The 57,671-nt window shown below is 40.8% G+C and carries 52 protein-coding genes, 6 tRNA genes, 1 other RNA gene and 1 pseudogene (2 of these 60 only partly in view); 35 read left to right on the top strand and 25 right to left on the bottom strand.

The features are described 5' to 3' along the window. Positions 1 to 373, bottom strand: the 5' portion of a protein-coding gene (locus tag VZF35_RS15125) for a CvpA family protein (RefSeq protein WP_407306091.1). 365 nt of this gene lie to the left of the window's left edge; the window shows 373 of its 738 coding nt (coding positions 1-373); the start codon lies at positions 371 to 373; its stop codon lies off the left edge, out of view. A 242-nt stretch (positions 374 to 615) separates the two neighbouring features. Beyond that, a tRNA-Sec gene (locus VZF35_RS15120) sits at positions 616 to 712 on the bottom strand. A gap of 190 nt (positions 713 to 902) precedes the next feature. On the opposite strand from VZF35_RS15120, the gene VZF35_RS15115 reads away from it, so the two are divergent. Further along, entirely contained in the window at positions 903 to 1,043 is a 141-nt protein-coding gene (locus tag VZF35_RS15115) for a hypothetical protein (RefSeq protein ID WP_407306089.1), read from the top strand. An 81-nt stretch (positions 1,044 to 1,124) separates the two neighbouring features. On the opposite strand, the gene VZF35_RS15110 is transcribed toward VZF35_RS15115, so the two are convergent. The 9 genes and pseudogenes from VZF35_RS15110 to VZF35_RS15070 all read right to left on the bottom strand — a co-directional run bounded on the left by VZF35_RS15110 (position 1,125) and on the right by VZF35_RS15070 (position 11,368). Further along, entirely contained in the window at positions 1,125 to 1,748 is a 624-nt protein-coding gene (locus tag VZF35_RS15110) for a CBS domain-containing protein (RefSeq protein WP_407306087.1), read from the bottom strand. A gap of 115 nt (positions 1,749 to 1,863) precedes the next feature. Next, a complete protein-coding gene (locus tag VZF35_RS15105; RefSeq protein ID WP_407306085.1) occupies positions 1,864 to 2,568 on the bottom strand; it encodes an ABC transporter ATP-binding protein in 705 nt (234 codons plus the stop codon). Further along, positions 2,568 to 3,335: an ABC transporter ATP-binding protein gene (locus VZF35_RS15100; RefSeq protein ID WP_407306083.1), complete on the bottom strand. Its 768-nt coding sequence runs from the start codon at positions 3,333 to 3,335 to the stop codon at positions 2,568 to 2,570. Before VZF35_RS15100 ends, VZF35_RS15105 begins: the two co-directional genes overlap by 1 nt. Then, a pseudogene (locus VZF35_RS15095) lies at positions 3,316 to 4,268 on the bottom strand (branched-chain amino acid ABC transporter permease). The gene VZF35_RS15100 and the pseudogene VZF35_RS15095 overlap by 20 nt, the downstream one beginning before the upstream one ends. 10 nt (positions 4,269 to 4,278) lie before the next feature. Next, positions 4,279 to 5,172: a branched-chain amino acid ABC transporter permease gene (locus tag VZF35_RS15090; RefSeq protein WP_407306080.1), complete on the bottom strand. Its 894-nt coding sequence runs from the start codon at positions 5,170 to 5,172 to the stop codon at positions 4,279 to 4,281. A gap of 123 nt (positions 5,173 to 5,295) precedes the next feature. Then, positions 5,296 to 6,489 carry an ABC transporter substrate-binding protein gene (locus VZF35_RS15085; RefSeq protein ID WP_407306077.1) on the bottom strand — a complete coding sequence of 398 codons (1,194 nt, stop codon included), beginning with the start codon at positions 6,487 to 6,489 and terminating at the stop codon, positions 5,296 to 5,298. Positions 6,490 to 6,739: 250 nt separating this feature from the next. After that, positions 6,740 to 7,861, bottom strand: coding sequence for an ABC transporter substrate-binding protein (locus VZF35_RS15080; protein ID WP_407314630.1), 1,122 nt, complete (start codon positions 7,859 to 7,861; stop codon positions 6,740 to 6,742). A gap of 329 nt (positions 7,862 to 8,190) precedes the next feature. Continuing rightward, positions 8,191 to 10,086 carry a selenocysteine-specific translation elongation factor gene (gene selB / locus VZF35_RS15075; RefSeq protein ID WP_407306074.1) on the bottom strand — a complete coding sequence of 632 codons (1,896 nt, stop codon included), beginning with the start codon at positions 10,084 to 10,086 and terminating at the stop codon, positions 8,191 to 8,193. Positions 10,087 to 10,336: 250 nt separating this feature from the next. Beyond that, positions 10,337 to 11,368 carry a hypothetical protein gene (locus VZF35_RS15070; RefSeq protein ID WP_407306071.1) on the bottom strand — a complete coding sequence of 344 codons (1,032 nt, stop codon included), beginning with the start codon at positions 11,366 to 11,368 and terminating at the stop codon, positions 10,337 to 10,339. Positions 11,369 to 11,492: 124 nt separating this feature from the next. Here VZF35_RS15070 and yyaC point away from each other — a divergent pair, with 124 nt between their 5' ends. After that, a complete protein-coding gene (gene yyaC, locus VZF35_RS15065; protein ID WP_407306067.1) occupies positions 11,493 to 12,062 on the top strand; it encodes a spore protease YyaC in 570 nt (189 codons plus the stop codon). Between the two features lie 3 nt (positions 12,063 to 12,065). On the opposite strand, the gene VZF35_RS15060 is transcribed toward yyaC, so the two are convergent. The 13 genes from VZF35_RS15060 to rpmH form a co-directional block, all read right to left on the bottom strand. Further along, complete coding sequence (locus VZF35_RS15060; protein WP_407306064.1) at positions 12,066 to 12,569, bottom strand: DUF4446 family protein; 504 nt, start codon at positions 12,567 to 12,569, stop codon at positions 12,066 to 12,068. A gap of 29 nt (positions 12,570 to 12,598) precedes the next feature. Further along, on the bottom strand, positions 12,599 to 13,300 hold the full coding sequence (locus VZF35_RS15055) for a DUF554 domain-containing protein (RefSeq protein WP_407306062.1): 702 nt from the start codon (positions 13,298 to 13,300) through the stop codon (positions 12,599 to 12,601). Between the two features lie 779 nt (positions 13,301 to 14,079). Beyond that, the gene (locus VZF35_RS15050; protein ID WP_407306059.1) at positions 14,080 to 14,925 is read right to left on the bottom strand and encodes a ParB/RepB/Spo0J family partition protein; all 846 of its coding nucleotides are present in this window, start codon (positions 14,923 to 14,925) and stop codon (positions 14,080 to 14,082) included. Further along, entirely contained in the window at positions 14,918 to 15,688 is a 771-nt protein-coding gene (locus VZF35_RS15045) for a ParA family protein (protein ID WP_407306057.1), read from the bottom strand. The genes VZF35_RS15050 and VZF35_RS15045 overlap by 8 nt, the downstream gene beginning before the upstream one ends. Before the next feature lie 146 nt (positions 15,689 to 15,834). Further along, positions 15,835 to 17,283, bottom strand: a complete 1,449-nt coding sequence (locus tag VZF35_RS15040; RefSeq protein ID WP_407306054.1) for a VanW family protein — start codon at positions 17,281 to 17,283, stop codon at positions 15,835 to 15,837. A 284-nt stretch (positions 17,284 to 17,567) separates the two neighbouring features. Next, on the bottom strand, positions 17,568 to 18,287 hold the full coding sequence (rsmG, locus tag VZF35_RS15035; RefSeq protein WP_407306051.1) for a 16S rRNA (guanine(527)-N(7))-methyltransferase RsmG: 720 nt from the start codon (positions 18,285 to 18,287) through the stop codon (positions 17,568 to 17,570). Further along, positions 18,287 to 20,191, bottom strand: a complete 1,905-nt coding sequence (mnmG, locus tag VZF35_RS15030) for a tRNA uridine-5-carboxymethylaminomethyl(34) synthesis enzyme MnmG (protein ID WP_407306049.1) — start codon at positions 20,189 to 20,191, stop codon at positions 18,287 to 18,289. Before mnmG ends, rsmG begins: the two co-directional genes overlap by 1 nt. An 8-nt stretch (positions 20,192 to 20,199) precedes the next feature. Then, a complete protein-coding gene (gene mnmE / locus VZF35_RS15025; protein WP_407306046.1) occupies positions 20,200 to 21,561 on the bottom strand; it encodes a tRNA uridine-5-carboxymethylaminomethyl(34) synthesis GTPase MnmE in 1,362 nt (453 codons plus the stop codon). Positions 21,562 to 21,874: 313 nt separating this feature from the next. Next, the gene (gene jag / locus VZF35_RS15020; RefSeq protein ID WP_407306043.1) at positions 21,875 to 22,501 is read right to left on the bottom strand and encodes an RNA-binding cell elongation regulator Jag/EloR; all 627 of its coding nucleotides are present in this window, start codon (positions 22,499 to 22,501) and stop codon (positions 21,875 to 21,877) included. Positions 22,502 to 22,531: 30 nt separating this feature from the next. Next, positions 22,532 to 23,206 (bottom strand): YidC/Oxa1 family membrane protein insertase, encoded by a 675-nt coding sequence (locus VZF35_RS15015; RefSeq protein ID WP_407306040.1) that lies wholly within the window; start codon positions 23,204 to 23,206, stop codon positions 22,532 to 22,534. A gap of 11 nt (positions 23,207 to 23,217) precedes the next feature. After that, on the bottom strand, positions 23,218 to 23,424 hold the full coding sequence (gene yidD / locus VZF35_RS15010; RefSeq protein ID WP_407306038.1) for a membrane protein insertion efficiency factor YidD: 207 nt from the start codon (positions 23,422 to 23,424) through the stop codon (positions 23,218 to 23,220). Positions 23,425 to 23,433: 9 nt separating this feature from the next. Next, positions 23,434 to 23,772, bottom strand: coding sequence for a ribonuclease P protein component (gene rnpA / locus VZF35_RS15005; protein WP_407306037.1), 339 nt, complete (start codon positions 23,770 to 23,772; stop codon positions 23,434 to 23,436). 128 nt (positions 23,773 to 23,900) lie between these two features. Beyond that, complete coding sequence (gene rpmH / locus VZF35_RS15000; RefSeq protein WP_007777819.1) at positions 23,901 to 24,035, bottom strand: 50S ribosomal protein L34; 135 nt, start codon at positions 24,033 to 24,035, stop codon at positions 23,901 to 23,903. Positions 24,036 to 24,393: 358 nt separating this feature from the next. Between rpmH and dnaA the strand changes: the two genes are divergently transcribed. The 16 genes from dnaA (at position 24,394) to spoIIR (ending at position 38,682) form a co-directional block, all read left to right on the top strand. Continuing rightward, entirely contained in the window at positions 24,394 to 25,755 is a 1,362-nt protein-coding gene (gene dnaA, locus VZF35_RS14995) for a chromosomal replication initiator protein DnaA (protein WP_407306034.1), read from the top strand. 261 nt (positions 25,756 to 26,016) lie between these two features. Beyond that, the gene (gene dnaN / locus VZF35_RS14990) at positions 26,017 to 27,120 is read left to right on the top strand and encodes a DNA polymerase III subunit beta (protein WP_407306032.1); all 1,104 of its coding nucleotides are present in this window, start codon (positions 26,017 to 26,019) and stop codon (positions 27,118 to 27,120) included. A 10-nt stretch (positions 27,121 to 27,130) separates the two neighbouring features. Beyond that, on the top strand, positions 27,131 to 28,225 hold the full coding sequence (gene recF / locus VZF35_RS14985; RefSeq protein ID WP_407306030.1) for a DNA replication/repair protein RecF: 1,095 nt from the start codon (positions 27,131 to 27,133) through the stop codon (positions 28,223 to 28,225). Beyond that, complete coding sequence (remB, locus tag VZF35_RS14980) at positions 28,226 to 28,477, top strand: extracellular matrix regulator RemB (protein WP_407306027.1); 252 nt, start codon at positions 28,226 to 28,228, stop codon at positions 28,475 to 28,477. A gap of 153 nt (positions 28,478 to 28,630) precedes the next feature. Further along, on the top strand, positions 28,631 to 30,565 hold the full coding sequence (gene gyrB, locus VZF35_RS14975) for a DNA topoisomerase (ATP-hydrolyzing) subunit B (RefSeq protein WP_407306024.1): 1,935 nt from the start codon (positions 28,631 to 28,633) through the stop codon (positions 30,563 to 30,565). Positions 30,566 to 30,579: 14 nt separating this feature from the next. Next, positions 30,580 to 33,072 carry a DNA gyrase subunit A gene (gyrA, locus tag VZF35_RS14970; RefSeq protein WP_407306022.1) on the top strand — a complete coding sequence of 831 codons (2,493 nt, stop codon included), beginning with the start codon at positions 30,580 to 30,582 and terminating at the stop codon, positions 33,070 to 33,072. 102 nt (positions 33,073 to 33,174) lie between these two features. Then, positions 33,175 to 34,059, top strand: a complete 885-nt coding sequence (gene pdxS / locus VZF35_RS14965) for a pyridoxal 5'-phosphate synthase lyase subunit PdxS (protein ID WP_407306019.1) — start codon at positions 33,175 to 33,177, stop codon at positions 34,057 to 34,059. A gap of 2 nt (positions 34,060 to 34,061) precedes the next feature. After that, positions 34,062 to 34,649, top strand: coding sequence for a pyridoxal 5'-phosphate synthase glutaminase subunit PdxT (gene pdxT / locus VZF35_RS14960; RefSeq protein WP_407306016.1), 588 nt, complete (start codon positions 34,062 to 34,064; stop codon positions 34,647 to 34,649). Positions 34,650 to 34,677: 28 nt separating this feature from the next. Next, entirely contained in the window at positions 34,678 to 35,943 is a 1,266-nt protein-coding gene (gene serS / locus VZF35_RS14955; RefSeq protein ID WP_407306014.1) for a serine--tRNA ligase, read from the top strand. Between the two features lie 73 nt (positions 35,944 to 36,016). Next, a tRNA-Ser gene (locus tag VZF35_RS14950) sits at positions 36,017 to 36,106 on the top strand. 72 nt (positions 36,107 to 36,178) lie between these two features. Next, positions 36,179 to 36,255 (top strand) — tRNA-Arg (locus tag VZF35_RS14945). Positions 36,256 to 36,329: 74 nt separating this feature from the next. Continuing rightward, a tRNA-Arg gene (locus tag VZF35_RS14940) sits at positions 36,330 to 36,407 on the top strand. Between the two features lie 13 nt (positions 36,408 to 36,420). Next, a complete protein-coding gene (gene tadA, locus VZF35_RS14935; RefSeq protein ID WP_407306011.1) occupies positions 36,421 to 36,867 on the top strand; it encodes a tRNA adenosine(34) deaminase TadA in 447 nt (148 codons plus the stop codon). Positions 36,868 to 36,928: 61 nt separating this feature from the next. Then, a tRNA-Ser gene (locus VZF35_RS14930) sits at positions 36,929 to 37,019 on the top strand. A gap of 124 nt (positions 37,020 to 37,143) precedes the next feature. Beyond that, complete coding sequence (locus VZF35_RS14925; RefSeq protein ID WP_407306008.1) at positions 37,144 to 37,611, top strand: DinB family protein; 468 nt, start codon at positions 37,144 to 37,146, stop codon at positions 37,609 to 37,611. 354 nt (positions 37,612 to 37,965) lie between these two features. Then, positions 37,966 to 38,682 carry a stage II sporulation protein R gene (gene spoIIR / locus VZF35_RS14920; protein ID WP_407306005.1) on the top strand — a complete coding sequence of 239 codons (717 nt, stop codon included), beginning with the start codon at positions 37,966 to 37,968 and terminating at the stop codon, positions 38,680 to 38,682. Positions 38,683 to 38,714: 32 nt separating this feature from the next. Here the strand turns inward: spoIIR and speD are convergent, their stop codons facing one another. Further along, a complete protein-coding gene (gene speD / locus VZF35_RS14915; protein WP_407306002.1) occupies positions 38,715 to 39,449 on the bottom strand; it encodes an adenosylmethionine decarboxylase in 735 nt (244 codons plus the stop codon). A gap of 294 nt (positions 39,450 to 39,743) precedes the next feature. Here speD and VZF35_RS14910 point away from each other — a divergent pair. The 17 genes from VZF35_RS14910 to VZF35_RS14830 all read left to right on the top strand — a co-directional run. Next, a tRNA-Ser gene (locus VZF35_RS14910) sits at positions 39,744 to 39,835 on the top strand. Between the two features lie 59 nt (positions 39,836 to 39,894). Continuing rightward, an RNA gene (ffs, locus tag VZF35_RS14905) (signal recognition particle sRNA large type) lies at positions 39,895 to 40,160 on the top strand. A gap of 132 nt (positions 40,161 to 40,292) precedes the next feature. Then, positions 40,293 to 41,966, top strand: a complete 1,674-nt coding sequence (gene dnaX, locus VZF35_RS14900; RefSeq protein WP_407305999.1) for a DNA polymerase III subunit gamma/tau — start codon at positions 40,293 to 40,295, stop codon at positions 41,964 to 41,966. A gap of 49 nt (positions 41,967 to 42,015) precedes the next feature. Then, on the top strand, positions 42,016 to 42,360 hold the full coding sequence (locus tag VZF35_RS14895) for a YbaB/EbfC family nucleoid-associated protein (RefSeq protein ID WP_407305996.1): 345 nt from the start codon (positions 42,016 to 42,018) through the stop codon (positions 42,358 to 42,360). A gap of 7 nt (positions 42,361 to 42,367) precedes the next feature. After that, positions 42,368 to 42,964 (top strand): recombination mediator RecR, encoded by a 597-nt coding sequence (gene recR / locus VZF35_RS14890; RefSeq protein WP_407305994.1) that lies wholly within the window; start codon positions 42,368 to 42,370, stop codon positions 42,962 to 42,964. A 297-nt stretch (positions 42,965 to 43,261) separates the two neighbouring features. After that, positions 43,262 to 43,516, top strand: a complete 255-nt coding sequence (locus VZF35_RS14885; RefSeq protein WP_407305991.1) for a pro-sigmaK processing inhibitor BofA family protein — start codon at positions 43,262 to 43,264, stop codon at positions 43,514 to 43,516. A 263-nt stretch (positions 43,517 to 43,779) separates the two neighbouring features. Beyond that, positions 43,780 to 47,307, top strand: a complete 3,528-nt coding sequence (gene nifJ, locus VZF35_RS14880) for a pyruvate:ferredoxin (flavodoxin) oxidoreductase (protein WP_407305988.1) — start codon at positions 43,780 to 43,782, stop codon at positions 47,305 to 47,307. 238 nt (positions 47,308 to 47,545) lie between these two features. Beyond that, positions 47,546 to 48,520: a DUF2935 domain-containing protein gene (locus VZF35_RS14875; RefSeq protein WP_407305985.1), complete on the top strand. Its 975-nt coding sequence runs from the start codon at positions 47,546 to 47,548 to the stop codon at positions 48,518 to 48,520. A 468-nt stretch (positions 48,521 to 48,988) separates the two neighbouring features. Beyond that, positions 48,989 to 49,651, top strand: a complete 663-nt coding sequence (locus VZF35_RS14870; protein ID WP_407305982.1) for a hypothetical protein — start codon at positions 48,989 to 48,991, stop codon at positions 49,649 to 49,651. 32 nt (positions 49,652 to 49,683) lie between these two features. Beyond that, positions 49,684 to 50,178, top strand: a complete 495-nt coding sequence (locus tag VZF35_RS14865; protein WP_407305979.1) for a CBO0543 family protein — start codon at positions 49,684 to 49,686, stop codon at positions 50,176 to 50,178. Positions 50,179 to 50,389: 211 nt separating this feature from the next. Then, positions 50,390 to 51,958, top strand: a complete 1,569-nt coding sequence (locus tag VZF35_RS14860) for a spore germination protein (protein ID WP_407305977.1) — start codon at positions 50,390 to 50,392, stop codon at positions 51,956 to 51,958. Positions 51,959 to 52,055: 97 nt separating this feature from the next. Next, positions 52,056 to 53,147: an endospore germination permease gene (locus tag VZF35_RS14855; protein WP_407305974.1), complete on the top strand. Its 1,092-nt coding sequence runs from the start codon at positions 52,056 to 52,058 to the stop codon at positions 53,145 to 53,147. Further along, positions 53,147 to 54,373 (top strand): Ger(x)C family spore germination protein, encoded by a 1,227-nt coding sequence (locus tag VZF35_RS14850; RefSeq protein ID WP_407305972.1) that lies wholly within the window; start codon positions 53,147 to 53,149, stop codon positions 54,371 to 54,373. The genes VZF35_RS14855 and VZF35_RS14850 overlap by 1 nt, the downstream gene beginning before the upstream one ends. 29 nt (positions 54,374 to 54,402) lie before the next feature. Then, positions 54,403 to 54,660, top strand: a complete 258-nt coding sequence (locus VZF35_RS14845; RefSeq protein WP_407305968.1) for a sigma factor G inhibitor Gin — start codon at positions 54,403 to 54,405, stop codon at positions 54,658 to 54,660. A gap of 162 nt (positions 54,661 to 54,822) precedes the next feature. Further along, positions 54,823 to 56,247 (top strand): aminotransferase class I/II-fold pyridoxal phosphate-dependent enzyme, encoded by a 1,425-nt coding sequence (locus VZF35_RS14840; RefSeq protein WP_407305965.1) that lies wholly within the window; start codon positions 54,823 to 54,825, stop codon positions 56,245 to 56,247. Continuing rightward, entirely contained in the window at positions 56,244 to 57,122 is an 879-nt protein-coding gene (locus VZF35_RS14835) for a DNA polymerase III subunit delta' (RefSeq protein ID WP_407305962.1), read from the top strand. Before VZF35_RS14840 ends, VZF35_RS14835 begins: the two co-directional genes overlap by 4 nt. Next, positions 57,115 to 57,671 carry the 5' portion of a stage 0 sporulation family protein gene (locus VZF35_RS14830; protein ID WP_407305959.1) on the top strand. Its footprint extends 256 nt past the window's final position, so 557 of the gene's 813 nt are visible here — the first part of the coding sequence; it begins with the start codon at positions 57,115 to 57,117; the stop codon falls past the right edge of the window. Before VZF35_RS14835 ends, VZF35_RS14830 begins: the two co-directional genes overlap by 8 nt.

The following is a 57,671-nucleotide window of genomic DNA, read 5'->3' as shown; positions in this document are numbered from 1 at the left end:
CCCCGGCTAAACGATGGGTTAATTGTTCAATACTTTGGGTTAATTGTGTGCCTGTGATATTTAGTGAAGAAAAAACACTTCTCCATTCTTCTGGTAAGGCACCAAGAATGTTTCCTAAAACTTGTTGTTGTAAGGTCGAGGCCTTAGATTGGACTAAGGGAAGGATGGTTTTATAAACAATAGGTTCTAGCCATTGCTGAAGCGGGAAATACTGTTCAATCCAATGAAGTGCAGCTAAATATTCCCAAGACGCAATCAAGAAGCCCACCAAATTACTTAAGAAACTCACAACACTGGTCAGGAGCCCCTTGCGATACCCATTTAAAGCTCCAAATAAAATAAACCCCAATATGAGCACATCTATTAGATTCATACAGTCCCCCCTTTCTTAATAAAATTTAATTCACTTGAATTGAATGTTATTCGATTTCTATATCAAGAAATCCTCCTGTACCCAATATCGAAGATCCTTATAAGTAAAGAAAACTCGGCTTGTGCCGAGCTTGCGAGAGTAGAAGCCGTTAGTTGCACTTATGCTGTAGAAAGTATTAAGGAAGTTATACTTTCTGACAGTACTAAAAAGACAGCTTCTCGCTGCCTTGTCTCTCTCGAAAATGGCGGGGATGCGTGCGAATCGACACACCTCGGAACGTTCTGCGTCCCGACACGCGGATTTGAAGTCCGGGAGCAGCACCAGCCACCACCCATCCCCATTCTATCGTCAGATATTTTAACACATTCTCACTAAATATGGAAGTAAATCTTCGTTTTCAATCCTATTGCCATCGAATTATCTCTAATATACTGCAGGGTATATAATTATCGTTACATGTACATACTAACATTAATAATTCTATATTCCAAATCTTATTTTAAAAAACTTAAACAGAAAGGAGTAGAGCATGGATCATTCTAAGATATTATTCTCCAATTTGACCAACGATCAGATCCGAGACTTAACAGAATTGGAAAATAAATTCAACTCTTCAACTTTAAATGGACAGGAAACTATCCTAATTGCCTATGAGAGCCCTAAAAAATAATTATTCTTTTTAAACTTATTAAAATATGGACGAGTAAAAGTGGGAAGTAAGAGGACCATTCCTCTGCTTCCCACTTTATCTTTAGCGGATGTTATACCCTTTTTCCTCTAGTGAGACTTTAACCTCATCTAATTGGTCCCCTTGAAGGCGAGCCAAGAGCTGTACCTTATTTTCTCGCAAATGATAAAAGGCAAAACTTGTAACATTGGTATCATAGGTCTTAAACGTTGTAGCAATATCCAGCAAGATACCTTTCTCGTCTTTTCTTTCTATCACGACACGTTTGCCAGGGCTGCGAGACCCCATAATATCCAGGAACGCATCCAAAATATCATAACCCGTAATAATACCTACAAGTTTATTATCTTCAAGGACAGGTAAGCCACCAATTTTATGCTCCCGCATTAACAATGCTGCATCTTCAATTCCCATATCTGGATGGCAAGTGATAACTTTTTTAATGGCAACTTCACGAATCGGGGTTTTGGCAACAAGATAATTGAGCTCGAAAATACTCAAGGTTGTTGCTGGGGATGGTGAAACTTCTCGAAGATCCCCATCTGTCACAAACCCTACCAGCTTTCCCTTCTCCAAAACCGGCAGCCTATCAATTTTTTTCTCACGCATTAAGGCCATCGCATCCGCAATGGATTCCTCCGGAGACACTGTGAAAACTTGGGTTGTCATAAATTGGCGAACATACATTTTTCTTTACCCCTTTCTACTTAAACATTCTATAAAGTAAAAACTTTGGTTCGCTCCTGAATAGCTATTCGCCACCTACAAGTTCTACTTCCAGTCTAGTATAAGGAATATGCATTTACCCTCCTAAGTAGGCCTTACGAATTTCTTCGCTGGCTGCTAACTCCTTCGCATCTCCTGAAAGAACAATCTTGCCTGTCTCAAGAACATAAGCCCGATTGGCTACAGAAAGAGCCATGTGAGCATTTTGTTCTACAAGCAAAATCGTGGTCCCGCTTGCATTAATTTCTTTAATAATTGAAAAGATCTGCTTAACCAAAATCGGTGCTAAACCCATTGACGGCTCGTCAAGCAAGAGAAGTTGGGGTTTGGACATCAGTGCTCGTCCCATGGCTAACATTTGTTGTTCTCCACCCGACAGAGTTCCCGAAAGTTGACTGCTTCGCTCCTTAAGCCGCGGGAACAATTGATACACACGTTCAAGGTCTTGTTTTACGCCCGCTTTGTCCTTACGTAAATACGCCCCCATTTCTAAATTTTCAATGACGGTCATATTAGCGAAAACGTGTCTTCCTTCCGGAACTTGGGAAATCCCTTTGGCCACAATCGTTTGCGGAGCGACTACCGCCAAGTTCTCCCCATTAAACGTCATTTTTCCTGATTTCGGCCGGAGTAACCCGGAGATCGTTTTGAGGCTTGTGCTTTTCCCTGCGCCATTTGAACCAATAAGTGTGACTATTTCCCCTTGATCAACGCGGAAGGAGATCCCTTTGAGGGCATGAATGGCACCGTAGTAAACATTGATATCTTCTAGTACCAGCATCAGACAACCTCCTCCCCTAAATAAGCCTCGATAACTTTAGGATTCTGTTTGATTTCATCCGGAACACCATGTGCAATAATCATACCATAATCTAAGACATAAATACGCTCACAAACTCCCATAACCAAAGACATATCGTGTTCAATAAGAAGAATCGTCAGTTTGAATTTATCTCTTATCCAGCGGATAAGATTCATGAGTTCTTGAGTTTCTTGTGGATTCATTCCTGCAGCAGGCTCGTCGAGCAGTAAGAGCTTGGGTTCCGTGGCTAAAGCCCGGGCGATCTCTAAACGACGCTGTTCACCATAAGGCAAATTCTTTGCAATTTCGTTTGCTTTATCTTCAAGGTGAAATATTTTAAGCAGTTCCATAGCATTACGCTGCATAGTCTGTTCCCCTGAATAAAATCCAGGTAAGCGAAACAAGGCACTCACTGTTGCGTAAGCTGTGCGTTGATGATATGCAATTTTTACATTATCAATAACACTTAAGTCGCTGAATAGACGGATGTTTTGAAAGGTTCGAGCCATCCCTCGCGACGTCACTTGATAGGGCTTGAGACCACAAATACTTTTGCCCTGAAACGTTATATCACCTTCCGTTTTATCATAAACCCCGGTGAGAAGATTAAATACCGTTGTTTTTCCTGCACCATTTGGTCCAATGAGGCCAATTAGCTCTCCCTCGTTGATCTGAATATTTAATTCGGAAACTGCCTTTAATCCGCCAAATGATTTTGAGAGATTCTCAATATTTAGAAGAGGCATTTTTATCACCCTTCTTTCCCAGGAAGCTTAGGCTGAATTCCTTTGTTCCCAATAGTCCTGTCGGTCTGAAAATCATCATGATGATTAATAATACTGCGGTAATTACAAGCCGCCATTCAGGGACACCTGCCAGAAGGGCTGAAACTAAGGTCATAACGATGGCTCCTGCGATACCACCTGTGATACTTCCCAATCCACCTAATACTACCATAACCAGAATATCAAAGGACTTTAAAAAAGAAAACGTCATTGGTTGAATAATGTACATATAATTGGCGTAAATTCCGCCGGCTAGCCCTGCGAAAAAAGCTCCCATAGTAAAGGCCATAACCTTATATTTTGTCGTGTTGACACCCATCGATTCTGCTGCAATCTCATTTTCACGAACTGAGATACATGCTCGACCATGGGTGGAATTGACAAAGTTCTTCATTAAAATAACACTTACGACCATTAATCCAAAGGCCCATGTCCAGGTGATTTTACTTGGAAGGGTGAAACCAGCAGCTCCCCCACATATTCTGTGTTTAAGAAAACAATTCGTACAATCTCACCAAAGCCCAATGTAGCGATGGCTAAATAATCCCCATTAAGGCGGAGCGTTGGTAATCCCACCAAAATACCGGCCACTGCCGCTGCAGCCGCCCCCGCCAAAAGCCCCAAGATCAAGGGACCATGGTGAATAGCGGTAACAATTGCTGAAATATAGGCACCCATCGCCATAAAGCCCGCGTGACCAATTGAAAATTGTCCTGTGAACCCATTAATTAGATTTAAACTCGTTGATAGGATGATGTAAATACAAATGAGGATTAATGTCAACTTATAGAAAGGAGGCAGTATATCAACCACGATCAGCCCCTGAATGATACTATAGATAAGACCAATCGCCACAAGCGCCACTATATTTTTGCGGTTGAACCAGTTGCTCATTTATTCTCACCTACACTTTCTCACGTACATTTTTACCAAATAGCCCGCTTGGTTTAATAATGAGTACAAGAATCAAGATGAGAAAGGCAACAGCATCCCGCCATGTTGAAGCTCCAAAGCCACTCACGATCGATTCGACCAAACCTAACATTAAACCGCCGACCATTGCTCCCGGAATAATTCCGATTCCACCTAAAACCGCAGCTACGAAAGCTTTTAATCCAGGGATAATACCCATAAGCGGATCAATGGTATTAAAATATACGCCCATCAGGACACCTGCTGCTGCAGCTAATGCAGAACCGATTGCAAAGGTGAAAGAGATAATGTTATTTGTATTAATGCCCATTAATAAAGCAGCATCTTTATCAAAGGAAACTGCCCGCATTGCTTTTCCCATTTTTGTATATTGAACAACAAAATGAAGAAGGGCCATGAGGACTACAGAGGTAATGATCATAACAATATCCCCGTATTTGAACACAACTCCGCCCACCGAATAGATCGTTTCCGGGAAAACTGGAGGATACGTCCGAACTTGTGCTGTAACAACCAACATTCCCCCATATTCCAAAAATAACGAAACACCGATTGCAGTAATCAAGGCTGCAATTCGCGTCGCATTGCGCAAAGGTTTATAGGCAATTCTCTCAATAACTACACCCAAAATTGCACAGGATATCATTGCAAACAGAAGGGCCGGTAAGAACGATAAGTGCAAGACCGTGGTAGCGTACCAACCTGAATAGGCTCCTACCATCATGACGTCACCATGGGCGAAATTAATCAGTTTAACAATACCATAAACCATAGTATAACCCAAGGCAATAAGCGCGTAGATGCTTCCTAAGGATAGTCCGTTTACAATTTGTTGAAATATTTGTAGTGTTACACTACTTCCCATATACTCACTCCCTTTTATGCATAACCTTTCCAATTAGAAGAGAGAGGGTGAATCTGTTCCCTCCCTCTCTACTTATGGGATGGTCTTAACCATTTTTGGTAGCTTTGCTACTCATATCGTCTCTTAGGGAGCAACACGTGTCAAGAAAACGGATTTTCCATCTTTGTTTTCTTTGATAACGGCACTCTTCATTGGATTATGAGTTTTTGGATCGACGGTAATATCACCACCGACGCCCTTAAATCCTTTCATGTTCTCCAAAGCGGTACGAATTTTTTCAGCGTCTGTGCTTTTTGCATCTTCGATTGCTTTAATAAGCAGGTTAGCTGCGTCATACCCTAAAGCAGCCATAGCATTAGGTTCACTGTTGAATTTCGCTTTATAATCTTTAACAAACGTAGCCATTCCAGGATCGTCGGTAGCTACATGGTCAACATAGAAGGTATTGTTCAAAGCGTCATTGCCGCCAATATTAAAGAGTTGGGGGTCATCCCAGCCATCTCCACCCATGAATGGCATTTTCATACCTAATTCACGTGCCTGCTTTACGATTAAACCAACTTCTTGATAGTAGCCTGGCAACCATACCATATCAGGGTTTTCACCTTTAATACGGGTTAAGATCGGGCGGAAATCTTTATCACTTCCCGCAACATATTGCTCAGTACCAACAATTTGTCCATTCCCTTTTTTGAAGTTCGTCACAAATGCGTCGGCTAAGCCTTTGGAATAATCACTTTTTTGGTCAATAATTACGGCAGCTGATTTAGCTTTTAAATTGTTAATAGCAAAATTTGCTGCAACTTGGCCTTGAAACGGGTCTATGAAACAAGCTCGGAAAATCCATGGACGAACCTCATTGGTCGCCGGATCAACTGTTAGTTTGGCGTTAGTCCCACTCGGTGAGATCATCGGGATCTTGTTATCTGTGACAACAGGAACGGCCGCCAGTGTTACTGAGCTTGTCATTGATCCTATGACGGCAACAACTTTATCTTGAGTAACGAGCTTTGTAACTGCAGACGTTGATTCTCCAGCATCCGATTTATTATCTGCTGCAACTAAGGTTAGTTGTCTGCCTAAAACTCCACCCTTAGCATTTTGCTGTTCGAACGCTAAATTAATGGCATTCTGAGCTGCTTGACCAAACATGGCCGTCCCGCCACTCAGCTCTAAATTACCGCCCACCTTAATAGGTGCATTAGAATCACCCGATCCGCTTGAGGCCGTTTTCTGAGCTGTACCGCAGCCAGCAACCAGCGATAAGCTTAATAACGCCACTAGTCCCATTGAAAATACCTTGTGAAACTTTTTCACTTTCTCTCCTCCTTAATTTTTAAATTATAAGTATTGTGTACTTTTTAGCGAATTGGTCGCACCCCCCAATCTTTTATTAAAAGCCCCAGTCCAAGACTTAAACCTTAGTGACTGGGGCTTCTCCGCCTTATATAATTTGATAACTTGTTAAAAGTTAGCTAAACTCTGTATGCTCATTTTAGCTTTTGTATAAGATTAAGTCAAGACCTAATCTGTTATATGGCATATTTCGTTTATTGAATATTTCAAATTATGGATTAACGTGTGTTAACAAGGTCTTTTTCCCGTCAACCATTTTAATGATGACTGCACTCTTTACAGGATTATGGGTTTTAGGATCTACTGTAATAACCCCTGTGACACCGTTGAAATCTTTCGTGTTCTCTAAAGCTTGTCTAATCTTTTCTGCGTCTGTACTTCCTGCAGTTTTAATGGCTGAAATCAACATTTCAGCTGCGTCATACCCTAAAGCAGCCAAGGCGTCGGGCTCTGCATTGTATTTAGCTTTATATGCCTCAACAAAAGGTTTCGTAGCAGGATCATCCGCCCACATATGATTTACGAAATAGGTATCATTAAGATTTGCAGCTCCAGCTAATTCAGGCAATTTTGCGGAATCCCAGCCATCTCCGCCAACAAACGGTACCGTGATTCCAAGTTCACGTCCTTGCTTGACAATTAAGCCTACTTCATTGTAATAGCCTGGAACAAAGACAACCTGTGGATTGCTTGCTTTGATTCTTGTCAACGTTGATTTGAAATCCTTATCACCGCCAACGTAATTTTCAGTATCAGTGATAGTACCGCCGCCATCTTTAATATCTTTACTGAATTCGGCTGCTAAGCCTTTCGAATAATCGTCTTTTTGATCGATGAATACAGCTGCATTTTTCACTTTAAGGGTATTCATAACAAAGTTAGCAGCTACTTTCCCTTGGAAAGGATCTAAAAAGCAACTTCTAAATACCCATGAATTTAAGGATCCATCTTTATTAACTGTAACTTCTGCATTGGTTGCCGTCGGCGTAATAAGAGGAATTTTATTATCCATCGCGACAGGAACTGCTGCTTTAGTGTTTGAACTTGTTACTGCTCCAAGTACTGCAACGACTTTATCTTGGGTAATAAGTTTAGTTATTGCTGATGTTGACTCGCCAGCCTCGGATTTATTGTCAGCGGTAACAAATTGAAGCTGTTTGCCAAGAACGCCGCCTTTTTTATTTTGATCATCAAAGGCCAAATTAACTGAGTTCAAAACAGACTGCCCATAGGTTGCTACTCCACCCGATAATTCAAGGTCGCCGCCGATTTTAATGTCCCCAGCATCTTTCGCAGCCCCTGCGCTGCCGCAGCCAGAGACCATACCTAACATGATCACTGCTATACCTAGTAGTACTTTAGCTTTTTTCACTCTTATTCCTCCAATTATTTCTCTAGTTTTCTAAATTAGGCTTAAATGTAGTTCTTCATTAAACTTATGTTGCAGATCCCAGATTCCAAATTTCACATTTAGATCCCTGTATCACTCCTCTGACTAAAAATTATTGCCTGACCTGGAGAGAAAAACCTGGCAGTAATGCCAGGATAGCTCCCGCACAACAGTTATACTACAGATATCAAAAATAAATAAGTAATTGTACTAGGTTATTTTATATCTGTTACACCATTGTGTCAATTATGAAATTCTGTGTCATCACAACATTAATACAGTTTTCTTTTGTCACCGATACGTTTAGTGACCTTCCGATAATCAAAATATTCCAGGAGAGGTACGGCATATTTTCTTGATGTTCCCCATATTTCGCGGGCTTCCGCGACTCCAATTTCTCCATGGGATTTTAGAAAATTTGTTAAATTTTCTTCTGCTTCCTCTATATCCCTTTGCCGATAATAGAAATATTCAATATGAGTCCATTCTCCTGTATCACATAAGTATTGTGCATAATCAGGCACCTCATTTTTAGGAATTCCAAAGGTTTCCGCAGTGCTAACAAGATCGGGGGGCATGAGTTTTACTGTTTCCCATTTTTTCCTTAAATCATCCAGCCGTTTCGATAATTTAAGAGGCATATCTGTCTTTTGATTTGTTTGGACTTTACTGCCGCACAATCGATAATAACTTTTTATAGCTCCTTGTTCGAGGACAGTTTGCCAACGATGGTTTGTCCATTGTATACCAAGGCGAGTTTTTAGTTCTTCTCTGCTTAAACCTAGACGTAACGGGTTTTGCTTTTCATAATCATTTACAACTTCGACTAATTTGGCGCGCCACTTCTCCGCAGCTTCTCTGCTCCAGTAAAGCTTTACGTCATCGTCCATCATAATTTCTAATCTTTGTTGTTCTTCTAAAGAGTTTAGCCTTCCTTCCAATTCATCCCTGCTAATTTGTAAGCGCTTAACCAGATCTGCGGCATTACTCGGTTCACTTATTTCTTTTTCTAACAAATCAAGAGGATCACCAAAATCTTTGATTTTCATCTGTTCTATTACACTTTGTTTAAATCGTTTCTGTTTAAGATCTGAGACTCCCAGGATTTTTCCTCCCCCTATCGTTTGTACAGGCGAGTAAAATCTCAAAACAAAGCGATCTCCGGACGCTGCTAATACAGGTTCTTCCAATAATATCTGGGCGAATCCTTCCTGCCCTGGAGCGAGCTCTTCCTGATCTAATAGATGCACCCTACCTAAAATCTCGGTCGTACCCAGATGAAAACGTACTCTTTGTCGTTGGGTAATGGGTTTCTCTGAAGTCACTAGATTAAGAAGAGAAAGATCAAGTATTTTGCCTACCCTAAATACCCCAGGCGAAGCAAGCACGGTACCGCGTTCAACTTCGGCAACCTCCACCCCTGCGAGATTAATTGCTGCCCTTTGGCCCGCGCCGGCAGACTTCACCTTTTGATTATGTACCTGTAACGATCGCACTTTTGTAAAAATCTGTCCAGGCTCAATGGCAAGCTCTTGACCAAGACTTACTGTCCCACTTTGCAGGGTTCCCGTCACCACTGTACCAAACCCTTGAATACTAAAAACTCTATCAATCGGCATACGTATTGGTCCGGTAGAGTTCTTACTTTCTACTTCTTTAAGCAAGAATTCAATTTCTTTACGTAAGCCCTCAATCCCATCTCCTTTAAGTGCGGAAACTCTACATATCGGTGCATTCTGAAACACTGTCTTTTTTAGCTTCTCGCGAACATCTTCTTCCATGAGTTCGAGCCATTCTTCATCTACTAGATCCGTCTTATTTAAAACGACGATCCCGCGTGGGATTCCGAGAAGGGTTAAAATCTCTAAGTGTTCTTGTGTTTGAGGCATAATTCCTTCGTCAGCCGCTATTACCAGCAGGACAACGTCCATTCCGCTTGCCCCAGCCATCATCTGGCGAATAAAACGTTCATGTCCTGGAACATCAACAATTCCTACTTCTCTTCCGTTGGGCAGAATCATATGAGCAAATCCCAGTTCTATAGAAATTCCCCGCTGCTTTTCTTCAATTAAACGATCCGTTTCTATGCCGGAAAGAGCTCGAATCAATTCAGTTTTACCATGATCAACATGTCCAGCAGTTCCAATTAAATAATGCCTGTCATCCATGATTAATTCCCCTTATTTTTATTTGGCTCAGTTCTTAGGCAAGTTTTTATCATCAGCTTGTAAAAAATCCCTTTCTTAAAAATTAAGACCCTTTTTATTCTCTAATCCTTTTATGGTCCTGATTCCATTCGAATCCCTAGTCAATTCAGTTTTCTGCGAGCCGTATCAAAATTATTCTCTTTAGGATTACCAGATCTCACCGCTGACAACCTAAACCCTTATGAACTTCGACAAATTCAGTTGTTTTCCTCTATCGCTTTTGCCAAAAGAATAGGATCATAGGTAAAAAGGCCAATCCCATATATCCAAACAACGGGTATATAAACTGGACTATCTGGGAAAATTTCACGCCTGCTATTGGCAGCAACAGGAGCAAGAGTATACACGTTGCTTTGTTGTAATTAAGTAAACCGGTCTCGACGACCCTACTGACTAAACTAAAGCCATTTCCTATCGCTGCTGTAATCATAGCCAACCAAAGTACAATCACGTAAAAAAATGCCGGCCAATCGCCTAATTTTCCAGCCACTGCGACCATTGGAATTTCTAACCCTAGTACTTCTGGAAATCTAAGCAAGGCTGCACCTATCACGAATGCAAAGACACCGAGAGCTGCTCCACCTAATACTGCCCCTAATCGTGCCCCTGCCCTTTGAACTTCCTTTCCCAGTGAAGCAAATACTACCATAGCCAATGTCAAGTTAAAGGATACATATAGTACTGCTGAAAAAGCCCAATTTTTTACGATTGGGTTGGCTAAAACCACGATACCTTCTCCATCTCCCGACTTTGCTATAAAGACTGCTAATGCAGCAATTCCGAGACAAAAGACAAACTTTATTGGAATCAGTACTGTGTTAATCCACAGTACCCCTTCACCACGAAACCACAGAGCCAGGGCAATCACCGTTCCGGTCAAAAATATACCGAACCACCTAGAAAAGCCAAAATATTCATAGAAGAGCGCTCCGCTTCCCGATATCATGGCCATCATTCCTACGAATAATAGTATGCTGACCAGTCCATCTGCCCATTTTCCCCATTTCGCACTGAGTAAACGTTCGAAAAACTCAGGATATGATGATACTCTCCATCGTTTTTGGAGATCTAACATGCTCCACCCCAAGAGAGAAAACAAAATCGTACTTACTAAAATCCCTGCTAACCCCCATTGTCCGAAGCGCGCGAAGAACTGTTGTATCTCCTGACCTGAAGCAAACCCAGCACCCATAACTGCACCCACATATGTTGCTGCAACTTGGAATGTTGTTTTCCATTTCATGTTTTTCCCTCCTCGCCATCATACTTATGGCTCGAAGAGATATCTAATGCATAAATAGGCTCTGCTTTGGAAAATATATAGATAAGTATAATGTTTGATACCCAAGAATCTTAGGGGGTAGCTCGTGAGTTTCTTTTCATTACTTCATGAACCACAAAAAATTAAAGCCCACGTTGACGACCATTCCGCTAAAGCGAAATTGGAAACGAGGCTTTCTGAGATCTTCAGCTCTGCGAAAACGCGACCAACAGTGATTCTTTGCATCGGAACAGATCGTTCTACTGGAGATGCGCTGGGACCGCTGATTGGAACTCAGCTTACACGTTTAAAACTCCCACAGCTCCATGTTTTTGGAACTCTTGATGATCCTGTTCACGCAACCAATTTAGTTGAAACTATTCGGATCATCGAAGAGACTTACAACAGTCCTTTTATTATTGCCGTAGATGCCTGCCTCGGGCGCATGGACTCTGTTGGCTGTATTACACTGGCAGATGGACCTTTAAAGCCTGGAGCAGGCGTCCATAAACAATTGCCCGAGGTCGGTGAGGCTCACATGACGGGTATAGTAAATGTTGGCGGTTTTATGGAATTTATGGTGCTGCAAAACACCCGTCTTAACCTGGTTTATAAAATGTCCGAAAATATTAGTTCTCTTATCACTCATTCTTACTTAAATATTTGTTATCACTAACGCTTATATCTTATGCCCCACCATTGCTTTTGTGATGACTTCTTTTTCTTCATTAGTTAACGAATACGTCGATTCTCCTCGATTTACGGGTTTGGCATATACCCTAGATTCTTCACGATTATGAATGGAATTTAATACAATCCCATCCCCGTCCTGATTTAATAATGCCATTGCAAAACTTAAATCGCTTCCGACGTTTTCAAACGCTTTATAGCGTACCATTTCAGCTCGATCAACGCTGTCTTTCAATTTTAATTCTATCGGTTCCAGTCTGGCATTACATTGTTCCAGTTTATTTTCTTGTTCTGCCACTCGATGGGTATACTCCTGGAGCATTTTTTCCATGTCACTCCCCGACATGAAGGTCTTCAAGGATAAATAGGCTGCTTCAAAACGTTTCATACGACGAAATAATAAAATAACTAAACTATATGCAATTATAATAAGTAAAGCTAATGCCCCAGCCATCCATTCAATCATCGGCATCAGACCTGTTAGTATTGTCAACGGTAAGTTCCTCCTTTGTATTTCCAACCTTACATACCTAAGTGAAGTTTCGTGAACAAAAGGGTTATCGGAATAGCCAAAAAAATTCCTGGTAATAGATTACCCACTTTTACTTCTTTTATTTCCAAGATATTTATTCCAATCCCAACAATCAGCAACCCGCCGGTAGCTCCCATTTCCCCGATTACCGGTCCAGATAATATTCCTTGAAGTAAGCCTGCTCCTAATGTTATTGCCCCCTGATACAAAAAGACCGGGGCCGCCGATGCTACCACACCTATTCCCATGGACGATGCAAATACAATGGCTGATATCCCATCTAACATCGATTTTGCAAAGAGTATATTGTGATTACCTTTTAACCCACTTTCCAGTGATCCCATAATTGCCATTGCGCCTACGCAATAAATCAAACTTGCTGTGACAAAAGCTTTTGTAAATCCCGTTTTTTCTCCATTCTTGGCAAACTTATTTTCAAGCCACTGACCAAATTCTTTTAGACGGAGTTCTATATCTATCCACTCTCCAATAATTCCACCTATTACCAAACTCGCTATTATGACAAGCGAATTCTTCGTTTGTAACGCCATACTACCACCAATGAGCAAGACGACTAGCCCTATCCCTTGTATTACCGTACTTTTCATCTTTTCCGGCAGCGCTTGTCCGAAGAGAAGCCCCGTGAACCCGCCTATCACAATAGCTATTGTATTTACTATCGTTCCTAGCACCCAATTAACCACCTTCCGAAATTGTATAGTCACGTTTACGCCGCATATCCTTTTGTTTGACCTTTCTACACATAAGAGCAGATTTTCTCACTTAAGCATTACATTTTTGGTTTTATATAGGCTAATAATTTGTCTTTTTCTGCTGCGAAAAGCTCGCGGAGCTTCGCACTTGATGCATCTAATTTTAAATTTAGCCAATTATAATTGCTTGCTTCATTGTTCCACGTGGAACATTATAACGCTTTTCTACATAAAACTGCATTAATGCTTAAAGGATATTTAACCTTTCTATATTTGCTCAAGACATCTGGCGTGCCTGCTCTGATGTTCCACGTGGAACATCAGGACCCACAATCACATTCACTATGAAAGTTCAGTGATATCAAGTAAGATAGCTACTCTTTCTCAATAGGGTCTACTTCAGACACCTATAGAGACGGCTTTATTGTTCCATGTGGAACATTTCTGTAATTTCAACTTCACGTTCTCTTATAGATTACATTAATAACAGATTCAGTATCGTATGCCTTTGTCCAGATGATTTACATCTCAGGTCATAAAAGAGGCAATAGTACCTGAAGCCAGTCCCAATGGATGCGCCCTAAGGTGCATACCTGCAGTCCGATTGGCAGCCATCAAAAGGTAACTCATGAACCAGTTAATTATACTCTCCATGGACTTCAGTCTATACTTTACAAGTTCCCACAAACTGATTAATACCATGTCGAATATCTTTAAATCTTAAACAAATGTTCCACGTGGAACATTTGTTTAATCAGCTACTCCATTTGAATGTTCCATATATCCAAAAGTCTATTAAGTTCATCTTCCGAAAAATATTGAATTTCTATTTTCCCCCGTTTAAAATTGCCCTTTAAATGAACCTTTGTTTGAAAACTAGCGCGCAATCGATCTTCAACATTGTGTAAAAGCGAGGGGGGTTCTGAAATTGGCTTCTCCTTAGGAGCTTGTCTAGTCAGTCGATTAATTAGTTCCTCAGTTTCACGTACGGTCAGCTGTTCCTTGGCAGCCTTTTCAGACACAATAACTTGTAAGGATGAGTCTCTGATTCCCAAAAGGACTTTAGCGTGACCGAGGGAAATCTTATCAGATTTCAGCATTTCAAGGATAACCTCTGGCAATTGGATGATACGCAAAAGATTTGCGATAGTCGCTCGGGCCTTGCCAACTCTTTGAGCAACTTGTTCTTGAGTCAGACCATATTCTTCTATGAGACGGAGATAAGCCATTCCTTCCTCAATAGGAGAGAGATTAGCCCGTTGAATGTTCTCGACAAGTGCTCTTTCAGCCATTTGTTGATCGTCACATATTTGTACAATGCATTCTATGTTCGTAAGGCCGGCAATCTTAGCAGCTCGTAAACGCCTTTCTCCGGCAATAACAGAGTAACGTTCACCAGTTGGTCGTACTAAGATAGGTTGAAGCAAACCATGCTCACGAATCGAATCTGCCAACTCACTCAGGGCCTGGGGATTAAATTCTCGTCGAGGCTGCTCAGGGTTAGGTTCAATTTCAGAAATAGGAATTTCTTTAATCATAGAATTTCCACCCAATTCGTCAGATAACAGTGCCTGGAGTCCACGCCCTAATCCCTTTTTAGACACGCTCTAAAACCTCCTTTGCAAGCTCTCGATAAACTTCTGCGCCTCTAGAACGACTATCATAAACATTAATCGGCTTTCCATGGCTAGGTGCCTCACTTAAACGAACATTGCGAGAAATTATTGTTTGGAAGACTTTTTGAGGGAAATACTTTTTCACTTCATCAACAACTTGGATCGCTAGATTTGTTCGAGCGTCAAACATTGTTAATAAGGCACCCAGTATATTCAAGTTAGGATTAAGATGTTTTCGAACTCTTTCCAAAGTATTCATTAGAAGGGTAAGACCTTCTAATGCGTAGTACTCACATTGGATCGGAATCAAGACATCAGTGGCAGCTGTCAGAGCATTAAGAGTCAACAAACCAAGGGATGGAGGGCAATCAATGAAGATAAAATCGTAAAGATGCTTAACGTCTTCTAAAGCAAGTCTTAATTTCGTTTCTCTTGAGTCTTGAGATACAAGCTCAATTTCAGCTCCAGCCAAGAGTATTCGGGCAGGTATAACTTTCAGATTTTTTTGATCACTTTTCTGGATCACTTGTTCGATGGGAACATCATTGATCAACACATCATAAATACAACGTGTTAGCTTATGCTTTAAGACACCTATGCCACTCGTTGCATTTCCTTGAGGGTCTAAGTCAACAAGTAAAACTTTATTCCCTAGCTCGGCCAAGCAAGCACTTAGATTTATAGCTGTCGTGGTCTTAGCTACTCCACCTTTTTGATTAGCAATCGCGATCACTTTCGTCGCCAATAGCATACACTTCCTTTATAACGAACTACAACACTAATAATATTCAACATACTCTAAATACTATCAAACCCCTTCCAATAAAAAAAGCGTTTTAGAACGCTTTTTTCAGTGATTTCAAGAAATATTTATTTTTCAAGGATAAAGAAGTAATATTAAGGCCCAATGGCAACAATCTTTGGCATAGCTTTATAAACACTTTGTTTCAAAGGTTCTGTACTGACAACCTTGCCATCAACTTGAACAGTTCGTACAGACTTAACAAGATAGCCAGGTTGGCCTTGTTGTTTAACTACTGATGCACCATGTTTTAACGTTTGGTCGACAACATGCTGTTCTTCAGGTTGGATAACAGATTCTGTTGTGTTCGAAATTTGTACTTCCTGCCCAGGACTAACTTTTCCATACATCTCAATGGTCAACGTATTAGAACTGATCTTCGTGCGAATTAATAAATATGCGCCTGTATTATTTTGAAACTTTAAATCCAGATCAGGATAGGCAACTGTGGCATCTTGACCAAGGGGAACATAAGTTATTGCCAAATCGTGATTCGATCGTTGTACAACTGGAAGGTTTGCTAAAAGGCCGGTATTATAAAGTGTACTGGAGACCTGGCAAATACCCCCGGCTAATCCCGGAACAAATTTACCATCGACAATAATGTAGGCATCTTTATAGCCTCCTTCAACCGTTCTCTCGCCAACAATGTTGTTAAACGATAAAATGTCACCTGGCTTAATGACTGCCATATCAAGTGATTTAGCAGCAAGACGGACGTTTTCTGAACGTTCGGCTTGAGATGGATCAAAATGCGTTGTATAAGTCGCTAATAGTCCAGTGATCTTCTGACTTTCCAATTGTGCTGCTGTTACTTGAGGTAATTGGTCTTTAAAATTAACCTTGAGCTCTGAACTCGGATGAAAAATATCCAAAGCTTTGATTTGAGTTTTTAAAGCCTCTAAGTCATATACCAACCCATTATGTTCCCCCTTGATATTCATGGTATTTTGAGGGGTGATATCGAAGGAGGCATCAACAGCTGGTTTATTATAGCTTCCTAACCTGCTATTTAGACTATCCGTCATTTTTTGGTCATCCCATTTTGATGTAAAGTTAAAACTTACTCCTTTGGCAGCATTCATCTTTGAGGTAATCTTATGATAGAGAGAACCTTTACGACTAATATCATAAGCATCTTGCAAAGCCTGATCAGCAGAAACTGAAAGACCTAAGTCCTCTAATTTAATATCGGGAGTTTGTTGATCGGCATTCAATTTTAAAGTCTGACTCTTAATGCGTGTTATTTCTTGTTCTACAGCACTCTTTGCTTGTGTTTGAGTCATATTACTGACATTAACACCAGCAATCTTAACTCCCTCAACAATTGTGTGATGATCCCAAGTATAATAAAGTACCGGGATTCCAACTGAAAGCAAAATGAGTAAAACAATTCCAGAAAAAATAAAAAAAATCTTTTTTTTCTTTATGCGATTTTTCCCAGTCCGTCGGCTCTTGATAGGATCGTGATTGTGACCATACATTTCAGTAGCCGCAACTTCATCCTTACTATGCTTAACTCTCAGTTCATGTGGCTCGTCCAAATCGCACCTCCCTTAATTTTTAAATGCTGTCAGAGAATAAAGTTTCAATAAATACTTTCTACGGAATAAGCAACTAGGCGGCAGTCTAAACCAAATCTAACAAGTGCGAAGAGAGTCGCTTCGGGCATCAGCCAAGTTTTCCTTCGCTTATACGTCAATCAAATGTATAATTCGACGTAAATCTCATATTACCTTCAAATTAAGGATAAAAAGAGCTTTACTCCATTAAAGTAAAGCTCAGAATATTCATGAATCAAGGAGCTGATTTAGTAATTACAAAGGAATCATAAAATCGGGTGTTTAGCCGGAGTTCCAGCTTTACGAGGATAGTCTAGAGGTGTATCCTTGATTTTTTTAATAACAATAACTGCCCGATGTTCCGCACTTTCACCAAGGCTATAACTTTGAAGCTTATCAACGACGCCGCCTAACACTTTCAAGGCAGAGATAGATTCATCTAATTCTTCCTGAGCCTGTAAACCCTTGGGAGAAAGAAACAACCCCTTAACCTTTAGTATTGGAAGTGCAAACTCCAGAAGGACAGGCAGTCTTGCAACTGCTCTAGAGGTCACAGTGTCAAATTGACCTCGATAGCGATGATCTCGGCCAAAATCTTCAGCTCGAGCATGAATAGTTCTTGTACCTTTCAAATTTAGGCGAGAAATAACAATATCAATAAAGTCTAAACGTTTTTTTAGAGAATCTATCAGAGACACGTCCAATTCAGGCCTAAGAATTTTCAATGGAATCCCTGGAAAACCTGCTCCCGTTCCCAAATCTACAAATTTAGTTCCCTGAATATAGTTGGCAAGCATCATAGAGTCTATAAAATGTTTTAGTATAATTTCATAGGGGTCAGTAATTCTAGTAAGGTTCAATTTCTGATTCCAATCGAGCAACAAATCACCGAAGAGACATAGGCTTTGAACTTGCTGGTCTGACAACTCACTGCCTAAATGCAGCTTAGTTAAGTTCTGAATTTGAGAGGCATATTCTTGGAACATTACCTTTTTCCCCCTCGTTGCCGTTGCTCAAGGAAAACAAGCAGAACAGAAATATCAGCGGGGCTTACGCCAGTGATTCTAGAAGCCTGCCCTAGGCTATGAGGACGTACTTCGATAAGCCGTTGTCTCCCTTCAGTGGATAAACCCTTTAATTCACCATAGTCGAAATCCTTAGGCAAGACCCTATCTTCCATTTTGGCGAATTTCTCGATATCTTCCCACTGTTTTTCAATATAGCCGGCATATTTTGTTTCAATAACTGCTTCCTCTAAAACTTCTTTATCATAATTCTCTAGTTGTGGAAGAAGCTGAATCATATGATCTAAGGTGATTTCCGGTCTGCGTATCAAATCTCGAGCGCTTATCCCCCCACTAGTTGGAGTTGACTCCGCACTCTCCATTACAGTTCTTAAGGTATGATTGTTAGGGGAAAAGACAGTGGACTTCCAAATATTAATAATAGTTTCAAAGTTTTCCTTTTTTTTCTGAAAACGCTCCCAGCGCTTGTCATCGACTAAGCCTAGGAACCGTCCTTTTTCAGTTAATCTAAGATCAGCATTATCCTGTCTCAGAACTAAACGATATTCAGCACGAGATGTCAACAGGCGATATGGTTCTTTTACTCCTTTAGTAACTAAATCATCAACCATGACACCTAAATAACCATCAGAACGGCGAAGAACAAAAGGTTCTTTGCCTAAAGAACGCATTGCAGCATTAATACCAGCTATCAAACCTTGGGCAGCCGCTTCTTCATAGCCAGATGTCCCGTTTAATTGACCGGCAGTAAATAACCCCGGCATTTGTCGGACTTCTAGGCCCATCGTTAACTGGTGGGGGAAAACATAATCATATTCAATAGCATAACCAGGGCGAAGCATTTTAACATGCCTTAGTCCAGGTATACTTTGCAGAATCTGAACCTGAACCTCCTCCGGCATACTGGTCGACAAACCCGCAACATAAAGTTCATCAGTATTCCATCCTTCAGGTTCCAGGAAAATTTGGTGAGCTTCACGTTCTGCAAAACGAACAACCTTATCTTCAATGGAAGGGCAATAGCGTGGACCAATCCCCTCAATCTTTCCAGAGTAAAGAGGAGCGCGAAAGAGATTTTCACGAATAATTTCATGAGTTTCCTTTGATGTATAACCGAGCCAACAAGCAATTTGAAGTGATGGATCCTTGTGCCAGAAAATACTCTCTGTTGGCAAAAACGAAAAGGACCATAAAGAGTCATCACCAGGTTGGATACGAAACTGGGAATAATCAACAGAATGACGATGAATTCTTGGAGGAGTTCCAGTCTTAAATCTGCCCAATTCAATGCCATGTTCTTTAAGAGACTCTGAGAGGCTTAGTGCCGGCATCTGTCCATTCGGACCACCCTCATACATCGAATCACCAAGAATAATTCTTCCTCTGAGGTAAGTACCACTCGTCAAGACAATATTTGGAGACTCAAAACGTGCCCCAGTTCTTGTCACGACACCAGCAGCTTGATGCTTATCTACCACAATACGTTCAACTAACCCTTGGGCAACTGTAAGATTAGGTTGTTTTAATAAGACCGCTCGCATCTGATTCTGATAAGCTTGTTTATCGGATTGCACGCGTAAAGCATAAACGGCCGGACCTTTTCCGGTGTTTAACATCTTGACTTGTAAAGAAGTTTCGTCCGCATTGATACCCATTTGACCACCGAGTGCATCAATTTCACGAACCAAATGTCCCTTCGCAGGCCCTCCAATTGATGGATTGCAAGGCATATGGGCAATTGTATCTAAATTTAATGTTAGCAACAATGTTTCACGCCCCAAACGGGCAGCAGCAAGAGCCGCTTCACAACCAGCATGTCCTGCACCAACTACAATAACATCATAGTTTCCAGCAAAATATTCCAAGGCTGAACCTACTTTCCAATGCAAAATCGTGCGAAAATATCTTCGAGCAATGATTCTTGGACATTATGTCCGGTTATCTCGGAAATGTATTGAAGAGCTTGACGAATATCAATAGAAAGAATATCCCATGGCATTGAGAGGTGCAAACTAACCTTAGCTTGTGTCAGAGCAGCATGACAATGCTCTAAAGAAGAAATCTGACGAATGTTCGAAAGAAAGGAATCATCTTTATTAGCAACCTCTCCTTGATAAACTCTCTTCCTTATCTCCTCTTCCAGTTCACTAAAGCCGATATGTTGTAGGATTGAAAAAGGTATCCAACAACTGCTATGTTCCATAGTAATTGCCTCATTAATATTTAATAAATCAATTTTGTTAACAAGAACAATTACCTTTTCGGAATACTCATTAAGAATATACATTTCATCTTCAGAAAGAGGAATGTTTGCTTGTACTACTAATAAAATGAGTTCAGCAGTTTTTAAGGCCTTCCACGTTCTCTCGATCCCGAGACGTTCAACGACGTCTTGAGTTTCCCAAATTCCGGCAGTATCCACCAACTGCAAGAGTATTCCTCCTACACTGACAGATTCTCTGATTTCATCGCGGGTTGTGCCAGGAATATTTGTCACAATAGCCCGCTCTTCTTGAAGCAAAGCATTAAGCAAACTAGATTTACCAACATTTGGCCTACCTACAATGACCGTGAGAAGTCCTTCCCGTATAATTTTTCCTGTCTTACTTCCTAATAAGAGATTTTCACTTAAAATTAAAACATCCGTCAAATTTTTTTCCAAAGTTTCTCGATCTAGACTTTCAACATCATCCTCAGGAAAATCAATCCCTGCTTCGATAAACGCCATGATTTTCAAAATATCTTCTCTAAGGCTCAAAATTTTCTGGGACAATCCACCGCTTAACTGAGACAACGCTAAATTAGCCGACATCTCTGTACGGGAACTGATTAAATCAATGATCGCCTCTGCCTGTACTAGATCCAGTTTACCATTTAAAAAAGCTCTCTTGGAAAATTCTCCAGCTTCGGCAGCATGAGCACCATGACGAAGACAAGCACGCAAAATTCTCTGAGCGACAAAAGGCCCACCGTGACAATTTATTTCGTAGACATCTTCACCGGTAAATGAACCGGGAGCCAACATTTTGCCAAGCAGGACTTCGTCAAGAATATGACCTTCATCTCGAAAGAAACCTAAGTTAAGTGAGAAATTTTCTCCACGCAACCATCGTTCTTTTGATCGAGGCTCAAAACATTCTTCTATAATTCTTCCCGCTTCAGGCCCACTTAGCCTGATAATATGGACACTTGCCTCACCCATTGCTGTAGCCATTGCCACAATAGTTTCTTCCACCTGATCATCTCCTATTAATTAACGAATGACTACTAAAATCTTAAACGTTAAAGTATCCCTAAACTAATGCAAGTATCAATAATATCAAAATTTAGACCACTGATCTATGATTTTATGCTGTGGGCCGAATGAACAATTAACCTTTAAAAAGTTAAAAAAACTTAGCGGGCGGCCGCCATAATTGCACTTATACTTCAGAAAGTATGCAACGAAATGTTAGACTTTCTGATTATATAAAAAAGAGGGGACTCTTCCCCTCAACCTTAATCTTTATCCTAAAACCATTAAGTTGGAAGGTGGTTAAAAATACACTTTAACCTCTTTTAAGAGCAATGACTACACGACGGTTGGGATCATCACCCTCACTAAAGGTAGATATTCTGATATCATCCTGCAAAGAAGTGTGAATAATTCTTCGTTCATGGGGATTCATAGGTTCTAAAACAATTCTAACACCCGTTCGCTTGACTTTTTCAGACAATCGTTTAGCTAAACGAATCAGTGTCTCTTCACGGCGCAATCGATATCCTTCTACATCAACAATAATTCGAATCCGTTCAGATAACTTCTTTGCGACTGCTAAGTTTGTCAAATACTGTAATGCATCCAGAGTATCTCCTCGACGGCCAATTAATATGCCAAGCTCTGGCCCGGTAATATTGATATGCCAGTTTTCAGCATCTTTGTCGACTTGAGTATCTGCTTTAACTCCCATAGCCTGACAAACATTATTAATAAACTCAGTTGCCAAATGACCAGGATTATCTTCATAAGAGACTCTAACTCTAGCAAGTCTTGTTCCAAAGAGACCGAACAAGCCTTTTTTAGTAGGTTCCTCAAGAACTTCAACATTGACATATTGACGATCAACGGCTAATTCCTGAACTCCAGCTGCGATCGCTTCTTCAACCGTTTTTCCGGTTTTCTCTGCAACCCTCATGAACGATCCTCCTCACGTCTTCCCCAATATCTATGCTGCGCTTTTCTTTTGATTCGACAATCTACGATTGATATATAGTTGTTGAAGAATCGAGACACAGTTCATAGTTACCCAATATAAAGCCAAACCAGACGGTACCGTGGCGCTAATATAGGCGAAAAATAACGGCATTATATACAACATCGTCTTTTGAGTTGGATCTGTCGATGCATTTGGATTCGTTACTTTTGTTTGAAAATAAGTTGTGGCAGCAGCAAACAAAGGTAAGATAATATGATAAGTCGGACTAAATCCATAGATTTTTGTCAAATCAAATCCTAAAAACCAATGCGCAGAAGCAGCCGAAGCACCATAAGGGAAATTTCGGAGAGTGCTATATAAACCCCAAAAAATTGGTAACTGCACAACAATAGGAAGACAACCACCCATTGGATTTACTTTATGCTCCTTATACAATTCCATAACTTCAGCATTAGCTTTTTCTTTATCATTCTTATGCTTTGCCTGAATCGCTTTGATTTTCGGCTGAAGATCAACTGTTTTGCGCATCGAAGCCATTTGTTTATAGGTTAAAGGATAGATGATCGTTTTAATTAAAATCGTTAAAAGGATAATCGCAACACCATAATTAGGAAGCCCCACGGCGGAAGACAGATTATAAAGTATATTTAATAAATATGTCATCCATTGTACAATAATGTTCACAAAAGCCCTCCTTAAACTGGATCATGCCCTCCAGGGTGAAACGGATGGCATTTTAAAATTCTGACGATTGATTTATAACTTCCTCGAAAAAGACCATACTTCTGTAACGCCTGAATAGAGTATTCTGAACATGTCGGGTAAAAACGACATGTTTGCCCTTTTAGAGGAGAAATAAATTTCTGGTAAAAGCGCAGCACCAATACTAATAAACATTTCACATTAACGACTCATTTCAAAATTAAAGCATTTGCTCTTTTCAACATCATCATGATAGACGTTTCGACTTCAATAAAGGAAACTCCTCTGATATTGGCTCTTGCAATAAAAATAATTTGCAAATCAGGTTTAATTTCCGAGATATGTAATCGAACGACCTCCCGTAAAAGTCTCTTAGCACGATTTCGTTGAACTGAATTGCCAACTTTTTTCGAAGCAATAAATCCAAAAGTTTGTTTATTTCCTTTTAAGATATAGGCAGCGGCATGTTTTACAGAAAAATTCTTCCCATTTGTAAATATTGCTTGAAAGCCTGATTTCTTTCGTAAACGTAATTCTCTTTTAAGCATAATTCCTCCAGGCTTACATCCGTGACAATTCCTTCATATTTTAACTCCAGAAGACAATATTTAAACCTTTTATGGTCCTTTGGAGCATATTATTTATTGATTTAAAAAAAGGCCACATAATTGCGGCCTTAAACTGACAACTTCTTCCGACCTTTTAATCGACGGCGTTTTATCACATTTCGCCCTGTTGGCGTACTCATTCGACTTAGAAAACCATGAACTCGCTTATGACGGCGATTCTTTGGTTGATATGTTCTCTTCAATTTAAAGACACCTCCTTTATACCCATAAAAAAGAAACATCAAAGGCAACAGACTTACTTAAAGATTATACTCTAATAATTTTTAATCTGTCAAGCAAGGTTCCACTACAAGATGTGGATAACATAAAGCGTTTTTAAGTTATCCACTGTGAATAATTTAATAAAACCCCATATCTTCCTGTTGATAACCCTCTGAAAACTTGATATTATAGTTTCACACCAGCTTAAGGCAACTGCAAACTTGTTTTTTATTATCCACAGTTCGCAATTAGATCAAGTTATCCACAAATGTGTATAAGTTTGTGTATAACTTTTTTATTGTCATTAATCTTACATTCTTAGACAAGGGAGGTCCATTCATGCCACCACAACCAATCTCACCCCAATTATTGTGGCAGGAAACACTTGAAAAACTGAAAACCGAACTAACCAGACCGAGCTTCGAAACATGGTTAAGTTCCACCCAACTTTTGACGATAGATGGGGATACTTTAGTGATCAGTGTTCCTAATGATTTTGCTAAAGATTGGTTGGAAAGTCGTTATGCATCTTTAATCCGATCCTCTGTACAATCAGTGTTAGGCCACTCTGTAAGCCTCCGTTTCATTATCCCATCCCCTGAGGAATCTATCGCTGAAGAACCGAACCCCCCATCAGCGATATCCGAAACTGTTTTAAAACAGAATGAACCTTTGCCAAACTCTCTTAATGCCAAATACACGTTTGATACCTTTGTCATCGGCAATAGTAATCGTTTTGCACATGCTGCATCACTTGCCGTTGCGGAATCACCCGCAAAATCTTATAACCCACTGTTCATTTATGGTGGCGTGGGTTTAGGAAAAACTCATCTTATGCATGCTATAGGTCATCACGTCCTTCAACGTTCACCTAATACGAGAGTTCTCTATGTTTCAAGCGAAAAGTTTACCAATGAACTTATTGACTCAATTCGCGATGAAAACTCTATTGAATTTCGCAATCATTATAGAAATGTGGACATTCTTTTAATTGATGATATTCAGTTTTTAGCGGGAAAAGAACGCACTCAAGAGGAGTTTTTCCATACATTTAATGCGCTTCACGAGGCCAATAAACAAATTATTATCTCCTCAGACCGTCCTCCTAAAGAAATTCCAACCTTAGAGGATCGTTTACGTTCAAGGTTTGAATGGGGTCTTATCACGGATATCCAAGCCCCAGATCTAGAAACTAGAATTGCTATCTTAAGAAAAAAAGCTAAAGTTGAAAATTTACAAGTTTCGAATGAGGTCATGGTTTACATCGCTGATAAAATACATACCAACATTCGAGAACTTGAAGGAGCTTTAATTAGAGTCATCGCTTTTGCTTCACTAAGCTCGATGCCTGTCACTGCTGAAGTTGCTATGGAGGCTCTTAAGGACATTTTACCTACCAATAACTCTAAGCAAATTACGATTGATTCAATTCAGAAAGCTGTAGCAGAATATTTTCACCTATCCCCTAATGAATTTAAAGCAAAGAAACGAACTCGTGCTGTCGCCTTTCCTCGCCAAATTGCCATGTATCTATCACGTCAATTAACCGATTCCTCTCTGCCTAAGATAGGTGACGAATTTGGCGGAAGAGACCATACAACAGTTATGCATGCCCAAGAAAAAATATCTCAGGCTATACAAAATGATCCGTTATTAGAAAAAAAGATTAATGAAATGATTCAACGGATTCAAAATGAATAGAGAAAAGATATCGTTAAGATTCTTATGTGGATAACTTGTTTACATTATCTTAATAAATTCAGAGCATCTTATTGTTTGTGGACATGTGGATAAAACTTATCCGTTTGTCCACCCATTTTTCAACATCCATAAATTCAGGGTTTCTGCCTATATATTCTACTTATCCACAAGTTGACAAGGGATACTACTATAACTACTATTTATTATCTTATTAATACTTAACTCAATTTAGAACAGGGAAAATTTTTAGGAGGATTCAGTATGAAAATCTTCTGCTCAAAGGATTCACTTCTTTCCGGAGTAAATGCCGTACAGCGGGCAGTATCTAGTAAGAATACATTACCCGTCCTTTCCGGGATCTTAATAAGCGCCGAACAACAATGCCTGCGTTTTGCAGCAACAGATCTTGAGCTGGGAATCCGTTGTGAAGTTCCTGCTCAGGTTGAAGAAGAGGGGGTTATTGTTGTTCCGGCGAAACTTTTTGCTGAAGTTGTTCGTAAATTACCAGATACAACAATAACAATAAAAGAACAAGATGGATCTATTACTATATATTATTATCAGTCAGAAATTACGTTAAGAGGATATGATCCGGAAGAATATCCCCTACTTCCAGATTTGATCGAACCAGTTTCTTTTAGCATTCCTACAGTAGTTTTCAAGAACATGATAAGACAAACGATATTTTCATGTGCTGTTGAAGAAAATAGACCGGTCTTTAACGGGACTCTTTTACAAATTGAAGGTTCCAACCTCCGCCTTGTCGCGACAGATACTCATCGACTGGCTTATAGTATTTCAGAGATAGAAAATCCTGAAGATGCAAGTTTTAGCGGGATTATACCTGCTAAAACTTTGTCGGAAATATATCGGTTACTACGTGATGAGGATGAATACTTATTAATTAGTTTTAATAAAACCCAAGTTGTTTTTCAATTTGGCTTAATCTTTCTAGTCTCAAGATTAATTGAAGGAATGTTTCCTAATTATAAACAAGTCATCCCTCAAACTTGTGAAACTAAAATTAACCTTTCTGTTAGAAATTTTTTAGAAGCCGTTGAAAGAGCTTCATTGTTATCACATGATAAGAGTGGGGCAAATATTATTCGAATTAAAGTTGAAAGTACACAATTAAGAATTGATCAGACGACAGAATTGGGTAAAATTTCTGAGCAAGTAGAGATCTCTACACAAGGTAAAGATGTTATGATTGCATTTAATGCCAAATTTTTAATTGATGCTTTAAAAGTTATCGACAGTGACCAGATAATGTTCGAACTTTCGGGACCCTATAGCCCGGGTGTCATGCGCCCTTTAGACAATCCGAATTATCTCTATCTTGTATTACCTGTTAGAATGTCTTAAGTTTAAAACGATGAATATTAACAATTTCCATTTACAAAACTTTCGTAACTATGACGACGAATCTGTTCAATTTATGCCTGGTATTAATGTATTAATAGGGAATAATGGGCAAGGCAAAACAAATATTATCGAAGGAATTTATTATCTTTTAACTGGAAAATCCTATCGAGTACAACGTGAACATGAACTTTTAAAATGGGATCAACAGGAGTTCCATCTTTATGGTGATTTTATTGCAAATCACCATAAAATCTTCTTAGAGAGCCACTATAAAGACCGAAAAAAACGTGTGAAAATTAATCAAGTTTCTTGTCAGCGTTTATCAGATTTTGTCGGTACAATTAACGTCATCTTTTTTTCGCCCGATGATCTTGTCATGATTAAAGGTGGACCTTCTGAACGAAGAAGATTTTTAGATTTGCATATTGCTCAGATTCGACCTGGATATGTAAGTATTCTAAATGCTTATAACAAAGTGATTCAACAAAAGAGTGCTCTCTTAAAAGCACACATTGAACGATCTTCAAAATATGCTCAATTACAACTCTGGAATAAGCAAATCATTGAATTGAGCGAGAAAATCGTTCTGCAGCGTGTAGAGCTAACCAATCGGATTCAAGAAGTTGCTGATCAAATTTATGTAAATCTAACGTCTCAAAAGGAAAAACTAAAAATTCATTATTATGCTTTAGGTAAAAAGGATTTTCAAGAGGCTCTTTCAGAATTGCCACAATTCCTAGATCAGAAAATGGATCAGGAAATAGAACGACAGATGGTTCTCGTCGGACCTCACCGTGATGATTTGCATATCCTTTTAGATGAAAAACCTGCACGTCTTTATGCTTCACAAGGTCAACAGCGTTCTATGGTTTTGAGTTTGAAACTAGGAGAATTAGAAATAATACGTCGAGAAAAGGGAGAATATCCCCTTCTTTTGTTAGATGATGTTTTGTCTGAACTTGATAGTTTCAGGAGAAACTATTTAATAAAGTTTATTGAGTCTTCAAGTATTCAGACATTGATAACTATGACGGGCGCTGAGAGTCGTCTTGATGACGGTGCACTATATCATGTTGAACAAGGGCATATAAGGAGGGAACGGTAAATGTATTTGCATCTTGGCAGTGATGTACTGATTAAAAAGGATAAAGTTGTAGCAATTATTGACCTTGAAATAGCATCAGAAGGGAAGATTAATAATAATTTTCTAAGTAACATTAAAGATAACCATAATCTTACCTATATCTCTGAGCCTGGTAAGGAAAAATCCTTGATCATTACAAATGACAATTACTTTTTGTCTCCCATTTCTTCGACTACATTATTTAAACGATCTTTTTTTGCGATTGATGAGTAGTGAGTATTAAAAAATTGCAAAAATATGTGCCGCTGAGTGTCGTATTTCAAAAAAGACGTTTAGTGGCAATGTTCCATTGGTAAGGAAATTGAAACATTTTTTGATTTAGTGTACAATAATAAGGTTGAAGGTATATTTTGGGAGGAAACAGCTTTGGAAGAAAATACAGATTTCAATATTCAAGATCCAAGTGACAATTATAATGCGGGGCAAATTGAAGTTCTTGAAGGACTAGAAGCTGTACGTAAACGCCCTGGTATGTATATTGGTTCAACGAGCAGCCGAGGCCTCCACCATCTTGTCTATGAGATTGTTGACAACAGTATTGATGAAGCGTTGGCTGGTGTTTGTGATCAAATTGACGTTTTTATTCATAAGGGCAACAGCATTACTGTAGTTGATAATGGGCGAGGGATACCTGTAGATATCCACCCTAAAATGGGTAAACCTACAGTAGAAGTGTGTTTGACGGTATTACATGCCGGTGGAAAATTTGGCGGTAGTGAAAGTGCCTATAAAGTTTCAGGTGGTTTGCATGGAGTAGGTTTAAGTGTTGTAAATGCTTTATCACAATGGCTTACTGTCGAAGTTTCTAAAGGGGGACATGTTTTCCATCAAGAATACGCCAAAGGAAAGCCTACTTCTGAACTTATCGATATAGGTGCTACAGAAAAAACAGGAACGAAAATATTCTTTATGCCTGATCCGGAAATTTTTGAAGACACAGTCTATGATTTTGATATTTTAGCACATAGGCTTCGTGAACTTTCATTTTTGAACAAAAGCGTAAAAATTAATCTCTATGATGAGCGTACTGACGTTAAAGAAACATTTTTTCATACAGGCGGTATCCAAGATTTTGTCATTTATCTTAATAAGAATAAGGATTGTTTACATCCTCAGCCCGTCTTTATTGAAACCACAAAAGATCAAGTACAAGTAGAAGTATGTATCCAATACAATGATAGTTATTCCGAAAATCTGTATTCTTATGCTAATAATATTAATACTCAAGAAGGCGGCACCCATGAAGCAGGATTTAAATCTGCCTTAACTCGAGTCATTAATGATTATGCGCGCAAAAGTAACTTATTAAAGCCCTCTGATTCAAATTTGTCCGGTGATGATATTCGGGAAGGGTTAACCGCAGTTATATCAGTAAAAGTCCCTGACCCTCAGTTTGAGGGGCAGACAAAGACAAAACTTGGAAACAGTGAAATTCGAGGTATTGTTGACTCGGCAACTGGAGAAGGGCTCAGTATTTTTCTTGAGGAAAATCCAGCGCTGGCGAGAAAATTTATTGACAAATCTGTTCAAGCTGCACGTGCACGGGATGCTGCTCGTAAAGCGAGAGAGTTAACCCGACGCAAAAGCGCTCTGGAGGGAACTTCTTTACCGGGTAAATTAGCAGATTGTTCTTGGAAAGAACCCGATCTCTGTGAAATGTATCTTGTGGAGGGTGATAGTGCAGGGGGTTCCGCGAAACAAGGACGGGACCGACGTTTTCAAGCTATCTTGCCGTTGCGGGGGAAGATCTTAAATGTAGAAAAAGCCAGACTCGATAGGATCTTAGGAAATGCTGAAATCAGAGCGATGATTACAGCGATGGGAGCAGGTATCTCGGATGATTTTGATATTAGCAAGGCTCGGTATAATAAACTGATCATAATGACGGATGCTGATGTTGATGGTGCACACATTCGGACCCTGTTATTAACGTTCTTTTATCGATATATGAAGCCGTTAATTGAAAATCACTATGTATATATTGCCCAGCCTCCTCTTTTTAAGGTAAAAAAAGGAAGAGAAATACAATATGCTTATTCTGATAATGAACTCAACAAGATTTTAGATAAAATAGGCCGAGAAAAAGTTGAGATTCAGCGGTATAAAGGTTTAGGAGAGATGAATCCTGAACAGTTATGGGAAACTACAATGGATCCAGCAAAACGCACAATTTTACAGGTGACGATTGAGGATGCCATCAGATCCGAAGAAATGTTTTCTATGTTAATGGGTGATAAGGTCGAACCACGGCGTGATTTTATTCATCGTCACGCTAAAGATGTACGTAATTTGGATACTTAAAGGAGTGCTCATTCATGGCGGATGAAATCCAAGGGGGAAAAGTTCTACCCGTTGAAATTGCGGATGAAATGCGAAAGTCCTTCATTGACTATTCTATGAGTGTTATTGTCAGTCGGGCATTGCCTGATGTTCGAGATGGGCTGAAACCGGTTCACCGCAGAATTCTTTATACTCTTCATGAATTAGGTATGACCCCGAATAAACCTTATAGTAAATCAGCAAGGCTTGTCGGGGATTGTATGGCTAAATTTCACCCACACGGAGATAGCTCGATCTATGATGCTGTAGTACGGATGGATCAGGATTTTGCCAGTCGTTATCCACTAATTGACGGACATGGAAATTTCGGATCAATTGACGGGGATTCCGCTGCAGCAATGCGTTATACAGAACTGCGCATGGCTAAACTAGCTACGTATATGTTAGCGGATATCGATAAGGATACGATCGACTTTACTCCAAACTATGATGAGAAACAAGATGAACCTACAGTATTACCAGCTAAATTTCCCAATTTGTTGGTGAATGGCTCTTCAGGAATTGCTGTGGGCATGGCAACAAATATACCACCTCATAATTTGAACGAAGTTATTGATGCCACGGTTGCTTTATTAGATAATCCTGAGCTATCCAGTATGGACTTAATGAATTATGTTAAGGGTCCTGACTTTCCGACGGGCGGAACAATTATGGGTTATGAAGGAATTCGATCTGCCTATACGACAGGCAGAGGTTCCATCAAAACTCGGGCTAAGGCGACAATTGAGGACATGGAGAAATCCGGAAAGATGAGGATTGTCGTTACAGAAATCCCTTTCATGGTTAATAAGGCTAGATTAATTGAGAAAATTGCCGAACTAGTACGGGATAAAAAGCTCGATGGGATTACAGACTTGAGAGATGAGTCTGACCGTTCAGGAATGCGCATTGCGATTGAATTGAGACGAGATGTTAATCCTCAAATTATTTTAAATCAGCTGTATAAACACACTCAAATGGAAGAAACCTTCGGTGTCAATCTGTTAGCGCTGGTTAACAATCAGCCTAGAGTTCTGACTCTTAAGGATATGATCCATTACTTTATTGAACACCAAAAGGATGTTATCGTTCGGAGAACAAGATTTGAACTAAATAAAGCTGAAGCAGAGGCCCATATCGTTGAGGGGTTGAGAATTGCTCTAGATCACATTGACGAAGTTATTGAAACGATTCGTTCTTCAGAAGATGAGACGAACGCGCGAGAAAATTTGTCGAGTCGTTTTGGCTTAAGTGAGAAACAGGCTCAGGCGATTGTGGATATGCGCTTGAAACGTTTAACAGGACTAGAACGTGAGAAGTTGGAAAATCAATATCATGATCTTATGACAACAATTTCTTATCTTAGGTCTGTTCTTGCATCATCGAGCATGGTTATTGAAATTATTAAAAATGAAATCAATGAAATTAAACAGAAATTCGGAGATCCTCGACGGACTATGATTACGATCGATGTCAGTAAGATGGATATTGAAGATCTGATAGCTGAAGAAGAGGTTGTCATTACAGTAACCCACTATGGTTATATAAAACGCTTGCCTTTGAATACGTATAAAAGTCAGAATCGGGGCGGTAAGGGTGTCCATGGGATGGCCACCAAAGAGCTGGACTTTGTAGAACATCTTTTTATCACAACTACACACCAGTATATTCTCTTTTTTACGTCACAAGGTAAAGTGTATCGTCTCAAGGCTCATGAGATTCCAGAGGCTAGTCGAACCGGCAAGGGAACTGCAGTTATCAATCTCTTGAGTTTAGGTCAAGATGAAATGATTACAGCGGTTATGGCTATTAAAGATTACAGTTCGGATTATTTCTTGATTACAGCCACTAAAAAAGGCATCTTGAAGAAAACGGCACTTCAAGAATACGATTCTTCTCGTCGGGAAGGTTTAATCGCTTTAACCCTTGATGAAGGAGATGAATTGATAGGAGTGAAGTTAACCCAAGGCTTAGATGACATTTTATTGGCAACGCGGAAGGGAATTGCGATTCGTTTCCCTCAAGCGGAGGTAAGATATATGGGTCGAACAGCGCGGGGCGTAAAAGGAATAAAACTTGAAGAAAACGATGAAGTTGTGGGCATGGATGTCATTGGAGATGAAGGCGAACTTTTAACTATGAGTGAAAATGGTTTTGCCAAACGTACAGATCTTAAAGAATTTAGGGTTCAAGGGCGGGGTGGCAAAGGTATCATTGTGATGAAGTTAAATGCTAAAACAGGTATGCTCATAGGTGTTAAAGTAGTACAAGTGGAAGATGAACTTATGGTTATCACGAATAATGGAATTATGCTGCGTATCCAAGTATCAAGTATCTCGAATCAAGGACGTACTGCTCACGGAGTTTTGACCATGCGAACCGGAGATGACAGCTCAGTGGTCGCCATGGCAAAGGTTGCCATGAGAGAAGACGACAGTCCTGAAGATACGGATTCAGTGGATTCTGACGAACTTGAGACTGAGGATTAAATTGACAAAGTTTACGCTAGGTGTTACCATGTCTGAAATTAATCCTAGTGTAGTGTTTTCGACGAAGTTATCGTTACACAATAAAATTAGGGGGAAATAGAAATGACAGAAATCGGATCATTGAAAGTTAAAACAGGGCTGGCTGAGATGTTGAAAGGTGGCGTCATTATGGATGTGACGACTCCTGAACAAGCAATAATTGCAGAGGAAGCTGGAGCATGTGCAGTCATGGCTTTAGAACGTGTTCCTTCAGATATTCGAGCGGAAGGTGGGGTCGCACGGATGGCTGACCCTACAATTATTCAGAGCATTATGGGCGTGGTTTCCATCCCAGTCATGGCTAAAGCAAGAATTGGGCATTTTGTTGAAGCTCAAGTCTTAGAATCATTAGGTGTTGATTATATTGATGAATCGGAAGTATTGACACCGGCTGATGATGCTTTTCATATAAATAAGCATGATTTTAAAGTTCCTTTTGTTTGTGGCTGCCGCAATCTTGGTGAAGCATTACGTAGAATTGGTGAAGGTGCGGCCATGATTCGTACTAAAGGGGAGCCAGGAACTGGTAATGTTGTTGAAGCTGTAAGACATATGAGAACTGTTATGAGTGATATTCGTGCCTTAACCATGATGCCGAAAGAAGAACTGATGACAGCTGCTAAAAATATGGGTGCCCCCTATGAGCTAGTACTTTATGTGGCAGAACAAGGAAAATTGCCTGTTGTAAACTTTGCAGCAGGTGGCATAGCAACTCCGGCAGATGCTGCTCTTATGATGCAGCTTGGTGTTGATGGAATTTTTGTTGGTTCCGGAATTTTCAAATCGGGAAATCCTAAAGCACGGGCCAAAGCCATTGTTTTAGCCACGACTCATTATAATGATCCTAAAATTTTGGCTGAAGTGTCCAAAGATCTTGGACAACCAATGTCAGGTATTGAAATTTCAACCCTGACAGATGCTCAGCGTATGCAAGATCGGGGTTGGTAAACATGAAAAAACGTGTCGGGGTTTTAGCATTACAGGGAGCTTTTCGTGAGCACCGACAGGTTTTGGATCAATTAGGTTGCGATGTTGTTGAAGTACGTAAAACGAGCGACCTAGAGGGAATCTATGGTCTGATCATACCTGGTGGTGAGAGCACGACTATTGGAAAACTCCTGCAGGTTAATGATCTCGGTGAAAAAATTAAGGAGCTAGGCACTAAAGATTTTCCCATTTTCGGGACTTGTGCCGGTATGATTCTGCTCAGTAAAACGATCATAGACAGTGATCAATATAGCTTAAATTTGATGGATACGACGGTGGAACGCAATGCCTTTGGCAGACAAGTGGCTAGTTTTGAAACGGATCTACAGGTACCGGCTATGGGTTCCCATCCTTTGCGCGCCGTCTTCATTAGGGCACCTTACCTCAGGGAAGTTGCTCCTAATGTCGGTATTTTAGCTGAGTTTGACGGTAAAATTGTCTTTGCCCGGCAAGGAAATTTATTGGCGAGTGCCTTTCATCCTGAGCTTACTCCGGATTACAGGGTCCATCAATACTTTCTAGGTATGATCGATGAACATTGGGTAAAGTAAAAGCGTTCTTGGTATGGGAGGGTTTAGTATGTTAGATCTGAAGTTTGTTCGCAGCAACCCTGAATTAGTCAAAGAAGCCTTGCAGAAACGTCATGTTGACATTAGCTTGGACCATTTTTTGCAGCAAGAAGAGGAGAGGCGTCGCCTGCTCTTTGAAATTGAGACTCTCAAGGCTCGACGTAATGCTGTCTCTGAAGAAGTAGGCCGTCTAAAGAAAAACGGGGAAGATGCTGAAGCCCTTGTTTTAGAAATGCGGGAAGTTGGTCAAAACGTAAAGAATTTAGAACAACAATCTTCTGAAATTGTACAGGAGATGGAAAAGGTTCTCTACGAAATACCCAATATTCCTCATACTTCAGTACCGGTTGGTTTGGACGAGAATGCGAATGTCCAAGTAAGAGTTTGGGGAACTCCCCGAACCTTTGATTTTCAACCAAAAGCCCATTATGAGCTTGGAGAAAAATTGGATATCTTCGATTTTGTACGGGCCGGAAAGGTTACGGGAGCACGTTTTACCTTCTACAAAGGACTAGGTGCTAAGTTAGAACGTTCCCTGATCTCTTTTATGCTTGATCATCATACGGTTAAGGGGTACACTGAGATTCTCCCGCCGTATATGGTAAGTCGCGCTTCTATGTTTGGGACAGGTCAGCTTCCTAAATTTGAAGACGATGCCTTTAAAGTGATGGGTACGGATTATTTTCTGATTCCTACGGCTGAAGTACCTGTAACAAATCTCTACCGGGATGAAATCTTAGATGGTCAGCAACTGCCTATTCGACACTGTGCTTACAGCGCTTGTTTTCGCTCTGAAGCAGGTTCGGCAGGACGAGATACCCGAGGGCTTATCCGCCAGCACCAATTTAATAAAGTGGAGCTTGTTAAATTTTCGCTTCCAGAGAATTCCTATGAAGAACTTGAATTGTTAACACAAGATGCGGAAAGTATCCTCCAAGACCTGGAATTGCCCTATCGGGTGATGGCGCTATCGACGGGAGATCTTGGCTTTACCTCAGCCAAAACTTACGATTTGGAAGTATGGCTGCCGAGCTTTAATACCTACCGGGAAATTTCGTCGTGCAGCAACTTTGAAGATTTTCAGGCAAGACGAGCAAATATCCGATTCCGCAGAGGACCAAAGGAAAAACCCGAGTATGTTCATACTTTAAATGGCAGTGGTCTAGCGATCGGGCGTACAGTAGCCGCTATTATGGAAAATTATCAAGATGTGGATGGCCGGGTACGTATCCCAAAAGCTTTGCAACCCTATATGGGCGTGGAATATATTGGTTGATACATAAATTTCCATTATATTTTAGTTGCCTTTCATTAATTTTTATGGTATCCTTTGTACTGGTCGTCTATATGGAGGGGTGTCCGAGCGGTTTAAGGAGCCGGTCTTGAAAACCGGTGACTTCGTGAGGGGTCCGTGGGTTCGAATCCCACCCCCTCCGCCATATCGATGTTCGAAGCTCGATGTAGAATAGATGATTCGCTAGGAATGAGTTAAATCGTGTTGAGTTAATTTTGCGCTCGTAGTTCAGCTGGATAGAGCGTCTGACTTCGAATCAGGATGTCGGGGGTTCGAATCCCTCCGAGCGCACCACTTAATGATGTTTTATGTGCGATACTCGAGGTTCGAATATCGCACATTTAGTCACTGGATGGATCAATTACTGAGGCCTCGTAGCTCAGTGGATAGAGCGGGGGTTTCCTAAACCCTGTCTTGCGGAGGTTCGACTCCTCCCGGGGTCACCAATTAGAGGTAAAAATGCTTCATCAAGATTGGATGCGTATGGCGCTTTTGCAAGCTCAACTGGCCTTTGAACAAGGAGAAGCTCCCATTGGAGCGGTTATCGTGCATAACGATAAAGTCATTGCAGAAGCTCATAACGAGAAGGAACAACGAAATGATCCAACCGCCCACGCAGAGATTCTAGCAATACAACGTGCTGCAGAAACTCTGGGAAGTTGGAGATTATCAGAAGCTACATTATATGTCACTTTAGAACCCTGTCCAATGTGTGCAGGCGCAATCGTCCAGGCACGCTTAAAACGCCTTGTCTATGGAACAATGGATTTGAAAGGTGGAGCCACAGGTTCCGTCCTGAATGTTCTTGATTATACTCTATGGAATCACAGAGTTGAGATCCTAGCTGGTGTTTTAGAAGAAGAATGCACGGATATCCTAAAACGTTTTTTTAAAAAATTACGCTGAAATTGAGTTTTCTGACTCTAAGATGAGAACAAGTTTCCATCTTAGTTTATCAATTATATATGGAGGAGTATCGAAGTGGTCATAACGAGAGCGACTCGAAATCGTTTGACGGTGTAAGCCGTCCGTGGGTTCGAATCCCACCTCCTCCGCCATTACATAATCGCTGATGTCTTCACGTTTAACGTGAAGGCATTTTCTTTACCCTTAAAATATATTGCTTTTGTTATTTTGAGACTAGTGAACTATTTGATATAATGATTATGGAGGGTGATAACAGTGAGTGACTATTTATTTGACCAACTCAGAGTTGTACGCGGCAACACGACGACTGCCATTAAGGACCTCGGTGAAAGTCAAGCGGACAATATACCTATAGGCTTCAATAACAATATTCGCTGGAATCTTGGTCATGTTTATTTAGTTCAAGAGCGATTTGCCTTTGGCTTTACAGAAATTCCAATGCAGCTTCCTGAGGGGTTCATGGAGTTGTTTGGTAAGGACACGAAGCCAAGTGATTGGAAAACCCAGCCGCCAACCTTGACAGAACTTACTCAATTATTAGAAGACCAAACAAACCGTATCCAAGAAACGTTCAGTAGTCGTTTAGATGAGGTTCTTGCCAAACCATGGACTATGCCCTCTGGCTTAACCTTGAAAACAGTCCGGGAATTTTTAACATTCTCAATGTATCATGAAGGGATGCACGTCCAAATGATCAAAATGTTAAAGAGATTTAGCGCCTAATCTTTTTTAAAATTTACTTATTTCAAGACATATTCGTAATGGGTAGAAAGACTTCGTATGGTTTATATATACGAAGTCTTTTTGTATAGTCAAAGTCCAACTTATAATTATACTTTCCGGGATGATTATTGCGCATGAAGGTTTTCGTAAAGATCTAACTTAAACTCCAGCTATAGTTTCTTATTAGCATTGCTTAAAACTTCACATTCTGGGCAGACTGTACTTAAGAACCCTTCAAAAAGAACTTTAGGAGATATGCCCAGGAAAGAGGAGTTTTAAGTGAGCATAAAAATACTGAATTTTTCATTTGAGAAAATAAGAACAAAACTAATTACTATATCATTAATCGTTTGTATGATGGGAGTACTAATTACTGGAGTCAACAAAGGTATGATCTGGAAAAGCAGCGGATCTAAGCCCAATACAATTCCTATCAATGAGGCCTATAATGATGAAGGAACACAATCACTTCCATCGAATCAATTGATTCGGTTCCATGTCTTGGCCAATTCGGACAGCGATCAGGACCAGGCTTTAAAGAGGGCTGTCCGGGATGCAATTTTAAAAGAAGTTTCTCCCAAGCTGGCGGCTTCACATTCTTTAGAAGAATCTCGCCAAATTCTGCAAAGCGTCCGCTTTGAGATGGAGGATATCGGACGTGCAGTAGTTAAAGCTTGGGGGAAAGACTACACAGTTCATACGGAATACGGACATTTTAGCTTTCCTACGAAATCCTATGGAACATTAATACTGCCTGCTGGCGATTATGAGGCATTAAGAGTTGTAATCGGAGAGGGGAAAGGATCAAATTGGTGGTGTGTGTTATTCCCGCCGCTTTGTTTTATTGACATAGAGCACTCCACAGCCGTTCAAGTCGATGGAAAACCAGGAATACCTATTGATAATACGGCTCCAGTTTATCCTGTCCAACAAAGATCAGAACAAACTGGAGAGAATTTAGGAATAAATAGGTCAATGGATCTTGCAGAAACTAAGACCACTAATCCAACAATAAGTTCACCTAAAGTGCGATTTTATTTTTGGGATTTAGTGAGCAGACTTTTTAATTAACCTCAGCACTGCAGAGATTACATTACCTTAGTTTACACTTTGGGGATATTTCTGCCATGAAAGATCTCTGCCATCTCTTTGGTCAGGCGTTGCTTAATCTTTTTCTTTTCACTGGGAAGAAGCTCTTTTTTAGCTGTTCCAAATAAATAGTTGTCTAAGTCGAAATCCTTTAAAATCAGCTTGGTATGAAATATATTTTCTTGATAGACATTGACATCGATCATTTGGTACAGGTCCTTAATTTCTTTAGAAAGATAATTCTGGATGGAATTGATTTTGTGATCGATATAAAATTTTCTGCCGTCAAGATCTCGGGTAAAGCCCCGAACACGGTAATCGATAATGGCAATGTCCGAAGAAAAACTTGTTACCAGATAGTTTAAAGCAGCCAAAGGAGAGATTTTTCCGCAGGTCGAGACGTCGATGTCGGCTCGGAACGTGCTGATCCCTTTATTCGGATGACTTTCCGGATAGGTATGAACTGTAATGTGACTTTTATCGAGATGGGCAACAACAATTGATGCGGATGCCACAAGGGGGTCTTGAAGTGAGCGAAGTTCTTCTTCTTGACCGTCGGAAACTAGCATAGTGACGCTGGCACTTTGAGGGTCATAATCCTGTTTGGCAGTGTTGAGAATATGTGCACCAATGATGTTAGCGACATCGGAAAGGATTCTTTCTAAACGGTCGGAATTGTACTCTTCGTCAATGTAGTCAATATAGGCTTGGCGGTGCTCAGGTGTCTTGGCATAGCAAATGTCGTACATATTAAAACTTAGAGTTTTCGTCAGATTATTAAGCCATATAATTTCAGTTCTTTAAGTGGTTTAATATTCATGTGTTCCTCCAAAACGTATTACAGTTTACTCTACGATATTTCTCCGGAAAATATACAAAAAAGCGATTAAACTTGCTAAAATAGTGACATATCAAACAATAATTTTAAAAATTACAGTTATTTACAGAACTTAACTATTGACTCGCTTGTCACTATACGATATAATTCTTTTTGTTCACTAAATTTGTTGAAATTAAATAGTTTTTCGAAGTTAGAGAGCACTGGAGAGGTGGCTGAGTGGTCGAAGGCGCCCGCCTGGAAAGCGGGTACATTGGGCAACCGGTGTCGAGGGTTCAAATCCCTCTCTCTCCGCCATATGAGATTTCAGCCAAAGTATTCGACTTGGGCTTTTTATTTTGCTATAATTGATTTAGCCGTACTAGACGGGGAGGTAGCGGTTCCTTGTAACTTGCAGTCCGCTCCAGCAAGGTGGAATTCCCGCGAAAGGTCCTCGCCTGTGAAGCTGTCTTTGGTAGACGGTGATGAGATTTTGGTCTTACGCAACAGAACACTCCGAACCGTGTCAGGTCTTGACGGAAGCAGCACTAAGGAGAGCGTTTTGTGTGCCGTAAGGTTGCCTGAATCGAGCTGCTCGGCCAGGGTAACGTTCGGAGGCGTTGGTTCAATCTAGGGTGTACGGCTATTATTATAAAGATAAAGGTGGTCATGGTACCATCTTTTTTGGTACTTGCCAGAAAGTATAATATCATTAAATACTTTCTGGAAGGTCCTTCTTTATATATGGTACACTCTAGTTATCGAGGGTGATAGTATGGCTTATTTGGCACTGTACCGTGAATGGAGACCTAAGACCTTTAGAGATATCGTAGGGCAAGAACATATTACGCAAACATTAATGAACGCCCTTAAGCAAAAGAAAATAGCTCATGCCTACTTATTTAGCGGTCCCAGAGGGACAGGTAAAACGACGGCCGCAAAAATTCTGGCCAAAGCCTTAAATTGTGAGCAGCTGGATGGAATAGAACCTTGTAATCAGTGTTCTTCCTGTGTAAGTATTGATCATGGTTCGGCCATTGAGGTGTTTGAAATTGATGCAGCTTCGAACCGTGGCATTGATGAAATTCGAGATTTGCGGGAGAATATAAAATTAAGCTCAACTAAAGGGAAGTATAAAGTTTATATTATTGATGAGGTTCATATGTTAACGACAGAGGCCTTTAATGCGTTGTTAAAGACCTTGGAAGAGCCGCCGCCGCAAGTGGTCTTCATCTTGGCGACGACTGAAGTGCAAAAAATACCCCTGACAATTCTTTCACGTGTTCAGCGCTTTGAATTTCATCGAATTTCCGTTGAGGATATCGGCAATCGACTGAGCTTAGTCTGTGAATCATTGGAACGACAGGTTGAGCCAAGTGCCTTGGCGGTGATTGCCCAAAAATCTGAAGGAGGGCTTCGTGATGCCTTGAGTATCTTAGATCAATGCCTTCTCCAGAACGATCCGATAGGGGTAAAAGAAGTCTATCAGGTACTGGGGATGGTTGGCGAAACCTTTAGCTCGCAATTGGTAGAAGGGTTACTTACCTCGGATTATGGAAAGAGCTTGGCGACTTTGACCGAAGGAATTCAGCAAGGTCGTGATCCCCGTCAAATTATCCGAGAGCTTTTAGATTATCTTCGCCAGATGCTTTTGAATTTGACCATAGCTGAACCACCCTTAGTAGCACCTGAGGTACAAAAGCAATTAATCAGACAAAGCGAGCAAATTTCAATATCTCGCCTATTGCATTGGATTTCGATTCTTATGCAAGGTGAAGGACAACTGAAATATGCCTCAAATGCTCGGCTGGCAGCTGAACTTTTAATTGTTCAGACAATCCATGAAGGTCAAAACGTCAGCAGCGGACAAGAAGAAATTTTAAAACGCTTAACGTTGTTGGAACAAGAACTGCTAAGCATCCGTATAGGAAGTAAGGATCTTCTTTCATCAGCTAGAACAAAGAGTATTCCTTCATCAGGCCAAGTTGCCCAAGTGACTTCTGAGTCACAGAAAAGCCCTGCTTCAGAGGTTAAACCAAGAACAACGACGGCAGAAATCGGCACTGAGAAGCAGCACCCCCTGACACTTGAGGAAATTCAAGGACAATGGAACGATGTTTTAGAACAAGTTAAACGACGCAAGAAATCTACTCAGGCTTTCTTGTTGGAAGGAAAACCTGTCCGAATCGAGGGCACTTCTTTAACGATTGTTTTTCGTGAAGGCTGCTCCTTTCATAAGGATAAAGTCAATCAAAACGAAAATCGCCAAACAATTGAGGATGTACTGCAACAACTTTTTGGAATACCTCTTAGTTTAGTGAATCTAATGGAAGGCGAATTTAAAACCAGGGAAACTTCGAAACTTCAAGATCAGAAGCTTCAGGAACAAGAACTTATCGATAAAACCAAGGATATATTTGGTGCGGATCTTGTGACGGTACGAGACTAAGAGTTCAGATAGTTTTAATCGTAAATAAAGTAAGATAGGATGTGTTAATATGGCAGGTTTTAAAGGTATGGGCGGCGGTATGGGTGGAAATATGAATCAGATGATTAAACAAGCCCAAAAACTTCAAGAAGACATGGCCAGAGCACAAGAAGAACTTCAAAACAAAACGGTCGATGCTTCTTCTGGCGGAGGAATGGTTCAGGTCGTTGTGAGCGGAAAGATGGAATTAGTCGAAATGAAAATTAACCCTGAAGCCATCGATCCTGAAGATGTTGAAATGCTGGAAGACCTGATTAAGGCCGCAGTGAATGAAGGTATAAGAAAAGCTCAGGAAATGGCTAACAATGAAATGGGCAAACTAACCGGTGGGTTAAAGATCCCCGGCCTGTTCTAGGTGATTTATGGATTTTTTAAATTACCCCCAGCCTTTGGCGGACCTTATTAGTTGTTTAGCTCGCTTACCGGGTATCGGTCCCAAGACGGCGGGAAGGTTAGCATTTTATCTGCTTCAACAACCGCGAGTTTCTGAAGATTTAGCGCAGGCAATTATTGAGGCAAATCATAATATTAAGAAATGTTCAATTTGCTCGAACTTTACGGACCAAGATCCATGCGCACTTTGTCAAAACTCACAAAGAGATCCTTCCGAGCTTTGCGTTGTAGAACACCCTAGAGATGTGGTGTCGCTTGAAAAAACTAAAGAATTCAAAGGCCGATATCATGTTTTGCATGGTGTACTTTCTCCAATGGAGGGAATTGGACCGGAGCAATTGACGATTAATTTACTCTTGAAACGCTTAGAAGGTGTTCAAGAGGTAGTCATGGCCTTAAATCCAACCGTCGAAGGTGAGGCCACGGCTTTATATTTGGCACGACTTTTAAAACCGTTGGGCATTAAGGTAACTCGGATTGCTCATGGCTTACCTGTGGGTGGGGATCTTGAATACGCTGATGAAGTGACTATTGCACGAGCTTTAGAAGGGCGCCGCCAGCTTTAAGACCTTTAACTTATGAATGGCAAAGCCTGAGGTATGAAAAGAATCACTTCTAAAACTTTCATTATGTGAATGCTAAAAATAAAAACCGCGCTCTCTAACTACAATTATGGGAGCACGGTTTTTATAGTTTTATTTAAAGGAAACCCCTTCGTTAAAGGTTTGTGACCCTTCTGGAAAATAGTATTTGAAATGAGAAATTTAAAACTATAGGTTTTTTATAGCTTGGACCGGAAGAGTGTTCTTCTTTGGTTGGTAAGTGCATATCTATGGACTAGCACCAGACGAGGAGGAAAATGTATGACTCTGGTCTTTCTTGCCCTGTTTATTTTACTTATTGGATTAGTGGTTCGCTCTACCTTAGGAAAACCCAATATCGTCTTAAAAGTCATAATTCATAGTCTTGGCGGAATTGTCGGACTTTGGTTATTGAATTTTCTCTTAAGTATTTTAGGTTTTTCTATTCCTATTAATTTCTTTACCATAATAATTGTAGGTCTTTTAGGGTTTCCTGGAGTATTAACATTATCAATATTACAGTTCCTAGGAATCTAATGTAAAAAGTTTAGGTTTTTTTATAATTTATTCTTGACGACTAAAACATCTCGGAGGTATACTTAAAACGTTTAAAGGGGAACTATTCGACTTAAATGCGAAGTAGTTCCCTAAGTCTGTTTTTACACTAGTTTTATGAAAATTCTATTTCTTCCTCAAATACTAATATTTCATTTTCTGAACATTTGAGGGAAATAGAACGAGGGAAATCCCTCACAGTGGTCGAAAATTAAATTAATCACATGATTAGGAGGCTACAAAAAATGGCTAAAATGAAAACCATGGATGGAAATGAAGCCGCGGCTCATGCTTCGTATGCATTTACTGAAGTCGCAACTATCTTTCCCATCACCCCCTCTTCGACAATGGCCGAGTTGGTCGATGAATGGGCTGCTCATGGAAGGAAGAACATTTATGGGCAAACTGTTAAGGTCGTGGAGATGCAATCCGAAGCAGGTGCTGCAGGTGCAGTACACGGTTCCCTCCAGGCAGGAGCATTAACCACCACGTACACAGCTTCACAAGGCTTACTTTTGATGATTCCTAACATGTATAAGATTGCCGGTGAGCTGCTTCCATGCGTATTTCACGTAAGTGCCCGCGCTTTGGCAACCCATGCGCTCTCTATTTTTGGAGACCATCAGGACGTTATGTCTGTTCGTGCAACCGGATTCGCTCAGCTTTCTTCACATAACGTGCAAGAAGCTTTAGATTTAGGCTTCATCGCTCATTTAGCGACAGTTAAAGCCAGAGTTCCTTTTGTTCATTTTTTTGATGGCTTCCGTACTTCCCATGAAATTCAAAAAATCGAAATTCCGGAATATGAGGAAGTTGGCCAATTAATAGATATGGATGCAGTTCAAGCATTCCGTGACCAAGCCTTGAACCCGGAACATCCTGTTCTGCGCGGAACAGCCCAAAATCCGGATGTTTACTTCCAAGGCCGTGAAGCATCAAATCGTTTCTATGATGCAGTTCCCGACATTGTTGAACATTATATGCAAGAGTATAAGAAACTTACGGGTCGGGAATATCACCCATTCCAATACTATGGCGCTGAAGATGCTGAGTACGTTATTGTTGCCATGGGTTCGATCTGTGACACGGTTGAAGAAACCGTTGACTATCTCACGGCTAAAGGGGAAAAAGTTGGGGTTATTAAAGTTCATCTATTCAATCCTTTCTCCAGTAAATATTTCTTTAACGTATTGCCGAAAACTGTTAAAAAAATTGCAGTTCTTGAAAGAACGAAAGAACCTGGTTCTTTGGGAGAGCCTCTGTACTTAGATATTAAAGAAGTCTTTTACAATCATGAACAAAAACCAGTCATCGTGGGCGGCCGATATGGTTTAGGCTCTAAAGATACCACTCCTTCCCAAGTTTTGGCAGTCTATAAAAACCTTAAAGCAGAAGAGCCTGTTAACGGATTTACCATTGGTATTATCGACGATGTAACCTTCAAGTCCTTACCCGAAGATGAAATTATCGATACTGCCCCCGAAGGAACCATTGCTTGTAAATTCTGGGGCCTTGGCGCAGATGGCACAGTCGGTGCTAATAAGCAAGCCATCAAAATCATCGGAGACCATACGAAGCTCTATGCCCAAGCATATTTCCAATATGACAGTAAGAAATCCGGTGGTATCACCGTTTCCCACGTCCGCTTTGGCAAGAAACAAATTAAGTCTCCTTACTATGTCACGGGTGCTAATTATATAGCCTGTCATAATCAAACTTATGTTTATCAATATGACCTCTTAAAGGGCTTAAAGAAAAAAGGAAACTTTGTCTTAAACTGCCAGTGGACCCCTGAGGAGTTAGACGAGAAACTTCCGGCAGCTATGAAACAGGCCCTAGCCCGAAATGAAGTCAACTTCTATATCATTGATGCAGTTTCAATTGCCCGTAAAATTGGTCTCGGTTCCCGTATTAATATGGTAATGCAAGCTGCTTTCTTCAAACTTGCCAATGTTATTCCTGTCGAAGAAGCTGTCGATTATTTGAAAGCTTCTGTTTTGAAAACATACGGTAAAAAAGGTCAAAACATTGTAGACATGAACAATGCCGCCATTGATCAAGGGGTTTCAGCCCTCGTTAAAGTTGAGATTCCTGCATCTTGGGCAAATGCACAAGACGGAGAAGCTGCTGCTGCTGCCGATGAGTCTGCCTTTGTCAAAAATATTCTTCGCCCGATGAATGCGTTAGAAGGAGACAATCTTCCTGTGAGCGCTTTCTTAGGCCGTGAAGATGGAACCTTCCCTGTTGGAACGTCTGCTTCCGAAAAACGCGGTATTGGTGTTATCGTCCCAGAATGGCAAATTAATAATTGTATTCAATGTAATCAATGTTCCTATGTTTGCCCACATGCTGCAATTCGTCCTTTCTTGATGAATGAAGAGGAAGCTAAAAATGCTCCTGAAGGTTTTGTCGGGAAGAAGGCCATCGGTAAAGAAGCTGCTGGTTTACAATTCCGTGTTCAAGTAAGTACTTTGGATTGCACTGGGTGTGGAAACTGCGCTGAAGTTTGCCCAGCCAAAGAAAAAGCCTTAGTTATGAAACCTGCTGCTGAGCAAATGCAACAACAAGCTGCGAACTGGGAATATGCAGTAACATTACAAAATAAATCTAAGCTGTTTGATCTGACGACAGTTAAAGGCAGTCAATTTGCCCAACCGCTGCTAGAATTCAATGGTGCCTGCCCAGGTTGCGGAGAGACTGCTTATGTAAAACTTCTCACCCAACTTTTTGGTGATCGCATGATGATTTCCAATGCTACAGGTTGCAGCTCTATCTGGGGCGGAAGTGCTCCTGCCGTTCCGTATACCACGAATCAAGAAGGAAAAGGACCGAGCTGGGCTAACTCCTTATTCGAGGACAATGCAGAGTTCGGTTATGGAATGTATTTGGGAGTTCGTCAACAACGTGAAAAACTCGTTGATTTGATGAATCAAGCACTCGAGATGGAAATTAGCCCTGAACTAAAAGGAGCCTTCCAAGAATGGCTCGCAGGCTGGAACGATGCAGATGCTTCTAAAGCTGCCACAGCTAAGATCTTGGCATCTCTCGAAGGCTATAATGGAGATAACAAAGTCTTGGCAGAGATTTTGCGTAAGAAAGATCAACTCATTAAGAAATCCCAGTGGATTGTTGGTGGTGACGGATGGGCTTATGATATCGGCTACGGCGGCTTAGACCATGTCTTAGCATCGGGAGACGATGTCAACATCCTCGTTCTTGACACCGAAGTTTACTCCAATACTGGTGGTCAGTCTTCCAAATCAACTCCGCGTGCTGCTGTTGCTAAATTTGCTGCGGCCGGTAAGAAGATCCGTAAGAAAGATTTAGGCATGATGGCTATGAGTTATGGCTATGTCTATGTTGCCCAAATTGCTTTGGGTGCGAACATGTCTCAAACCATTAAGGTCATTAAAGAAGCTGAAGCTTATAAAGGACCTTCTTTGATTATCGCCTATGCTCCATGTATTAATCACGGGCTTAAAGCTAGTATGACTAAGAGCGTTCAAGAAGCTAAAAAAGCTGTGGATTCCGGCTACTGGCACCTCTATCGCTTTAATCCGGATTTAGCTGAACAAGGAAAGAATCCATTCAGCCTTGAATCTAAAGAGCCTACGTTGCCTTTCCGTGACTTTATCATGGGCGAAGTTCGCTATACGTCCTTGTTAAATACCTTCCCAGAAACGGCCGAAGAACTCTTTGCCGGGGCAGAGAAATATGCTAAAGTTCGTTATGATTCCTACAAACGTTTAGCAGAACAAAAATGGGAAGACTAATCACTTTTTTGCCCTAAAAGTAATTTATTAGTATCCTTTTGAGAGCAGAGTTTTCTGCTCTCTTTTTTTGTACCGTCAGAAAGTATAACTTCGTTAATACTTTCTGCAGCATAAGAAGAGCAACTATGCAGCCGCCTACGCCAGAGGCTAACAAGTGCAAAGACAGTGTCTTCGGTCGCCAGGCCAAGTTTTCTTAATACTTTTTTCAGGAGAACATAATCCTTGATCTAGGAATAAAATGAGCAAAAGGAAGAAGGGGGTGTTTGATACGAGCAGTGTACCAATGGTTGGGGATTTCGTAAGGGAGTCGTTGGATTTACACCTGTTTATGGCTCGAATTATGAGAGAACATGCTATCTTTATGCAGGTCGGATTTTTGTCAAAAGACGTTACTTATGCTCAGCAAGCAGAGCAGTTTAAATGCCAGTACGATGAACTTCTTAAGGAAGCCATAATGCTAAGTGATTGCACGGCATCAGAAAGCGTGCTGCGTTCAGGAGAACTTGTAACGGATAAAACACTTGGAGCTGAGTCGAAGACCCAAGAATTGACCGGGGTCTGTATTGATAGTACCTTAACACTAGAAGAGTTGCGTTTAAATCCTGATCCAGGGACAATCCCCCAGGATATTACTCCCCACGTTCAGAGCTTAAATCAGAAAACGATGGCTTTAACAACCTCCTTTGCGGAGTTCAAGGCCATGGTTTTAGATCAAGTGACGAAATGCTGTTTGTTTACAAATCTTTTCCCGTCTCAATATATGCATATTCATAAGGAGGCCCTATTTTATTTAAAGCTTATAAGCCGGCTGCAAAACAATCAGTTTGTTGATTCACGTGTCGAGTTGTATGAACAAAAGTTGTTTTGGGATAATATAATGGGAGAACATGCCCAGATCATCAGCCATCTGCTGGACCCCTCAGAAAAGGAGCTTAGTCATAAAGCACAAGATTTTGCTCATCGGTTTGATAAATTAGAGCGAAAACTGAAGGGAGAGGGGATACCGGCTACCGGCCTTGAACGTTTGAGACAAGAGAACATCCAGGCGACTAGCGCCATCGCTGAATTTAAAGCCGCGAACACAGATCTTCTTTTAGCCTGTCGGACAAAATCCATGCTCTCCCCGCTATTAACGGATCATACACTTAGAGAGGCTTATTATTACTTGAGAATTTTAAAAACCTTGCGACTTGTTTATCTTGGCCGAGGTTAACAGTAAGTTTGATAGGAAATAACTGCGGTTCTGATCAGAAGCGAACAAAGAAGGATAAAATTAGATTCCTTCTCACTGTTCGTTTCTTTTAATTTAAATTTATCCTACAAACGAGGCGGTACCCCTTTCAGGCAGGGAAAGAGGATTAATTTGTTAGTATAAATTAATCCTCTTTCCCCGAAAATAAAGATATTGTTTTAGTAAATAGTGGCCAGTATTTAGCTCGTTGATCTGGAACTGTGCTTTAAAAGATTGGGAGATGAGATGTCTGTCATGAGGGACTTTTTTTGGTCCAATACAATTTGGTATATCTTACTTGGTGTATTAATGGTCATTGAATTAATAATTATTTTTATTAGGACTGACCGGCCTAAATTCATGGTTGCATTTTATCTAACCCTAACTGGAGTTACGCTTTTCTTCGAGACAATACTCTTTATAATACTTAGAGCTTATTACTATTACCCAATGATTATTCAAACCTCCTCCTTTGATGATGCGCTTGCAGGCAACCTATTTTCTCAGTTCTCTCTCGCAGCAACAGCGTTATTAGTAGCCGGGTTAAATCTGAAAAATTATTGGGTTTTTATCTTTGCCGGCGTTTACGGGTTTATTGAAGAACTGTTTTTGTCATTAGGTATTTATGAACATTATTGGTACCGTACTTGGATGACTGTAGTGATGATGCTCATATTTTTTTGGTCGGCTAAGAAGTATTATTTTAAACTTCTAAAAGGAAGCAAACCGGTTTATCACTACCTTAATATATTTCTAGGATTATTTTCTCTGGATGTCGTTACCATACTCTGGGGATTTATGCTCTCCGGAAATCAAAATTATACTAGAAATTTTTTTCCGGATTCTATAAGAGGCCCTTACATTATGGCAGCACTCTATTATTGTTTTTTGTCAATTACCTTGATGTTAATCTACTTTTTTAAGCTGAAATGGAAATGGAAAGCCTTGGTGATCATAGCTATCTACGCCGTTAATTACGTTGCGTATTTGCAAAAAATTATTTATTTAAAAGAAGGTTGGTTTTTTATTTTTTCAACCGTAACTATTTTCTTCATGTACTTGTCAATAGTTTTCCTTGATCGAATGTATAAAAACAAGCGGCTATCTGCGTAACTTCGTTATCTATCAAACGAAGGAGGTTTAAGATGGAAGACACTTTACTTACCATGATTTGTATAGCAATTACCTGGTATTGGGGCGATTGGAGGCAATGGAAGCGGTATTATCCTACTATTTTGTTTTGGGCTTTGGGTAATACAATTTATGGCTATCTGACTATTCAGAAACCCCTTTGGAAGTTTACGACGATTATTCCTTCATCATTAGCAAATATCATAATGGCCTTAGTAATCTTTCCGTGCGTTTGCTTGCTATTTTTACCGTATTTCCCAAAAAAAAATATTCTAACAAAATTACTATATATTTGTTTTTGGACGTTTATCTTTTCATTCATTGAATGGTGGGCCTTACATGTACATCTTTTTGCCCATTTTAATGGTTGGAACTTGACTTATTCAATTTTTTTTAACTTTGGAATGTTTATACTGCTCCAAATACATCATAAGGAACCGCGTTGGGCTTGGTTAATTTCATTGTTAACTGGGGTTTTTACCATAACTTATTTTAAGATACCACTGTAGTCTTTAACCTAAGATGAGACTGGAACCGACTTATGAACGATAAGTATGGTTGCAGTCTTTTTGTTATTTATTCCCAGACACTGTAGCTTGGATAGGCACTTAGGGGGAAGGGGTTTGGCTTAACGTTTTGCAGAGAAGAGAAGAGAGCCCCTGAGACTCGCGAATAATCGACTCGTTGTGGGACAAAATAAGCACGTTAGGAGGGAGAAACGTGCCCAGTTGGATGAAAATGATCAAAGACCTTACCATTCGCCCAAAGGTACGGCAGATACGCAAGACTCCGACCTATTCTTTTGACGAAGACCTAAATAAGCCTATATCGGGAGCTGCTGTGAAAGAAATCTTATCCAAGAGCAGCGATGTTGTGTTCAGAGAGTTCATCCTTCAAGGAAAAGAGCATATTTCCTGTATGGTTGGTGCGGTGGACGGAATGGTTAACAAGACCCAACTTGATCAGTTCGTTCTAAAGCCCCTCCTGGTGGATTTAGTAGGGCATCCGGAATTGGCCAAAGTGACGGTAGCAAATGCTGTGGATATGACAGTCCAGAGCCTAATTCCCGGCCTGGAGATTAAGAAAATCTTCAAAATGGGAGAAGCAATTGATGCAATCTTATCCGGTGATTCGGTTATCTTTTTTGGGGATTGCACAGAAGCAATTATTGTTGGTGCCAAAGGATGGGCAAATTCCGGCGTCAATGAACCGGTTTCGGAGTCGGTGATCAAAGGCCCACATGAAGGGTTCACGGAAACGCTTCGAATCAATACATCTCTTTTACGGCGAAAGATCAAACATCCATCCTTACGGTTGATCTCCTTGAAACTTGGAGATTTAACCAAAACTGACCTTGTGGTGACTTATATCGATAAAATTGCAAGCCCGGAAATCGTCTCTGAGGTCTTAAAAAGATTGAGCAAAATCAAGTTAGATGGGGTGATAGAAACTGGATATATCGAAGAGATGATTGAGGATTTTCCTTATTCACCTTTCCCGCAAATTGCTTATACAGAGCGTCCAGACGTCTTAGCCGGTAAGCTTCTGGAAGGGAAAGTGGGCATCATGCTTGACGGAACTCCCATCGTCTTAGTGGTGCCGGCGATATTAACGCAGTTTTTAAATGTTAATGAGGACTATTATCAACGGGCTATGACAGCCATTCTTTTTCGCTTTGTTCGTTATGTCGGGGCCTTTGTGGCTATCACAGCACCAAGCGCCTATATAGCGGTCACGACGTTTCACCAGGAAATCATACCAACAGATCTTTTGATGAGCATATCGGCAGGGCGTCAAGGAGTGCCTTTCCCAGCTCTTTTAGAGGCCTTAATCATGACCATTGTTTTAGAGATCTTACAAGAAGCCGGACTTCGTTTACCAAAACCGATTGGGCAGACTATTGGGATCGTTGGAGCGCTGATCATTGGGGATGCGGCGGTTAAGGCAAGTTTAGTGAGCCCTTTGATGGTGATCGTCATTGGCATCACCGCTGTATCAAGTTACGCAATTCCTTATTACGATTTAAGTCTTGCAGTTCGGCTCACTCGCTTTCCGCTGATGATTTTGGCGGGGAGCCTTGGTTTTTTTGGGGTATCTGTAGGTCTTTATGCAGGCTTAATTCACTTGCTAAGCCTGCGTTCTTTTGGAGTGCCGTACATGAGTCCAATTGCTCCGATGCGAATTCGAGCATTGCTGCAAGATACCTTTGTTCGAGCACCATGGTGGGCGATGAAACGGCGTCCGCATCTCATGGACAACGAAAAGCCCCGATCAGGAGGAAAAGGGTGACGATGGAAAGGGAATTAATGTCTAATGCGTTTGCTGGTGAGAGAAAAAATGACTTAGTTTAAGGAAGATTTATTGGGAAAGGAAAAGGGAAAAAGCGATGGAAAAAATCTCACCGCATCAATTTATGACCTTAGGGGCCGCTGTGCTTATGGGTACAACCTTTCTCCCTGTAGCATCGATCGTCAGCGGAGCCGGTGGACGGGATGGCTGGATAAGCGTTTTACCGGCATTTGCCTTGGGAATACCTTATGGCTTGATGGTGCTTTCCATTCTATCCCAATATCCCAGTAATAATTTATTGCAGGTTTCGGAAATAGTTTTTGGCAAGTGGACAGGAAAGATTATTGGAATTCTGTATATTTCCATTACGGGGTATTTCGGCGGGCTGTTATTAGGGCAAGTTGGGGATATCTATGAACGTTCAATTATGCCATTAACCCCCATCTGGTTGTTCTACTTAGGTGGGATATTGCTGGTTATCTATTTAGTAACAGCTGGGATCGAAGTGTTCGCCCGTTTTTCAGAGATCATTTTACCCCTGATCGTGATTGCTTTAGCTTTAAATCTCGGCCTCTCCCTTCCGCGAATTGAGCAAGGGGAACTTTTGCCCATTTTAAGTGATGGGATAATGCCGCTTTTTTGGGGAGGAATTAAAGTAGCGCCTTTTGCCATGGAATATATTCTCTTTTTCGGGGGAGTCCTTACCTTTCTACCTAACAGCCTTAAAGAAATCAGAGAATTGAAGACAGGGATTTGGCGATCTGTTTTTTTGGTAGGAACGTTAGATATGCTGGTTGTTCTGATGCAGGTTCTCGTCTTTGGACCGGTAGAAACGACCCGTTTAATCTATGGCTTACTCGTTTTAGGAAAGATGGTTGAGGTAAGTCGTACGGTTGCAGGGGTTGAGTCTCTCTTTCTAGGGGTTTGGCTCGGGGCTTTGGTGATAAAGATTACCGCTTTCTTTTACACGTCGATCTGGGGTTTAGAAACGGTTTTTAATTTGAAAGGATTCAAATGGAATCTTGGGGTTTGTGCGGTATTTATGGGAATTGCCTTTGGATTTGAGAGAGGGCCTTCTCTAATTGCAGAAATCGGAACGGTTGACAATTATCTTATTTTACCGTTTACGTCGGTTTGGGTACTTACTCTTTGGGGATTCGCGCGCTGGAAGAAAGGAGCAGGTGGTTAATGGGGGCTACTAAGAGCAAGAAATTTAAAAGAGGACTCGTCTTAGTATTGATAGTCTGCCTCGTATTTTTGCCAGGATGTTGGGGAAAACGAGAAGTAGAGGAGTTAGCGCCTCTCATGGGAGTGGGGCTTGACCTTGGACAGAAACCAGGGACCTACCTCATTACGCTTCAATTAGCCAAACCTAAGCAAGGCGGAGGAACGGCAACAGAGATTGACGATCGGACCTTTAGCGTAGAAGTTTCCAGCGTTCGGGAAGCGACTGAGATGGCTTATAAGATTTCAAGCCGTATACCGTTTATGGGTTCATTGAAGGTGATTGTCATTGGCGAAGATGCGGCAAAAGCTGGTTTTAACGATCTCATAGATTTCGCCCAACGTTTTTCCGAGTTTCGCAGGTCGATGTATCTAGTTCTAGCAAAAGGTAAAGCTAAAGATCTTCTGAACCTGAAACTGCGCAATGGAGAATTAGCGGCCATGAGTATTAAAAGTCATATGGAGCAGGGGAACAGTCTATCGTCGTTCCCTACGGTTCGTTTAGGGCATTATCTTACGGTTCTGGGCAGAAAAAGTACAGCCCCAATCATCCCTGTAGTGGAGATTGTAAAAGCAGGAGCCGAAGGCATTGAATATAATGACGGAAAGGAAGGTGAGGAGATACAAATACAAGGTGCGGGCGTATTGAGTGGGGACCATTTGGCGGACTACCTCACGGATAAGGAAACCAAAGGATACATGTGGCTTGAAAACAATGTGAATAATCGCTTGATTAATACGATGGATAATCAAGACAGTGACATTCACTTTGGCGGGCAAGTCCTAAAATCTACGACGAACTACAGATTGTACAATAACAATGGAACAATAGGGATGCAATACCAGATTAAAACAAGTATTGCGGTTGATGAAGTGATGGGTTTAAAGAAGCAACTTTCAGAGACAGAGTGGGTCGATCTCATGAATGACGCTGAAGACAGCTTTGCTAAAGTAATTCAGAAAGAATGTGACAGCTCTATCCAGAAAGAAAAAGAACTGAGCCTTGATTTTTTAGGGATTGGAAGGCATATCGAACAGAGAGATCCATCATACTGGAAGACCATTAAAGATCAATGGGAAGGGAAGATCAAAGATTTCCCAATTTCCCTGAATGTTCAAGTCTCAATACATCACTCAGGAATGTCGGGCAGCAGTGTAACGACTAATTCAACGGGAGAAGGGGAAGAATAAAGAAAGAAGTGACTAGGGGGAATTTATCAGTGATTAAAACAAGCGATACTCTTAAAGAGCATGAAAACCCTAAAAAAGATAAGAATCAAGAAATCGTTGCATCAAACGGAAAACTCCTTCCGGTATGTTATCGTTGCGCCCAGGTTCCCAAGAATGGCCTCTATGACGGTTTTCGAGTGCGAGGAATGTTTTTCTGCTCGGATTGTCAGCGCGAATTATACTCAGCAGAGCAAGGTTCTCCAGAGTATCAAGAATTTCTGTTCTTAATCCAAGGGCTACTTTTTTAAGCAAATTATGAATTTCATCTACATTGGATAACCCGAGATATCGGTCGAATCTCGGGTTATCCAATGTAGATGAAATATTTGTTAATATGTGATAAAATAGATAGAATATCATGTATCAACTATGCTTGAGATAAAAAAACTCAGGTAAATGGAGGTTCATTGGTGGGTGATCTCGGAGAAGGATTGAGCCATTATCAGAGGCAAGGATTTTGCTCTTTCCACACTCCTGGCCATAAAGGGCGGCAGGAGTTTTTTCATGACCTAAATTTCTGTGGGTTTGACTTAACTGAGCTTCCAGGACTCGACATGCTGCATTCCCCGAGCGGAATAATCGCTCAGGCCCAAAAACGCTCGGCTCAGATTTTTGGGGCGAATGAAACCTATTTTTTGGTCAATGGAGGAACAGTTGGAAATCAAGCGATGTTTCTTGCCCTCTCGGGTACTACGAAACATGTTGTCGTAGAAAGAAGTTCTCATCGTTCGGTTATGTCGGCCTTAGTTCTAAGCGGATTTCGGCCGGATTATTTAAGCCCTGTCATTCATCCGGAATTTAATCTTCCGCTGGGCCTTGACATTGAGGAGCGACTTTCTTGGTCAGAGGTGTCCGCCTGTCATGTTACCTATCCCAGTTATTATGGAGCGGGTATAGATTTACAACGGTTGTTAGCTAAGAGAGCTGATCTAGCACCAGATATGCCAGTATTAGTCGATCAAGCTCACGGTTCTCATTTTCTCGGATCGTTATTTCCAGCGAGCGCTTTGAAGCTCGGGGCAGATCTTGTTCTGCACAGTACACATAAGACGTTAAGCGCCTTAACCCAGTCGGCTATGCTTCACGTCCAAGGGTCGAGAGTCTCACGCGCACGGTTAAGACAAAGCTTGGAACTTCTGCAATCTTCCAGTCCCAGCTATTTATTGCTTGCTTCGCTGGAACGGGCCGGAGAATATGCTTTGGAGATTGAACGTTGGGAACCCCTCCGCGAGGAGGTTGAGAAGCTTCATAGCACTGTCGGGGAGAGGTTCCGTATCCTCTCACAGAAGGATGTCGGGACGTATGGGATTCACAGCGTAGACTGGTCTAAAGTACTGATTAACACCCTGCCTTTAGGTGTATCCGCTTCTCATTGTGTTGAATTCCTCCGCAAAGATTTTGGCTTAGAGCCCGAACTGTGGGATGAAGAAAATATTTTATTCTTAATAGGAATCGGTAATACTCCTGAAGACATACGGAGACTTACAAAAGGGTTGGATCACTTGGCGAACAGGACCCTGTCATCAAATACTAAGGATTTTAAGCGCCAAAATGCCAGGAGGATTGTTACGTCATTACCACCTCAGATTCTTACGCCACGAGAGGCATTTTTGGCTAAAAAACGACAAATTCCCTTGCGAGAAAGTTTAGGTTATATTGTAGGGGAAACTATCTCACCTTATCCGCCGGGAATTCCTATCGTTGTCATGGGCGAGCAAATGACTCCTGAAGTTCTCGAAACTCTGCTTATGGTTGGCAAAGGGCATTGGCAAGGGTGGCAAGGCTTTGAAACTCAAACGATCTGGATTATTGAGGAGGAACAAGGAATGTCATGAATTTACCGCTAGTACTTTTGGAAAAAGCGGCCCGAGAAGAACACTTGACACATCTTTTGCTCTTTCATGGTGGAAGTGCACCGTATAGACGGGACGTGGCGCTTCGCATAGCACAGATTTTAAATTGTACCTCACCGTTACCTGAGGGTCCGTGCGAAGCTTGTACAACCTGTCATAAAATTTCTAGTGGTAACCATCCGGATGTTTTATGGCTTAAGCCACTTAAGACGACTATTGGAATTGAACAAGTTCTCGCTTGGCAAGAAAAAGTATACCTTAAGCATTATGAGGGAACCTATAAAATTTCAATTATCGAGCAGGCGGACGGATTAACCTTGCCGGCAGCCAATGCCTTGCTAAAAGTTATCGAGGAACCACCGGAGCGTTCGGTGATAATCTTAAGTGCTGGAAATGTCGAAGGAATATTACCCACGATACAGAGTCGTGCCCAGCTGATTTATTTTCCTGATCCTTCTGAGGATGTTTGGCTTAAAGGATTGGAAGAAAATAATCAACAGGAGGCTCAATTAGCCTTTGAATTAAGTGATCATAATCAGAGTCTGGCTACGGCCATTCTGGAGACGGGTGTTACTGCGCTGCAGGAATGGATGGAAAAGTTTTGTCAAGCTGTCTCGAACAGAGATTTTTTAACCTTAAATTCGCTGTTTCCATTGGACAAAAATCAGGCAGGTGTCTATTTGCAGGCCTTAGCCGTAAAGATCCAAAAAGGAATTCAAAAAGGCTCGAACCATCCTTTTGAACTTTTGGCGATTGGAAAAGCTAATGATGCATTAAGACAACAAGTGAATCCAAGGTTAATCATAGAAGTATTGGCTTTAGAATTATTTCAACAAGGAGGGACTCTCTGTGATTGAGGTTGTCGGCGTTCGCTTTAAAAACGCGGGTAAAATATATTATTTCTCCCCAGGAGACCTCAAGCTTGAGGCTTCTGATAAAGTTATTGTTGAAACAGCAAGGGGTATCGAATTCGGAGAATTGGTTATCCCGCCCCGGCAAGTGGGTGATGAGGAAGTAGTTCTCCCCTTAAAACAAGTCATTCGGAAAGCAACGCCTGTCGATGAACAATTTGTCGAACAGAATAGAACCAAAGAAAAAGATGCTTTTCAAATTTGCTTAAAGAAAATATCCGAACACCAATTACCCATGAAATTAGTAGATGTTGAATATACTTTTGACGGTAATAAGATTATTTTTTCGTTTACGGCGGAAGGCCGTGTTGATTTCAGAGAATTGGTTAAAGATTTGGCAGCGATTTTCCGTACGCGTATTGAATTGCGGCAAATTGGAGTGCGGGATGAAGCAAAAATGCTTGGAGGAGTGGGTTCCTGCGGGAGAATACTATGCTGCACATCGTTTTTGGGGGACTTTGAGCCGGTGTCGATTCGTATGGCGAAAGATCAGAA

This window comes from Desulfosporosinus paludis (genome assembly GCF_045689965.1).
Lineage (GTDB): Bacteria > Bacillota > Desulfitobacteriia > Desulfitobacteriales > Desulfitobacteriaceae > Desulfosporosinus > Desulfosporosinus paludis.
Note: the sequence above shows the minus strand (reverse complement) of the source record. Positions and strands in the feature narration are given on the sequence as shown.

Excerpts from the sequence above, each read along its gene's own strand:
- tadA (WP_407306011.1), top strand. The coding sequence starts at position 36,421 with ATGCTTCATCAAGATTGGATGCGTATGGCGCTTTTGCAAGCTCAACTG.
- VZF35_RS15105 (WP_407306085.1), bottom strand. The coding sequence starts at position 2,568 with ATGCTGGTACTAGAAGATATCAATGTTTACTACGGTGCCATTCATGCC.
- dnaA (WP_407306034.1), top strand. The coding sequence starts at position 24,394 with ATGCCACCACAACCAATCTCACCCCAATTATTGTGGCAGGAAACACTT.
- VZF35_RS14870 (WP_407305982.1), top strand. The coding sequence starts at position 48,989 with ATGATTATTCAAACCTCCTCCTTTGATGATGCGCTTGCAGGCAACCTA.
- VZF35_RS14850 (WP_407305972.1), top strand. The coding sequence starts at position 53,147 with ATGGGGGCTACTAAGAGCAAGAAATTTAAAAGAGGACTCGTCTTAGTA.
- VZF35_RS15110 (WP_407306087.1), bottom strand. The coding sequence starts at position 1,748 with ATGTATGTTCGCCAATTTATGACAACCCAAGTTTTCACAGTGTCTCCG.
- rsmG (WP_407306051.1), bottom strand. The coding sequence starts at position 18,287 with ATGTTCCAAGAATATGCCTCTCAAATTCAGAACTTAACTAAGCTGCAT.
- pdxS (WP_407306019.1), top strand. The coding sequence starts at position 33,175 with ATGACAGAAATCGGATCATTGAAAGTTAAAACAGGGCTGGCTGAGATG.
- jag (WP_407306043.1), bottom strand. The coding sequence starts at position 22,501 with ATGAGGGTTGCAGAGAAAACCGGAAAAACGGTTGAAGAAGCGATCGCA.
- VZF35_RS15090 (WP_407306080.1), bottom strand. The coding sequence starts at position 5,172 with ATGGGAAGTAGTGTAACACTACAAATATTTCAACAAATTGTAAACGGA.
- VZF35_RS14885 (WP_407305991.1), top strand. The coding sequence starts at position 43,262 with ATGACTCTGGTCTTTCTTGCCCTGTTTATTTTACTTATTGGATTAGTG.
- VZF35_RS14895 (WP_407305996.1), top strand. The coding sequence starts at position 42,016 with ATGGCAGGTTTTAAAGGTATGGGCGGCGGTATGGGTGGAAATATGAAT.
- serS (WP_407306014.1), top strand. The coding sequence starts at position 34,678 with ATGTTAGATCTGAAGTTTGTTCGCAGCAACCCTGAATTAGTCAAAGAA.
- remB (WP_407306027.1), top strand. The coding sequence starts at position 28,226 with ATGTATTTGCATCTTGGCAGTGATGTACTGATTAAAAAGGATAAAGTT.
- VZF35_RS14875 (WP_407305985.1), top strand. The coding sequence starts at position 47,546 with ATGAGCAAAAGGAAGAAGGGGGTGTTTGATACGAGCAGTGTACCAATG.
- VZF35_RS14855 (WP_407305974.1), top strand. The coding sequence starts at position 52,056 with ATGGAAAAAATCTCACCGCATCAATTTATGACCTTAGGGGCCGCTGTG.
- VZF35_RS15115 (WP_407306089.1), top strand. The coding sequence starts at position 903 with ATGGATCATTCTAAGATATTATTCTCCAATTTGACCAACGATCAGATC.
- VZF35_RS15080 (WP_407314630.1), bottom strand. The coding sequence starts at position 7,861 with ATGTTAGGTATGGTCTCTGGCTGCGGCAGCGCAGGGGCTGCGAAAGAT.
- VZF35_RS15070 (WP_407306071.1), bottom strand. The coding sequence starts at position 11,368 with ATGAAATGGAAAACAACATTCCAAGTTGCAGCAACATATGTGGGTGCA.
- speD (WP_407306002.1), bottom strand. The coding sequence starts at position 39,449 with ATGTACGACATTTGCTATGCCAAGACACCTGAGCACCGCCAAGCCTAT.
- VZF35_RS15100 (WP_407306083.1), bottom strand. The coding sequence starts at position 3,335 with ATGCCTCTTCTAAATATTGAGAATCTCTCAAAATCATTTGGCGGATTA.
- spoIIR (WP_407306005.1), top strand. The coding sequence starts at position 37,966 with ATGATGGGAGTACTAATTACTGGAGTCAACAAAGGTATGATCTGGAAA.
- nifJ (WP_407305988.1), top strand. The coding sequence starts at position 43,780 with ATGGCTAAAATGAAAACCATGGATGGAAATGAAGCCGCGGCTCATGCT.
- dnaX (WP_407305999.1), top strand. The coding sequence starts at position 40,293 with ATGGCTTATTTGGCACTGTACCGTGAATGGAGACCTAAGACCTTTAGA.
- recR (WP_407305994.1), top strand. The coding sequence starts at position 42,368 with ATGGATTTTTTAAATTACCCCCAGCCTTTGGCGGACCTTATTAGTTGT.
- selB (WP_407306074.1), bottom strand. The coding sequence starts at position 10,086 with ATGGATGACAGGCATTATTTAATTGGAACTGCTGGACATGTTGATCAT.
- VZF35_RS14835 (WP_407305962.1), top strand. The coding sequence starts at position 56,244 with ATGAATTTACCGCTAGTACTTTTGGAAAAAGCGGCCCGAGAAGAACAC.
- VZF35_RS15045 (WP_407306057.1), bottom strand. The coding sequence starts at position 15,688 with ATGCTATTGGCGACGAAAGTGATCGCGATTGCTAATCAAAAAGGTGGA.
- VZF35_RS14865 (WP_407305979.1), top strand. The coding sequence starts at position 49,684 with ATGGAAGACACTTTACTTACCATGATTTGTATAGCAATTACCTGGTAT.
- dnaN (WP_407306032.1), top strand. The coding sequence starts at position 26,017 with ATGAAAATCTTCTGCTCAAAGGATTCACTTCTTTCCGGAGTAAATGCC.
- pdxT (WP_407306016.1), top strand. The coding sequence starts at position 34,062 with ATGAAAAAACGTGTCGGGGTTTTAGCATTACAGGGAGCTTTTCGTGAG.
- rnpA (WP_407306037.1), bottom strand. The coding sequence starts at position 23,772 with ATGCTTAAAAGAGAATTACGTTTACGAAAGAAATCAGGCTTTCAAGCA.
- gyrA (WP_407306022.1), top strand. The coding sequence starts at position 30,580 with ATGGCGGATGAAATCCAAGGGGGAAAAGTTCTACCCGTTGAAATTGCG.
- recF (WP_407306030.1), top strand. The coding sequence starts at position 27,131 with ATGAATATTAACAATTTCCATTTACAAAACTTTCGTAACTATGACGAC.